This is a genomic window from Agromyces soli (assembly GCF_022811605.1).
Classification (GTDB): domain Bacteria; phylum Actinomycetota; class Actinomycetes; order Actinomycetales; family Microbacteriaceae; genus Agromyces; species Agromyces soli.
The window spans coordinates 3,761,197-3,810,275 of record NZ_CP094533.1 but is presented as its reverse complement, the minus strand read 5'-3'; the positions used below and the strand labels follow the sequence as shown (position 1 = coordinate 3,810,275).

The 49,079-nt window shown below is 71.5% G+C and carries 38 protein-coding genes and 3 rRNA genes (1 of these 41 running past the window's edge); 23 read left to right on the top strand and 18 right to left on the bottom strand.

The window, feature by feature from the left end; all coding sequences use genetic code 11:
- Positions 1–6 precede the first annotated feature (6 nt).
- The 8 genes from MTP13_RS18165 to MTP13_RS18130 all read right to left on the bottom strand — a co-directional run bounded on the left by MTP13_RS18165 (position 7) and on the right by MTP13_RS18130 (position 7,170).
- Positions 7–1,197: a cation:proton antiporter gene (locus MTP13_RS18165; RefSeq protein WP_189085916.1), complete on the bottom strand. Its 1,191-nt coding sequence runs from the start codon at positions 1,195–1,197 to the stop codon at positions 7–9.
- Positions 1,198–1,210: 13 nt separating this feature from the next.
- Positions 1,211–1,705 carry a cation:proton antiporter regulatory subunit gene (locus MTP13_RS18160; RefSeq protein ID WP_189085917.1) on the bottom strand — a complete coding sequence of 165 codons (495 nt, stop codon included), beginning with the start codon at positions 1,703–1,705 and terminating at the stop codon, positions 1,211–1,213.
- Positions 1,706–1,778: 73 nt separating this feature from the next.
- A complete protein-coding gene (locus MTP13_RS18155; protein ID WP_243569033.1) occupies positions 1,779–2,660 on the bottom strand; it encodes an alanyl-tRNA editing protein in 882 nt (293 codons plus the stop codon).
- A gap of 7 nt (positions 2,661–2,667) precedes the next feature.
- Positions 2,668–2,844, bottom strand: coding sequence for a hypothetical protein (locus MTP13_RS18150; protein WP_189085919.1), 177 nt, complete (start codon positions 2,842–2,844; stop codon positions 2,668–2,670).
- Positions 2,845–2,944: 100 nt separating this feature from the next.
- A complete protein-coding gene (locus MTP13_RS18145) occupies positions 2,945–4,102 on the bottom strand; it encodes an acyl-CoA dehydrogenase family protein (RefSeq protein ID WP_243569032.1) in 1,158 nt (385 codons plus the stop codon).
- A gap of 9 nt (positions 4,103–4,111) precedes the next feature.
- Positions 4,112–4,981, bottom strand: a complete 870-nt coding sequence (locus tag MTP13_RS18140) for a DUF4349 domain-containing protein (protein WP_243569031.1) — start codon at positions 4,979–4,981, stop codon at positions 4,112–4,114.
- Positions 4,982–5,120: 139 nt separating this feature from the next.
- A complete protein-coding gene (locus tag MTP13_RS18135; protein ID WP_243569030.1) occupies positions 5,121–5,948 on the bottom strand; it encodes an aldo/keto reductase in 828 nt (275 codons plus the stop codon).
- A 13-nt stretch (positions 5,949–5,961) separates the two neighbouring features.
- On the bottom strand, positions 5,962–7,170 hold the full coding sequence (locus MTP13_RS18130; protein ID WP_243569029.1) for an MFS transporter: 1,209 nt from the start codon (positions 7,168–7,170) through the stop codon (positions 5,962–5,964).
- A gap of 245 nt (positions 7,171–7,415) precedes the next feature.
- On the opposite strand from MTP13_RS18130, the gene MTP13_RS18125 reads away from it, so the two are divergent.
- From MTP13_RS18125 to MTP13_RS18115, 3 genes are read left to right on the top strand one after another with little or no spacing between them, the layout of a single operon-like run.
- Entirely contained in the window at positions 7,416–8,312 is an 897-nt protein-coding gene (locus tag MTP13_RS18125) for an ABC transporter substrate-binding protein (protein ID WP_243569028.1), read from the top strand.
- Positions 8,313–8,314: 2 nt separating this feature from the next.
- Positions 8,315–9,322, top strand: a complete 1,008-nt coding sequence (locus MTP13_RS18120) for an amino acid ABC transporter permease (protein WP_243569027.1) — start codon at positions 8,315–8,317, stop codon at positions 9,320–9,322.
- Positions 9,319–10,131, top strand: a complete 813-nt coding sequence (locus MTP13_RS18115) for an amino acid ABC transporter ATP-binding protein (protein ID WP_424221790.1) — start codon at positions 9,319–9,321, stop codon at positions 10,129–10,131. The genes MTP13_RS18120 and MTP13_RS18115 overlap by 4 nt, the downstream gene beginning before the upstream one ends.
- 55 nt (positions 10,132–10,186) lie before the next feature.
- On the opposite strand, the gene hrpA is transcribed toward MTP13_RS18115, so the two are convergent.
- Positions 10,187–14,191: an ATP-dependent RNA helicase HrpA gene (hrpA, locus tag MTP13_RS18110; protein ID WP_243569026.1), complete on the bottom strand. Its 4,005-nt coding sequence runs from the start codon at positions 14,189–14,191 to the stop codon at positions 10,187–10,189.
- A gap of 131 nt (positions 14,192–14,322) precedes the next feature.
- Between hrpA and MTP13_RS18105 the strand changes: the two genes are divergently transcribed.
- The 7 genes from MTP13_RS18105 to pnuC all read left to right on the top strand — a co-directional run bounded on the left by MTP13_RS18105 (position 14,323) and on the right by pnuC (position 24,151).
- Positions 14,323–15,153 carry an aldo/keto reductase gene (locus MTP13_RS18105; RefSeq protein ID WP_243569025.1) on the top strand — a complete coding sequence of 277 codons (831 nt, stop codon included), beginning with the start codon at positions 14,323–14,325 and terminating at the stop codon, positions 15,151–15,153.
- Between the two features lie 587 nt (positions 15,154–15,740).
- Positions 15,741–17,265 (top strand): 16S ribosomal RNA (locus tag MTP13_RS18100).
- 467 nt (positions 17,266–17,732) lie between these two features.
- Positions 17,733–20,837 (top strand): 23S ribosomal RNA (locus MTP13_RS18095).
- A gap of 166 nt (positions 20,838–21,003) precedes the next feature.
- A 5S ribosomal RNA gene (gene rrf / locus MTP13_RS18090) occupies positions 21,004–21,120 on the top strand.
- Together the 16S, 23S and 5S rRNA genes form the textbook arrangement of a ribosomal RNA operon.
- 61 nt (positions 21,121–21,181) lie before the next feature.
- Positions 21,182–23,095 carry a thioredoxin domain-containing protein gene (locus MTP13_RS18085; RefSeq protein ID WP_243569024.1) on the top strand — a complete coding sequence of 638 codons (1,914 nt, stop codon included), beginning with the start codon at positions 21,182–21,184 and terminating at the stop codon, positions 23,093–23,095.
- Positions 23,092–23,475, top strand: coding sequence for a DUF3054 domain-containing protein (locus MTP13_RS18080; protein WP_243569023.1), 384 nt, complete (start codon positions 23,092–23,094; stop codon positions 23,473–23,475). The genes MTP13_RS18085 and MTP13_RS18080 overlap by 4 nt, the downstream gene beginning before the upstream one ends.
- Positions 23,476–23,494: 19 nt before the next feature.
- Positions 23,495–24,151 (top strand): nicotinamide riboside transporter PnuC, encoded by a 657-nt coding sequence (gene pnuC / locus MTP13_RS18075; protein ID WP_243569022.1) that lies wholly within the window; start codon positions 23,495–23,497, stop codon positions 24,149–24,151.
- Between the two features lie 12 nt (positions 24,152–24,163).
- Here pnuC and MTP13_RS18070 read toward each other — a convergent pair whose 3' ends face one another.
- Positions 24,164–24,496, bottom strand: a complete 333-nt coding sequence (locus MTP13_RS18070; protein WP_243569021.1) for a hypothetical protein — start codon at positions 24,494–24,496, stop codon at positions 24,164–24,166.
- Positions 24,497–24,689: 193 nt separating this feature from the next.
- Here MTP13_RS18070 and MTP13_RS18065 point away from each other — a divergent pair, with 193 nt between their 5' ends.
- From MTP13_RS18065 to MTP13_RS18050, 4 genes are all read left to right on the top strand, one after another.
- Positions 24,690–26,465 carry a methyltransferase gene (locus MTP13_RS18065; protein WP_243569020.1) on the top strand — a complete coding sequence of 592 codons (1,776 nt, stop codon included), beginning with the start codon at positions 24,690–24,692 and terminating at the stop codon, positions 26,463–26,465.
- Positions 26,466–26,536: 71 nt separating this feature from the next.
- Positions 26,537–27,463 carry a DnaJ domain-containing protein gene (locus MTP13_RS18060; RefSeq protein WP_243569019.1) on the top strand — a complete coding sequence of 309 codons (927 nt, stop codon included), beginning with the start codon at positions 26,537–26,539 and terminating at the stop codon, positions 27,461–27,463.
- A 10-nt stretch (positions 27,464–27,473) separates the two neighbouring features.
- Entirely contained in the window at positions 27,474–28,742 is a 1,269-nt protein-coding gene (locus tag MTP13_RS18055; RefSeq protein WP_243569018.1) for a M18 family aminopeptidase, read from the top strand.
- An 84-nt stretch (positions 28,743–28,826) separates the two neighbouring features.
- Positions 28,827–29,348, top strand: coding sequence for a rhodanese-like domain-containing protein (locus MTP13_RS18050; protein ID WP_243569017.1), 522 nt, complete (start codon positions 28,827–28,829; stop codon positions 29,346–29,348).
- An 87-nt stretch (positions 29,349–29,435) separates the two neighbouring features.
- Here the strand turns inward: MTP13_RS18050 and MTP13_RS18045 are convergent, their stop codons facing one another.
- Positions 29,436–30,824 (bottom strand): L-serine ammonia-lyase, encoded by a 1,389-nt coding sequence (locus MTP13_RS18045; RefSeq protein ID WP_243569016.1) that lies wholly within the window; start codon positions 30,822–30,824, stop codon positions 29,436–29,438.
- A gap of 141 nt (positions 30,825–30,965) precedes the next feature.
- Between MTP13_RS18045 and MTP13_RS18040 the strand changes: the two genes are divergently transcribed.
- Entirely contained in the window at positions 30,966–31,976 is a 1,011-nt protein-coding gene (locus MTP13_RS18040; RefSeq protein WP_243569015.1) for an ATP-binding cassette domain-containing protein, read from the top strand.
- Positions 31,973–32,788, top strand: a complete 816-nt coding sequence (locus MTP13_RS18035) for an ABC transporter permease (RefSeq protein ID WP_243569014.1) — start codon at positions 31,973–31,975, stop codon at positions 32,786–32,788. The genes MTP13_RS18040 and MTP13_RS18035 overlap by 4 nt, the downstream gene beginning before the upstream one ends.
- A gap of 15 nt (positions 32,789–32,803) precedes the next feature.
- Here the strand turns inward: MTP13_RS18035 and MTP13_RS18030 are convergent, their stop codons facing one another.
- The 3 genes from MTP13_RS18030 to MTP13_RS18020 form a co-directional block, all read right to left on the bottom strand.
- Complete coding sequence (locus MTP13_RS18030) at positions 32,804–36,073, bottom strand: AfsR/SARP family transcriptional regulator (protein WP_243569013.1); 3,270 nt, start codon at positions 36,071–36,073, stop codon at positions 32,804–32,806.
- 146 nt (positions 36,074–36,219) lie between these two features.
- On the bottom strand, positions 36,220–36,813 hold the full coding sequence (locus MTP13_RS18025; protein ID WP_189086606.1) for a CoA-binding protein: 594 nt from the start codon (positions 36,811–36,813) through the stop codon (positions 36,220–36,222).
- Positions 36,810–38,105, bottom strand: coding sequence for an O-acetylhomoserine aminocarboxypropyltransferase/cysteine synthase family protein (locus tag MTP13_RS18020; RefSeq protein ID WP_243569012.1), 1,296 nt, complete (start codon positions 38,103–38,105; stop codon positions 36,810–36,812). The genes MTP13_RS18025 and MTP13_RS18020 overlap by 4 nt, the downstream gene beginning before the upstream one ends.
- Before the next feature lie 105 nt (positions 38,106–38,210).
- Between MTP13_RS18020 and MTP13_RS18015 the strand changes: the two genes are divergently transcribed.
- Positions 38,211–38,510, top strand: a complete 300-nt coding sequence (locus MTP13_RS18015; RefSeq protein ID WP_243569011.1) for an antibiotic biosynthesis monooxygenase family protein — start codon at positions 38,211–38,213, stop codon at positions 38,508–38,510.
- A 137-nt stretch (positions 38,511–38,647) separates the two neighbouring features.
- Entirely contained in the window at positions 38,648–38,977 is a 330-nt protein-coding gene (locus tag MTP13_RS18010; RefSeq protein WP_243569010.1) for a DMT family transporter, read from the top strand.
- Between the two features lie 22 nt (positions 38,978–38,999).
- On the opposite strand, the gene MTP13_RS18005 is transcribed toward MTP13_RS18010, so the two are convergent.
- Both MTP13_RS18005 and MTP13_RS18000 read right to left on the bottom strand, forming a co-directional pair.
- Positions 39,000–39,425 (bottom strand): hypothetical protein, encoded by a 426-nt coding sequence (locus MTP13_RS18005; protein ID WP_243569009.1) that lies wholly within the window; start codon positions 39,423–39,425, stop codon positions 39,000–39,002.
- Positions 39,422–40,465 (bottom strand): NAD(P)-dependent alcohol dehydrogenase, encoded by a 1,044-nt coding sequence (locus MTP13_RS18000; protein ID WP_243569008.1) that lies wholly within the window; start codon positions 40,463–40,465, stop codon positions 39,422–39,424. The genes MTP13_RS18005 and MTP13_RS18000 overlap by 4 nt, the downstream gene beginning before the upstream one ends.
- Before the next feature lie 84 nt (positions 40,466–40,549).
- Between MTP13_RS18000 and MTP13_RS17995 the strand changes: the two genes are divergently transcribed.
- Positions 40,550–41,227, top strand: a complete 678-nt coding sequence (locus tag MTP13_RS17995) for a TetR/AcrR family transcriptional regulator C-terminal domain-containing protein (RefSeq protein ID WP_243569007.1) — start codon at positions 40,550–40,552, stop codon at positions 41,225–41,227.
- A 25-nt stretch (positions 41,228–41,252) separates the two neighbouring features.
- Here MTP13_RS17995 and MTP13_RS17990 read toward each other — a convergent pair whose 3' ends face one another.
- Positions 41,253–43,130 (bottom strand): dolichyl-phosphate-mannose--protein mannosyltransferase, encoded by a 1,878-nt coding sequence (locus MTP13_RS17990; RefSeq protein ID WP_243569006.1) that lies wholly within the window; start codon positions 43,128–43,130, stop codon positions 41,253–41,255.
- Between the two features lie 18 nt (positions 43,131–43,148).
- Positions 43,149–44,651, bottom strand: coding sequence for an HNH endonuclease signature motif containing protein (locus MTP13_RS17985; protein ID WP_243569005.1), 1,503 nt, complete (start codon positions 44,649–44,651; stop codon positions 43,149–43,151).
- A 93-nt stretch (positions 44,652–44,744) separates the two neighbouring features.
- Here MTP13_RS17985 and rsmI point away from each other — a divergent pair, with 93 nt between their 5' ends.
- The 4 genes from rsmI to MTP13_RS17965 form a co-directional block, all read left to right on the top strand.
- Complete coding sequence (gene rsmI / locus MTP13_RS17980) at positions 44,745–45,578, top strand: 16S rRNA (cytidine(1402)-2'-O)-methyltransferase (RefSeq protein WP_243569004.1); 834 nt, start codon at positions 44,745–44,747, stop codon at positions 45,576–45,578.
- A gap of 107 nt (positions 45,579–45,685) precedes the next feature.
- Positions 45,686–46,828: an NADP-dependent oxidoreductase gene (locus MTP13_RS17975; RefSeq protein ID WP_243569003.1), complete on the top strand. Its 1,143-nt coding sequence runs from the start codon at positions 45,686–45,688 to the stop codon at positions 46,826–46,828.
- Between the two features lie 41 nt (positions 46,829–46,869).
- Positions 46,870–48,429: a methionine--tRNA ligase gene (gene metG, locus MTP13_RS17970; RefSeq protein ID WP_243569002.1), complete on the top strand. Its 1,560-nt coding sequence runs from the start codon at positions 46,870–46,872 to the stop codon at positions 48,427–48,429.
- An 8-nt stretch (positions 48,430–48,437) separates the two neighbouring features.
- A protein-coding gene (locus MTP13_RS17965) for a TatD family hydrolase (protein ID WP_243569001.1) crosses the window boundary here: on the top strand, positions 48,438–49,079 show its 5' portion. 240 nt of this gene lie beyond the right edge of the window; 642 of the gene's 882 nt are visible here — the first part of the coding sequence; its start codon is at positions 48,438–48,440; the stop codon falls past the right edge of the window.

Below are 49,079 nucleotides of genomic sequence, written 5' to 3'. Positions count from 1 at the left end.
CGCGGCTCAGCTCGGCGCCGGCTCCTTGGCGAGCCGGCGCCGGCGCACCGCCTGGCGGAACCACATCGCGTCGGGCATCCGGGCGAGGAAGGTGCCGAGGATGATCGTGAGCAGCACGTAGTCCGTCGCGAGCGAGGCGAGCGCCGGCGTCACCCCGGCGGTCACCGCGAGCCCCGCGATCACGATCGAGAACTCCCCGCGCGGGATGAGGCTGAAGCCCGCCCGCCACTGGCCGAGCGCGGCGACGCCCGCCCGCCGCGCGGCGAACGCCCCGGTGGCGACCTTCGTCGCCGAGGTGACGACGACGAGCACGAGGGCGGGCACGAGCATCGACAGCAGGTTCGACGAGTCGGTGGTGAGCCCGAAGAACACGAAGAACGTCGCCGCGAACAGATCGCGCAGCGGCGTGAGCACCTGGCTCGCGGCCGCCGCGACCCGGCCCGAGAGGGCGATGCCCACGAGGAACGCGCCGACCGCGGCCGACACCGAGACCTCCTGCGCGACGCCCGCGACGAGCATGGTCAGCCCGAGCACGCCGAGCAGCAGCGGTTCGGCGTGGTCGGCCGGGAAGAGCTTGGAGACGATGTTGCCGTGGCGCAGCGCGATGTAGAGGATGACGACCACGACCGTCACCGCGATCGCGACGGCGATGGCGCCCTGCCAGAGGCTCACCCCGATGACGATCGCCGAGAGCACCGGCAGGTAGAACGCCATCGCCAGGTCCTCGAGCACGAGCACGCCGAGCAGCGCCGGCGTCTCGCGGTTCGAGAGGCGGCCGAGGTCGCGCAGCAGCTTCGCGATGACGCCGGAGGAGGACACCCAGGTCACCCCGGCGAGGGCGACCGCGGCGATGGGGCCCCAGCCGAGCAGCAGGGCGAGCGCGGCGCCGGGCAGGGCGTTCAGCAGGCCGTCGACGATGCCCGCCGCGCGTGCGGACTTCAGGCTCTCGAACAGCTCGCCGGCGGTGTACTCGAGGCCGAGCAGCGCGAGCAGCAGGATGACGCCGATCTCGGAGCCGGTCTGCAGGAACTCGATGCTGGCGTCGAAGGGCACGATGCCGCCCTGGCCGAAGGCGAGGCCGAGCAGCAGGTAGAACGGGATCGGCGAGAGGCCGATGCGCAGGGCCAGGCGCCCGAGCAGACTCATGCCGAGAAGCAGCGCGCCGACTTCGATCAGGAGCAGCGTGGTCTCGTGCATACGGGGCGCGGACTCAGTCTGGTCCGTTGGCGAGCAGCCGCGAGACGCCGTCGAGGCCCTCGCGGGTGCCGACGGCGACGATCACGTCGCCGGCCCGCAGCGATTCGGCCGGGGTGGGCGAGGGGATGACCTGGCCGTCGCGCACGATCGCCACGATGGAGGCGTGCGTGCGGGTGCGGGCTTTGGTGTCGCCCAGGGTGCGGTTCAGGAACGGCGAGTCCGTGGGCAGGGCGATCTGCTCGGTGTAGAGGCCGGCCGTCTCGTCGGACAGGCTCGTCAGCCGGGAGAGCATGACCGAGGCGCCGAGGACGTCGGCGAGCGCCGCCGCCTCCTCGTCGTTCAGCGGCACGGAGTTGCGGCAGGCGTCGGGGTCGTCCTCGTCGAAGACGCCGAGATCGCGCTCGCCGTCGCGGTGCGAGACGACGCTGATGCGACGACCGTGCTCGGTCACGAGATCGTGCCGGACCCCGATGCCCGGCAGGTCGACCTTCTCGATGCGAATTCCCACGTGCGACATCGTACTCCCGCCGGAGGGGTGCTCCGGCAGCCGCGGCCGAGTCGCCCGGGCCGCGCTCGCGGCGTCAGCCGCGCGGCGTCGCGCGGGTGGTCATGACGAGCACGGGCGTGCCCGCGTCGTCGCCGAGTTCGAACTGCACGTCGAGGTCGCCGAGCGCCCCCGTCGATGCGGCGTGCGTGCCGCCGCAGGGGATGCGCGCCGTGGCATCCGGAAGCTCGCAGACCCAGGAGCGCCGGTCGGTGAGCGTCGGGCCCTCGGCCTCGACGCGGACCGCGGCATCCGCCGCGACCCACTCGGCGAGCGTCGCCCGGACCTCCGCGGCGAGCGCGGGGAGGGCGGCCTCGTCGAGCGAGGCGGTGTCGAAGCCGGCGCGGCGCAGCGACTTGTTCAGCCGGTAGCGGTCGACCGAGCCGTCAGCCTCGATGCGCGAGCTCTGGATGGCCGTGCCGTCGAAGTCGGGGGCGCCGAGCGCGTCCCGCCGGGGTTCCTTGGACCAGCGCCCGGCGAGCGCCCGGTTCAGCGCGAGCGAGGCGAGATGACAGGCGGTGTGGCCGACGCTGAGCGCGGCGCGCAGCTCGGGGTCGGCGGCGATCCCGACCTCGTCGCCCTCGGCCGGGGCGCCGGCGGCGTCGACGAGGTGCGCGACGACGAAGGTCCAGCCCTCGGTGCCCTTGCGCACCGGGACGGCGTCGCCGAGGTGCAGCTCGGCGCCGTCCGTCGCCGCCACGACGGCGTCGGCGATCGGCAGTTCCCGGCCGCTCGTGCGGAGCACGCCCCGGTCGGCGGGCTGGTCGGGCCAGGCGGCGTCGACGGGGTGGAAGCAGGTGGTGTCGGTCACGACGGCGACGAGGCCGTCGGCGGCGGGGGCGACGTGCAGCACCGTCGCGGTGCTCGTCAAGGCCCCGGCCGGGTAGTCGACGCGGGTCGGCGTGCCGGGCAGCGTCATCGGCGGCTCAGACGCCGTCGCGACGGCCGAGCAGGTTCATCGGGATCGCCATCGCGAGCGACACGCAGATGATGCCCGCGAAGAAGACGATCGCCTCGACGCCCGCGAGGTGCGGCGCGGTGCCCATGAGCCACATGCCGAACACGAACAGGCCCATGGCGATGAGGAAAGCGACGACGTTCACAACGACCTCCAGAGTGCGAGTGCGGGCGGATGCCGCCTCCTCCAGTCTAGCCAGGCGTCCGCCGGCGCCGCGGCCGGGCCCTGCCGCGCCGACCGCCCGCTCAGTCCTCGGCCGGGCCGAGCAGGGCGTTCGCGACGGTGCCGTGCGCGGACTCGTCGTCGGAGGGGTGGAAGAGGCCGGCGAGCACGTCGCGGTACAGCCGGCCGAGCTCGTTGCCGGCGAAGTAGCTCGAGCCGCCGGCCACCCGCACCGCCTGGTCGACGACCTGCTTCGCCGTCTCGGTGGCGCGCACCTTCGCCCCGGAGAGCTTCGGGTACCACTGCGCACCGTGGTCGACGAGCTCGTCGACGTCCCGGGCGAGCGAGCGCAGCTGCGGCTCGATGGCGTCGTGCGCGATCGCGGCGTCGGCGATGCGCCAGCGGATGTCGGGATCGCTCGAGAGCGGCCGGCCGCCGTGCTTCATCGAGGTGCGGCGGCGCGCCGCGGCCACCGCGAGCGCGATCGCCCGGCCGCCGATGCCCGTATAGACCGCCGAGAGCAGCAGCTCGAAGTTCGCGAAGATGCCGAAGACGAAGGGGTCGGCGTTGGGTCCGGGGTCGAGTCGGCGCACGATCCGGTCGGGGGCGGCGTACGCGCCGTCGAGCACCGTGGTGCGGCTCTGGCTGGCCCGCATGCCGAGCGTGTTCCAGTCGTCGAGGATCTTGACGTCGGGGTCCTCGCGGTCGATGAACGCGTAGACGAGCTTCGGCGCGTCCGCGGACGCGGAGTCGAGCCCCATGGTGCCGAGGCGGGTCCACGCGGGCGACAGCGAGGTGAAGATCTTGCGCCCGGTGAAGCGGTACCCGCCGTCGGGCTGCGGGTCGGCCTCCGAGCGCGAGCCGAAGAGCATCAGGTCGTTGCCGGCCTCGCTGATGCCGAAGCCGAACAGCTCGCCCTCGCCCGCCTCGCGGAGGAGGAAGTCGAGCGTGTCGTCGCCGCGGTCGTGCAGCACCTTCGCGACGCCCGTCCAGACGAGGTGCATGTTGACCGCGAGCGCCGTCGCCGGGGCGGCGCCGCCGAGGCGCATCTGCCCCAGCACCGCGTCCTCGAGGCTCCAGCCGAGCCCGCCGAACTCGACGGGAACGAGGGCGCGCAGGTAGCCGAGCTCCTGCAGCTCCTCGAGGTCCTCGGTGAAGAATCCGTTGTCGCGGTCGTAGCCGGCCGCGCGCTCGCGGATGCGGTCGAGCAGGGTGTCATCGAGCAGCGTCTCAGGGCCCACACCCGAAGCCTACGCCTCCCGGTCGCCGCGACGCCTGGTCGCGAGCAGCACGATCCCGACGACCAGGCCGCCGAGCACGACGAGGACGCCGAGCCACGGCAGTGCCACGCCGAGGGCGACGAGGGCCGCCCCGGTGAAGGCGACGAGCGACTCCCAGCCGACGACGAGCCCCGACCAGAAGTCCCCAGGGCCGGCGCTCGGCGCGACGCCCTCGGTGACGAGCTCGAGGCTCACCGTGGCGTAGTCGATCTGATCGACGAGCAGCTCGCGCTGCGTGGTGAGGCCGTCGAGCTCCGCCTGCCTGGTGGTGAGCTCGGACTCGATCGCGATGAGGTCGCCGGTCGTCGCGGCGCTCGCGAGGAGCTGCTGCAGGCGCTCGACCGAGGCGGTGAGGGCCTCGATCCTCGCCTCGAGGTCCTGCCGCTCGACCGTGACGTCCGAGGCGTCCAGCGACACCTGGTCGACGCGCCCGAGCTCGCGGAGCGCGGCGACGGTACCGTCGAGCTCGTCGGCCGGGATCCGGAGCACGAGCGAGGCGCGCGCCGGCTGGGTCTCGGTGCCCGGGGTCTCGGAGCGGTGGTCGACCCGGCCGCCGGCGCGCTCGACGAGGGCCGAGGCATCCGCCGCCGTGGCGACCGGGTCCTCGACGGTGAGCTGCAGCCAGCCGGTCGTCACCACGCTGCGCTCGCTCGTGCCGTCGGCGTCCTGGGCGGCGTCCGCGCCCGCCGACTCGTCGGCGAGGGGAGCGCCGGGGGCGGCCGGCATCGCGGGGGAGGAGGCGCCCCCGCCCTGGGCGGTGCAGCCGGCGAGGAGCAGGGCGGCGAACGCCGCCGCGGCGAGGGCCGCGAGGGGCCGTACGAGTCGCGTCGTCGTGGTCATGGCCACACGCTAGGGCGGGCGGCGAGGGCCGTGGCTGACCGGGCGCTGGGAGTCCGGTCACGATCGGGTTGCCGTCTGCTGGGAGTCCGTCGGCGGCCACAACCGGGGCCGCCGCTCGCTCGTCGGGTCGGGCCCGCCGTCAGTCGTCGTCGGGGTCGCGACCCGTGCGCTCGCCCGACTCGAGGCCGGCGATCGCGGCGAGGTCCTGCGCGTCGAGCGCGAAGTCGAAGACGTCGAGGTTCTCCCGGATCCGCTCGGGCGAGGACGCCTTCGGGATCACGACGTTGCCGAGCTGCACGTGCCAGCGCAGCACGATCTGCGCCGGGGTACGCCCGTGCTTCGCGGCGATGCCCGCCAGCACCGGGTCGCCGAGCACGCGGCCCCGCGCGAGCGGCGACCACGCCTCGGTCAGGATGCCGTGCGCGCCGTCGTACGCTCGGAGCTCCGCCTGCGGCAGCCAGGGGTGCAGCTCGACCTGGTTCACCACCGGGGCCACGCCGGTCTCGCCGATGATCCGCTCGATGTGGTGCGCGTGGAAGTTCGCGACGCCGATGGAGCGCACCCGCCCCTCGTCGCGGAGCCGCACGAGCGCACGCCAGCTGTCGACGTAGCGGTCGGTCGAGGGCACCGGCCAGTGGATGAGGTACAGCTCGAGGCGCTCGAGGCCGAAGCGCGCCATCGAGGCGTCGAAGGCGCGGAGCGTCTCGTCGTAGCCGTTGTCGTCCTTCCAGACCTTGCTCGTGACGAAGAGCTCCTCGCGGGCGACGGGCGCCTCGCGCACCGCGCGGCCGGCCTCCGCCTCGTTCGCGTAGAAGGCGGCGGTGTCGAGGTGGCGGTAGCCGGCGTCGATCGCGGCGAGGGCGAGCCGGGCGGCGTCCTCGGCAGGCACCTTGTAGAGGCCGAAGCCGAGCTGCGGGATCTCGGCGCCGTCGGCCAGGGGCAGCAGGGGCGAGCGGTGATCGGACATGCGGTCCTCCTCGTCAGCTGGGGGTGATCGGCACCGGCTCGGTGTCGGGCATCGGGCTCGCGTCGCGGCCGCGGAGGTCGGGGTGCCAGCGTTTCGCGAGCGCCGGCACGAGCGTGCCGAGGAAGGCGAGCGCCGCGGCGGCCCAGAACGCGCCCTGGGCGCCGTTGCCGTCGATGAGGAAGCCGGCGAGCGCCGAGCCGAGGGCGGCGCCGATGAGCTGGCCGGTGCCGACCCAGCCGTAGGCCTCGGCGGTGTCGGAGAACTTCACGCTCGCCGAGACGATCGCGAAGAGCACGGCGAGCGCGGGGGCGATGCCGATGCCGGCGACGAAGAGGGTGCCGGCGAGCCACCAGAAGTCCATCGCCGCGGCGGCGAGCGCGGTGCCGGCGAACACGATGAACATGCGCCGGGCGGTCGACCACGGGCTGATCGGCGCGTGCCCGAGGAAGAGTCCGCCCGCGAGGCTGCCGATCGAGAAGATGGCGAGCACGATGCCCGCCTCCGGGCCGCCGTGGCCGAAGACGGCGACGACGCCCGCTTCGATGGCGGCGCACGCCCCCACGAGGAGGAACCCGACGACGGTCGCGAGCAGCACGGGCGGACGGGCGAGCACGACGCCGAAGCGGCGCTTCGAACGCGGGATGCGCACCCGGCCGAGCTCGGGGGAGGAGATGAACCAGGCGCCGCCGACGACCATGAGGGCGGCCGCGAGCAGGATGCCCCAGATGGTGCCGATCTGCGTGGAGACGAAGGTCGTCACGACGGGGCCGACGACCCAGATGATCTCCTGCGCCGAGGCGTCCAGGGAGAAGAGCGGGGTGAGCTGGCGGGAGTTCACCATCTTCGGGTAGATGGTGCGCACCGCGGGCTGGACGGGCGGGGTGGCGAGGCCGGCGAGCAGGCCGATGCCGAGGTAGAGGGGCATGACCGGCGGGATGACGCCGATGGCGACGATCGCGGCGACGCAGATGGTGAGGGTGGTGATGAGCACGGGGCGCATGCCGAAGCGCCCCATCATGCGGCTCGTGAGCGGGCCCGCGACGGCCTGGCCGATCGAGGTCGCGGCGAGCACGAGGCCGGCGGAGCCGTAGGAGCCGGTCTGCTGCTCGACGTGCAGGAGGAAAGCGAGCGAGAGCATGCCGGAGGGGAACCGGGCCGTCAGCTGGGCCGCGATGATGCGGGCGACGCCCCTGGTCTTCAGCAGTTCCGAGTAGCTCCCCACAGTTGGACCACTCTATCGAGCGCGACCCCTGAGGGAAGCCGCCACGAGATGGGTGAATCGCTGCGTCGATTTCGCAGCGGGCGCTGGAATCCTGCGTTCGAGCGCTGGATCACGGCGTATTCGGTCGTGAGTTCGGGTCGGCGCGATCGGGCGGGCTATGCTCGGGCCACGGCGACGGAGCCTTGGAGATTACGCTACGTCGTCGTACGTGTCCCCAATCACTTCGTGACGACAGAGGTCCCATCATGCACACCCGACGTCTGCTCCTCCCGGCCGCCATCGCCTCGGCCGCCGCGCTGCTGTTCACCGGCTGCGTCGACAACAGCACCCCGCCGAGCGCCGCACCCAGCGACGACACCGGCGCCTCCATCGCGGTCGACGAGGCCGCGGTCGCGCTCCTCCCCGAGGAGATCAAGAGCGCCGGCGAGCTCGTCGTCGGCACCGACGCCGCCTACCCGCCCAACGAGTACAAGGACGCCGACGGCAACCCCATCGGCTGGGACGTCGACCTCGTCGACGCGCTCGGCGCCAAGCTCGGCCTCAAGATCACGTACGAGATCGCGAGCTTCGACAAGATCATCCCGTCGATCACCGGCGGCACCATGGACCTCGGCATGTCCTCCTTCACCGACAACGCCGAGCGCCAGAAGCAGGTCGACTTCGTCGACTACTACAGCGCGGGCATCCTGTGGGCCGCGCCCAAGGGCAAGACCGTCGACCCCGACAATGCCTGCGGCCTGAAGGTCGCCGTGCAGGCCACGACATACGAGCACACCGACGAGCTCCCGGCGAAGAGCCAGGCCTGCGTCGACGCCGGCAAGCCCGCGATCGAGATCACGCCGTTCGACACCCAGGAGGCCGCGGCCAACGCCGTCGTCCTCGGCCAGGCCGACGCGATGAGCGCGGACTCGCCCGTGACCGGCTACGCGATCGCTCAGACCGACGGCAAGCTCGAGCAGGCGGGCGAGGTCTTCGACTCGGCGCCCTACGGCTTCCCGGTGAAGAAGGGCTCGGAGCTCGCGAAGGCCGTGCAGGCCGCGATGCAGTCGCTGATCGACGACGGCACCTACGGCGACATCCTCGCCGAGTGGGGCGTCGAGTCCGGCGCCGTCGACACGATCGACATCAACGCGGGCAAGTAGGCATGAGCGACTCGTCAGCCGGCCGGGCGGCATCGCCCGCGCCGGCGGTCGGGGCGCCCGCCCCGTCCAGCGGCCCCGAGAAGGTCGTGAAGCTCCGGCATCCCTGGCGCATCGTCGTCGCGGTGCTGCTGCTCGCCGCGGTCGCGGTCTTCGTGATCGACGCCGCGCAGCGCGAGGCCTTCGACTGGGCCTCCGTCGGCAAGTACGTCTTCGACAAGCGCGTCACCCAGGCCGCGGGCTTCACCCTGCTGCTGACCGTCCTCTCGATGATCATCGGCGTCGTGCTCGGCATCATCCTCGCGGTGATGCGGCAGTCGCCGAACCCCGTGCTGAAGTCGGTCGCGTGGGTGTACCTGTGGATCTTCCGCGGCACCCCGGTCTACGTCCAGCTCGTCTTCTGGGGCCTGCTCGCGACGATCTACTCCTCGATCGACCTCGGCGTGCCGTTCATGGAGCCGTGGGTGTCGTTCCCGACCAAGCTGCTCTTCAACGCCTTCTGGCTGACGGTCATCGGCCTCGGCCTGAACGAGTCGGCCTACATGGCCGAGATCGTGCGCGCGGGACTGCTCTCGGTGGACCCGGGGCAGCATGAGGCCGCGACGGCGCTCGGCATGGGCTGGGGCAAGACGATGCGGCGCGTCGTGCTGCCGCAGGCGATGCGGGTCATCATCCCGCCGACCGGCAACGAGGTCATCTCGATGCTGAAGACGACGTCGCTGGCCACCGCCGTGCCGTTCACGCTCGAGCTGTACACCCGAACCAGGGACATCTCGGTCGAGATCTTTAACCCGATCCCGCTGCTCATCGTCGCCTCGATCTGGTACCTCGCCATCACCTCGGTGCTGATGGTCGGCCAGTTCTTCCTCGAGAAGCGCTTCGCCCGCGGCGTGGGCGCGCGGCCCGACGCGGGTCCGGGCCCGGTGACGGCGTCCATGTCGGCCGTCGAGCTCGACGAGACCGCGGCGGCCGACGCCGCCATCGCCGCCAAGCACGGAGGAGACGCACGATGAGCGAGCAGACGACGGCGCCCGCTGGCGCCCCCGCCGCCGGCGACGCCTCGGTGCCGATGGTGCGCGCCGAGCACGTGTCGAAGAGCTTCGGATCGAACGAGGTCCTGAAGGACATCTCGCTCGAGGTGAAGCGCGGCGAGGTGCTCTGCCTGGTCGGGCCGTCCGGCTCGGGCAAGTCGACCTTCCTGCGCTGCATCAACCACCTCGAGCAGGTCAGCTCCGGGCGGCTCGCGGTCGACGGGCAGCTCGTCGGCTACCGCGAGGCGGGCGGCCGGCTGCACGAGATGCATCCGAAGGAGATCTCGAAGCAGCGCCGCGATATCGGCATGGTCTTCCAGCGCTTCAACCTGTTCCCGCACATGACGGCGCTCGAGAACGTCATGGAGGCGCCGACGCAGGTGAAGGGCCTCTCGAAGGCCAAGGCGAAGGCGCGGGCGCTGGAGCTCCTCGCCCGGGTCGGGCTCGCCGAACGTGCCGACTACTACCCGGCGCACCTCTCGGGCGGGCAGCAGCAGCGCGTCGCGATCGCCCGCGCGCTCGCGATGGACCCGAAGCTGATGCTGTTCGACGAGCCGACCTCCGCGCTCGACCCCGAGCTCGTCGGCGAGGTGCTCGACGTCATGAAGGAACTCGCGAAGACCGGCATGACCATGGTCGTCGTGACGCACGAGATGGGCTTCGCGCGCGAGGTCGCCGACACCCTCGTCTTCATGGACGGCGGCGTGGTCGTCGAGACCGGCGTCCCGCGCGAGGTGCTCGCCAACCCGCAGCACCAGCGCACCAAGGCCTTCCTCTCGAAGGTCCTCTAGCCGCGGTCCGCGCGACGCCCGAACGGCGTACCGCGACGGAGGGCGCTCGCCCGGCTCAGCCGGCGAGCGCCTTCCGGATCCGCTGCACCGACACGGTCTCGGCCGTGCGGAGCTCCTGCGCGAACAGCCCCACGCGGAGCTCCTCGAGCAGCCAGCGCACGCGCACGAGCGCGGGATCGGCCTCCGGGTCGATCGGCACGGTCCCGCCCGCCTTGGTGTACGCCTCAGCGGCCTGCGCGAACTCGGTCATGAGCTGCCGGTCCCGGCCCGGGTTCTCCTGCATGCGGCGCACCCGCACGGTGATCGCCTCGAGGTAGCGGGGCAGGTGCCGGAGCCTCCCGAGCCCCGTCGCCTGGATGAATCCGGCCGGGGTGAGCGCCTCGAGCTGCGCCCTGGCGTCGGCGAGCGCCGACATCAGCTGCAGGCTGGACGCCTTCGAGATCGCGCGATCCGCTTCCCGCGAGGCCTTCAGGATCTTCGCGACGAGGGCGGCGGTCTCGAACATGCGCTCGACCACGACCGCGCCGATCGCGGCGAGCGCTTCGTCGAACTCCGCGCGGCTCGCGAGCAGGCCGTCGGGATGCCGTCGCCGCAGCTCCTCGTCGACGACCGCCGCGAGGCAGTCTTCGAGGAGCGCGCGCGGCCCCTGGTAGGCGCTCTGCCCGAGGGAGAGCTTCTCCTCGTTGGAGAGGTGCTCCTGCACGTAGGCCGACGGCGAGGGGGTCTGCAGCATCAGGAGCCGGCGGATGCCCCGGCGCGACGCCCGGTCGCGCTCCTCCGCGGTGGGGACGAGCACGAGGGCGACGCTCTCGCCCTCGTCGACGATCGCCGGGTACGCGCGGATCGTGTTGCCGCCCTGTCGGGTGTCGACGTGCGCGGGCAGCGCGTCCCACGCCCAGCGGGTGAGCCCGCGCTCGGGCTTCGGGCCCTCGTGCGCGGCGACCGCGACGGCGGCGGGCCCGGGGCGTTCGCCGCCTGCCGGTCCCCGGCTCGATCGATCGGCGGCGTTCCGGCCGTCGCCCGTGAACGTCGCGGCGACGGCGCGCCCGGCCCGCTCGGCCAGCCGCGACTGCAGCTCGGCGAGCTCCTTCGCCTCGCCGAGTGCGCGCCCGCGTTCGTCGACCGCGCGGTAGGTGACCCGGAGGTGCGGCGGGATGCGGTCGAGCTCGAAGTCCTCGGCCGACACCGGCGCGTAGGTGAGTCGTTTGATGGTCTGCGCAACGATCTCGGCGAACGGCGGGCGTGCCTCGCCGCCCTCCGGGCCGCCCGGCAGCTCGGCGGCGATCTTCGCCGCCCACTCGGCGGCGGGGACGACCTGGCGGCGCAGCACCTTGGGCAGGGTGCGGAGCATCGCGGTGATGAGCTCGTCGCGGAGGCCGGGCACCTGCCAGTCGAAGCCGCTCGGCTCGAGCCGGGGCAGCAGCACCAGCGGCACGAGCACGGTGACGCCGTCGTCGGGGGCGCCGGGCTCGAAGCGGTAGGCGAGCCGCAGCCGCTGATCGCCCTGCACCCAGCCGTCGGGGAAGCCGTCGGCCGCCGCATCCGCCTCGTCCTCGCCGAGGAGGTCGGCACGCGTCATCGTGAGCAGCTCGGGGTGCTCGCGGTGCTCGCCGCGCCACCAGCGCTCGAAGCTGCGCACGTCGACGACGCCGGCGGGCACGCGCGCCTCGTAGAACGCGACCGCGGCTTCGTCGCCGAGCAGCAGGTCGCGGCGGCGGGTGCGCTCCTCGACCTCGCCGAGCTCGCGGCGGAGCTCCCGGTTCGCCCGGATGAAGCGGTACACGCGCCGGTCGAGCCGGTTCCAGTCCCACTCCTCGAGCACGAGGGCGTGGCGGATGAAGAGCTCGCGGGCGAGCTCGGCGTCGGCGCGGGCGAGCTGCATGCGCCGCTTCGGCACGATGGCGAGTCCGTAGAGCGTGACCTTCTCGTCGGCGACGGCCGCGCCCTGGCGGCGTTCCCAGCGCGGCTCGGAGAAGCTTCGCTTCGCGAGCGGGCCGGCGAGCTGCTCGGCCCACGCCGGGTCGATCGCCGCGTTGGTGCGGGCGAACAGTCGGCTCGTCTCGACGAGTTCGGCGCTCATCACGGCGGCGGGCGGCTTCTTGGCGAGCGCGGAGCCGGGGAAGATCGCGAAGCGCGCGCCCCGGGCGCCGAGGAACTCGGCCTGCTGGCGCCGCCCCTTGCGCTCCGCCTCGCGCGCCTGGCCGGCGCCGCCCCGGCCGGAGGAGGTCTTCGCGTCGTCGCGCAGGCCGAGCTGGGAGAGCAGCCCCGCGAGGAGCGAGCGGTGGATGCCGTCGGCGTTCGCCCCCGCCTCGGCCGCGGTGGCACCCGCCGGGCCGGCCGCGATCTCGAGGCCGAGCGGCTTCGCGAGCCGGACGAGCTGACGATAGAGGTCCTGCCACTCGCGCACCCGCAGCGAATTCAGGAACTCGGCCTTGCAGCGGCGTCGGAACGCGCTGCCGGAGAGCTCGCGCTGCTGCTGCTCGAGGTGGTTCCAGAGGTTCAGCAGGGTGAGGAAGTCGCTCGTCGGGTCCGCGAAGCGGGCGTGCGCCTGGTTCGCTTCCTCGCGCCGGTCGAGTGGGCGCTCGCGGGGGTCCTGGATCGTGAGGCCCGCGACGATCGCGAGCACCTCGCGGGAGACGCCGTGCGCCTTCGACTCCAGCACCATGCGCGCGTAGCGCGGTTCGATCGGCAGCCGGGAGAGCTGGCGCCCGATCCGGGTGAGTCGCGGGCCGCGCGGGTCGTCGCGGCCGCCGGGCTCGAGCGCGCCGAGCTCCGCGAGCAGGTCGAGGCCGTCGCGCACGCCGCGGGTGTCGGGCGGGGTGAGGAAGGGGAAGTCCTCGATCGGGCCGAGCCGGAGGGCGGCCATCTGCAGGATGACGGCGGCGAGGTTCGTGCGCAGGATCTCGGGGTCGGTGAACTCGGGGCGGCGCTCGAAGTCGTCCTCGCCGTAGAGGCGGATGGCGATGCCGTCGCTCGTGCGGCCGGAGCGGCCCGAGCGCTGGTTGGCCGAGGCCTGGGAGATCGGCTCGATCGGCAGTCGCTGCACCTTGGAGCGCGCGGAGTAGCGGCTGATCCGCGCCGTGCCGGCGTCGACGACGTAGCGGATGCCGGGCACGGTGAGGCTCGTCTCGGCGACGTTGGTGGCGAGCACCACCCGGCGGCGCAGCCCGGCGACCGCCGAGGGCTCGAAGACCCGGTGCTGCTCCGCGGAGGAGAGCCGGCCGTAGAGGGGGAGCACCTCGGTCGCCCCGCCGCGTCCGCCGCGGCGCTCGGCGTGCGCGCGCACCGCCTGCTCGGCGTCGCGGATCTCGCTCTCGCCGGAGAGGAAGACCAGCACGTCGCCCGACGACTCGCGGTCCAACTCGTCGAGGGCGTCGAGGATGCCCTGCTGCACGTCGCGGTCGTCGGCCGCGGCTCCCTCGTCGTCGTCGCCGGCCGCGTCGCCGACGAGCGGCCGGTACCGGATCTCGACCGGGTAGGTGCGACCGGACACCTCGATCACCGGGGCGGGGGTGCCGTCGGCGTCGGCGAAGTGCTTCGCGAAGCTCTCCGGGTCGATGGTCGCGCTCGTGACGATGAGCTTGAGGTCGGGGCGGCGGGGGAGCAGCTGCTTCAGGTAGCCGAGCAGGAAGTCGATGTTCAGGCTGCGCTCGTGCGCCTCGTCGATGATGATCGTGTCGTAGCGGCGGAGCTCGCGGTCGCGGTGGATCTCGTTCAGCAGGATGCCGTCGGTCATCACCTTCACGCGGGTCGACTCGCTCGCCCGGTCGGTGAAGCGCACCTGGTAGCCGACGAGGCCGCCGAGCTCGGTGCCGGTCTCCTCGGCGATGCGCTCGGCGATCGTGCGGGCGGCGATGCGGCGGGGCTGCGTGTGCGCGATCTGCTCGCGGCCGAGCTCGAGGCAGAGCTTCGGCAGCTGCGTCGTCTTGCCCGATCCGGTGGCTCCCGCGACGATCACGACCTGGTGCTCGCGCAGGGCGCGCGCGATCTCCTCCCGCTGCGCCGAGACGGGGAGCTCGGGCGGGTAGGTGATGGGCGGCACCGGGGCGAGTCGAGACATGAGCCCTCCATCGTATGACGCGGGGCGCGGCCGACGGGGCGATCCGCGGGCCGCCGCGCCCGTCCGCGGGCGGTGATCGCGAGCAGCGAACGCCCCTCCCGGGTGTCGGCGGCGCGTGATGGGATGGAGGCATGACGCAGGTTCCCGTGGTGCAGCTCAACGACGGCCGTTCGATCCCGCAGCTGGGGTTCGGGGTGTTCAAGGTCGATCCGGTCGAGACCGAGCGCATCGTGAGCGATGCGCTCGAGGTGGGCTATCGCCACCTCGATACCGCGCGCATCTACGACAACGAGGCGGGGGTCGGGCGGGCCATCGCGGCATCGGGCGTCCCGCGCGACGAGCTCTTCATCACGACGAAGCTCTGGAACGACGATCAGGGCACGCAGTCCGTGTTCGACGCGTTCGAGGCGAGCCTCGAACGGCTCGGCCTCGACGAGGTCGACCTCTACCTGATCCACTGGCCGTCGCCCGCGCGCGACCGCTACGTCGAGACGTGGAAGGCGTTCGAGCGCATCCGCGAGTCCGGCCGCGCCCGGTCCATCGGCGTCTCGAACTTCCTCGTGCCCCACCTCGAGCGGCTGCTCTCCGAGACGAGCGTGGTGCCCGCCGTCGACCAGATCGAGCTGCACCCGGCGCATCAGCAGCCGGCGACCGCGGCGTTCGCCCGCGAACACGGCATCGCCATCGAGGCGTGGGGCCCGCTCGGGCAGGGCAAGTACCCGCTGCTCGAACTCCCCGAGGTGACGGGCGCCGCATCGGCGCACGGCAAGACCCCGGCGCAGGTCGTCATCCGCTGGCACCTGCAGCGCGGCAACATCGTCTTCCCCAAGTCGAACCGGCGCGAGCGCATGGCCGAGAACTTCGATGTCTTCGACTTCGTGCTCGACGAGGCCGAGATGCAGGCGATCACCGCGCTCGAGCGCGAGGGGCGCGTGAGCGCGCACCCCGACGAGGTCGAGTAGCCCACGCACGCATCCCGGCTCATCGAGAGGCCCGTTCCATCCGCGAGGAGGGGCGGGCCTTTCGCCGTCTCGGGCGAAAGTGGCGGAAATCCGGGCGACACGCCCGGGATGCAGGCTCGATTTTGCTGCGGCGGCCGGAGCCGCGTAAGTTATTCCATGTCGCCACGGCGGCCGGAAAACGCGAGAAGCGAACGGGCCCCGAACGGCGAAGATCTTAGCCAAATAACCTCGAAGGCGCAGCATTGCGACTCGGTGATTTCAAGCCTAAGATGAAACCTCCTCCTTTGTGAATCTCGATCCAGATCTGTCTGGCTCGAATCGCTCGGTCTCGACCGGCTCGCAGAGGTGGTACGGTAGACAGGTTGCCCTGATTGAAGGTCTGATTGACCGGAGTTCAGGTGCGTCCGTTTCTTGAGAACTCAACAGCGTGCACTATGTTCAATGCCAATTTATTGAACCCCAGCCTGCTTTTTGGAGTGGGTATGGATTCCTTTGATTGATGGACAATTTGATTTTGATTAGTCAGTTGTTTCTCTGTCAGTGAACAAACTCTGGTTGGCCTCCTTTGGGGGTTGGCCGAATCATTTTTTTTGGAGAGTTTGATCCTGGCTCAGGACGAACGCTGGCGGCGTGCTTAACACATGCAAGTCGAACGATGAACTTGGAGCTTGCTCTGGGGGATTAGTGGCGAACGGGTGAGTAACACGTGAGTAACCTGCCCTGGACTCTGGGATAACTTCGAGAAATCGGAGCTAATACCGGATAGGACCTTGCACCGCATGGTGTGGGGTGGAAAGTTTTTCGGTTTGGGATGGACTCGCGGCCTATCAGCTTGTTGGTGAGGTAATGGCTCACCAAGGCGTCGACGGGTAGCCGGCCTGAGAGGGTGACCGGCCACACTGGGACTGAGACACGGCCCAGACTCCTACGGGAGGCAGCAGTGGGGAATATTGCACAATGGGCGCAAGCCTGATGCAGCAACGCCGCGTGCGGGATGACGGCCTTCGGGTTGTAAACCGCTTTTAGTAGGGAAGAAGCCTTCGGGTGACGGTACCTGCAGAAAAAGGACCGGCTAACTACGTGCCAGCAGCCGCGGTAATACGTAGGGTCCGAGCGTTGTCCGGAATTATTGGGCGTAAAGAGCTCGTAGGCGGTTTGTCGCGTCTGCTGTGAAAACTAGAGGCTCAACCTCTAGCCTGCAGTGGGTACGGGCAGACTTGAGTGGTGTAGGGGAGACTGGAATTCCTGGTGTAGCGGTGGAATGCGCAGATATCAGGAGGAACACCGATGGCGAAGGCAGGTCTCTGGGCACTTACTGACGCTGAGGAGCGAAAGCGTGGGGAGCGAACAGGATTAGATACCCTGGTAGTCCACGCCGTAAACGTTGGGCGCTAGATGTGGGGACCTTTCCACGGTTTCCGTGTCGTAGCTAACGCATTAAGCGCCCCGCCTGGGGAGTACGGCCGCAAGGCTAAAACTCAAAGGAATTGACGGGGGCCCGCACAAGCGGCGGAGCATGCGGATTAATTCGATGCAACGCGAAGAACCTTACCAAGGCTTGACATACACGAGAACGGGCCAGAAATGGTCAACTCTTTGGACACTCGTGAACAGGTGGTGCATGGTTGTCGTCAGCTCGTGTCGTGAGATGTTGGGTTAAGTCCCGCAACGAGCGCAACCCTCGTCGCATGTTGCCAGCACGTTATGGTGGGGACTCATGTGAGACTGCCGGGGTCAACTCGGAGGAAGGTGGGGATGACGTCAAATCATCATGCCCCTTATGTCTTGGGCTTCACGCATGCTACAATGGCCGGTACAAAGGGCTGCGATGTCGTAAGACGGAGCGAATCCCAAAAAGCCGGTCTCAGTTCGGATTGAGGTCTGCAACTCGACCTCATGAAGTCGGAGTCGCTAGTAATCGCAGATCAGCAACGCTGCGGTGAATACGTTCCCGGGCCTTGTACACACCGCCCGTCAAGTCATGAAAGTCGGTAACACCCGAAGCCGGTGGCCTAACCCTTGTGGAGGGAGCCGTCGAAGGTGGGATCGGTGATTAGGACTAAGTCGTAACAAGGTAGCCGTACCGGAAGGTGCGGCTGGATCACCTCCTTTCTAAGGAGCAACTCGGAGGCTTTCGGGCTTTCGCAGTGCGCCAGATCAAGACGAACGTTCTTGCTGGTTGCTCATGGGTGGAACATTGACATAGGCATCCAGGCCAAGGGTTCTGGTTTAGTACGCCCTCTTTCGGGATGGTTGGAACGATCGGGGTCGGCGGGTTGGGTGCGTGCACGCTGTTGGGTCCTGAGGGACCGGGCGCAACTTCTTGGCTTTGGCTGGGGGGTGGCTGGTTTCTTGCAGGCCTCTGCCGATGCTCACTGTGGTGGGCGGGTGTGGGGGTGCTGTTCGTCTGTTGAGAACTACATAGTGGACGCGAGCATCTTAGACTGACCCGTTTTGGGTCGGTCACATAGGTGAGTCGTCGAATGGTGCCCTTTCGGGGGTGCGTGTTTCGGCGTATTCACTGGTCAATTTCGCAGCATCCTTTGGGGTGTTGCACGAATTCGATCGAACTCATGTGATTTCAAGTTTCTAAGAGCAAACGGTGGATGCCTTGGCATCTGGAGCCGAAGAAGGACGTCGTAATCTGCGATAAGCCTCGGGGAGCTGATAAACGAGCTGTGATCCGAGGATTTCCGAATGGGGAAACCCCGCCAGGCCCTTTGGGTGACCTGGTGACTCCCGCCTGAATATATAGGGCGGGTAGAGGGAACGTGGGGAAGTGAAACATCTCAGTACCCACAGGAAGAGAAAACAACCGTGATTCCGTGAGTAGTGGCGAGCGAAAGCGGATGAGGCTAAACCGGTCATGTGTGATACCCGGCAGGGGTTGCATGGTCGGGGTTGTGGGACCTTTCGGGCTGTTCTGCCGGACAGCCACGGTGACGCGTATGCGATAGACGAACCGGATTGAAAGCCGGACCGGAGTGGGTGTGAGTCCCGTAGTCGAAATCGTGTGCGGCCCGGAGAGGGATCCCAAGTAGCACGGGGCCCGAGAAATCCCGTGTGAATCTGCCAGGACCACCTGGTAAGCCTAAATACTCCCAGATGACCGATAGCGGACAAGTACCGTGAGGGAAAGGTGAAAAGTACCCCGGGAGGGGAGTGAAATAGTACCTGAAACCGTTTGCTTACAAACCGTCGGAGCTCCCGTGTTGGGGTGACGGCGTGCCTTTTGAAGAATGAGCCTGCGAGTTAGTGATCTGTGGCGAGGTTAACCCGTGTGGGGTAGCCGGAGCGAAAGCGAGTCTGAATAGGGCGATTCAGTCGCAGGTCCTAGACCCGAAGCGAAGTGATCTATCCATGGCCAGGTTGAAGCGACGGTAAGACGTCGTGGAGGACCGAACCCACTTAGGTTGAAAACTGAGGGGATGAGCTGTGGATAGGGGTGAAAGGCCAATCAAACTTCGTGATAGCTGGTTCTCTCCGAAATGCATTTAGGTGCAGCGTTGCGTGTTTCTTGCCGGAGGTAGAGCTACTGGATGGCCGATGGGCCTCAACAGGTTACTGACGTCAGCCAAACTCCGAATGCCGGTAAGTGAGAGCGCAGCAGTGAGACGGTGGGGGATAAGCTTCATCGTCGAGAGGGAAACAACCCAGACCACCGACTAAGGTCCCTAAGCGCGTGCTAAGTGGGAAAGGATGTGGAGTTGCACAGACAACCAGGAGGTTGGCTTAGAAGCAGCCACCCTTGAAAGAGTGCGTAATAGCTCACTGGTCAAGTGATTCCGCGCCGACAATGTAACGGGGCTCAAGCACGCCACCGAAGTCGTGGCATTCATACAATCGATAGGCCTTCGTGGTCCAGTCGTGTGGATGGGTAGGAGAGCGTCGTGTGCCGGGTGAAGCGGCGGTGGAAACCAGCCGTGGACGGTACACGAGTGAGAATGCAGGCATGAGTAGCGAAAGACGGGTGAGAAACCCGTCCTCCGGAAGACCAAGGGTTCCAGGGTCAAGCTAATCTGCCCTGGGTAAGTCGGGACCTAAGGCGAGGCCGACAGGCGTAGTCGATGGACAACGGGTTGATATTCCCGTACCGGCGAAGAACCGCCCACACCAATCCAGTAATGCTAACCATCCGAACTGTCACATCGTTCCCTTCGGGGGACACCGTGGCGGGGAGCATGGGACCCGGTCTGGTGCGGTGAGCGTATTAACAGGTGTGACGCAGGAAGGTAGCCCAACCCGGGCGATGGTTGTCCCGGGGCAAGCGTGTAGGCCGAGTCGTAGGCAAATCCGCGACTCATTACGGCTGAGACGTGATGCGGATAAAAAGTGGGTGATCCTATGCTGCCGAGAAAAGCATCGACGCGAGGTTCTAGCCGCCCGTACCCCAAACCGACTCAGGTGGTCAGGTAGAGAATACCGAGGAGATCGAGAGAATCGTGGTTAAGGAACTCGGCAAAATGCCCCCGTAACTTCGGGAGAAGGGGGGCCGGATCGTTGTAGGCACTTGCTGCCGAAGGCGTGAAGGCCGCAGAGACCAGTGGGAAGCGACTGTTTACTAAAAACACAGGTCCGTGCGAAGACGCAAGTCGATGTATACGGACTGACGCCTGCCCGGTGCTGGAAGGTTAAGCGGAACGGTTAGCTCTTCGGAGCGAAGCTGAGAAGTTAAGCCCCAGTAAACGGCGGTGGTAACTATAACCATCCTAAGGTAGCGAAATTCCTTGTCGGGTAAGTTCCGACCTGCACGAATGGCGTAACGACTTCCCAGCTGTCTCAACCGCGAACTCGGCGAAATTGCAGTACGAGTAAAGATGCTCGTTACGCGCAGAAGGACGGAAAGACCCCGTGACCTTTACTACAGCTTGGTATTGGTGTTCGGTGTGGCTTGTGTAGGATAGGTGGGAGACTTTGAAGCGGGCACGCCAGTGTTCGTGGAGTCATTGTTGAAATACCACTCTGGTCACTCTGGATATCTAACTTCGAACCGTGATCCGGTTCAGGGACAGTGCCTGGTGGGTAGTTTAACTGGGGCGGTTGCCTCCCAAAGAGTAACGGAGGCGCCCAAAGGTTCCCTCAACCTGGTTGGCAATCAGGTGGCGAGTGTAAGTGCACAAGGGAGCTTGACTGCGAGACTGACAGGTCGAGCAGGGACGAAAGTCGGGACTAGTGATCCGGCAGTGGCTTGTGGAAGCGCTGTCGCTCAACGGATAAAAGGTACCTCGGGGATAACAGGCTGATCTTGCCCAAGAGTCCATATCGACGGCATGGTTTGGCACCTCGATGTCGGCTCGTCGCATCCTGGGGCTGGAGTAGGTCCCAAGGGTTGGGCTGTTCGCCCATTAAAGCGGTACGCGAGCTGGGTTTAGAACGTCGTGAGACAGTTCGGTCCCTATCCTCTGCGCGCGCAGGAAATTTGAGAGGATCTGACCCTAGTACGAGAGGACCGGGTTGGACGAACCTCTGGTGTGCCAGTTGTTCCGCCAGGAGCACCGCTGGTTAGCTACGTTCGGGATGGATAACCGCTGAAAGCATCTAAGCGGGAAGCCGGCCTCAAGATGAGATTTCCATCCCCTTCGGGGGGAGAGGCGCCCAGCCAGACGACTGGGTTGATAGGCCAGATGTGGAAGCACCGCAAGGTGTGCAGCTGACTGGTACTAATACGCCGATAACTTGATAATCACTATCTACATCAACGTTTGCAAAAGGCACGATGTAGAGCCCGATGACTCGCGTCCACTGTGTGGTTCCCAACAGACGAACCAACCAACAAATTGAACAGAGCAACGCTCGAACGATTTCCCCACCAACCCGCGCCAGACGCACGGTTGGTGTCGGGGCAAGAGTTACGGCGGCCATAGCGTCAGGGAAACGCCCGGACACATTCCGAACCCGGAAGCTAAGACTGACAGCGCCGATGGTACTGCAGGGGGGACCCTGTGGGAGAGTAGGACACCGCCGGACACCCATTCACGAAAGGCCACCCCGAACCCCGGGGTGGCCTTTCGGCATTTAAGCTGACTGCATGGCGAACCGACTGCAGGGCGCCGTGAGCCCCTATCTCCGTGCGCACGCCGAGAACCCGGTCGACTGGTACCCGTGGGGGCCGGAGGCCTTCGCCGCGGCACGTGAACGCGACGTGCCGGTGCTCGTCTCGATCGGCTACGCCACGTGCCACTGGTGCCATGTCATGGCCAGGCAGAGCTTCTCCGATCCGGTCGTCGCGGCCCAGCTAAACCGCGACTTCGTCGCCGTCAAGGTCGATCGCGAGGAGCATCCGGGCGTCGACGGCAGCTATCTCGCCGCGGCATCCGCCTTCACGCGGGAGCTCGGCTGGCCGTTGACCGTCTTCACGACGCCCGAGGGCCGCACCTTCTACGCGGGCACCTACTTCCCCCCGAAGTCGGTGGGTGCCACGCCCGCGTTCAGCGAGGTGCTCGCCGCCGTCGCGGAGGCCTGGCGCAGCCGACGTGGCGAGCTCCTCGCGATGGGCGACGAGGTGGCCAAGGCGCTCGCCGGCGCCGCGTCCGCCACGGCCGGCGGCGCGCTGCCGTCGGATGCCGAACTGCACGCCGCGGCCCGCTCGCTCGCTGCGGACGAGGACCGGGAGTACGGCGGATTCGGTCCGGCGCCGAAGTTCCCGGTGCCGACGGTGCTCGGCTTCCTCGGCGAACTGCCCGGCGAAGCGCGGGCGCTCTCCGACCGGACGCTGCAGCGCATGGCGGCGTCCCCGCTGTTCGACCCGGTCGACGGCGGCTTCTTCCGCTACGCGACGAAGCGGGACTGGAGCGAGCCGCACTACGAGCGCATGCTGCCCGACAATGCGCAGCTGCTCGGCCTCGCCGTCGCCGCCACCCGCCAGCCCGATGCGCTCGGCTGGGCGGCGCCCCTCGCGAGCGACCTGGCGCGCTTCCTGACAACCACGATGGCGCTGCCCGGCGGTGGCTTCGCGAGTGCGCAGGACTCCGAGAGCGTGCTCGACGGGCGGCGGAACGAGGGCGGCTACTACCGGCTCGACGCCGAGGCGCGCGCCGCGGTCAGCCCGCCCGCGCTCGACGCGAAGTTGTTGAGCGGCTGGAACGGGCTCACGATCGGCGCGCTCTCGGCGTTCGCGGAGCGCGGTCTCGAGGAGTCCGCCGCGGCGGCCGCGCTCGCAGCCGCCCGCACCGCGGCGGCGGTCGTCCTCGAGCGGCACCTCGTCGACGGGATGCTGCGTCGGGCCTCCCTCGACGGCGTGGTCTCGGAGGCGCCGGCGACGCTCGAGGACGTCGGCATGCTCGCCGGCGGGCTGATCCGGCTCGCACTCGCCTCGGGCGAGGCGGGCTGGGCGAGCCGCGCGCGCGAGCTCATCGATCGGGCGCTGCACGACGCCGAGCCGCACGACGCCGAGACCGGCGGCGAGGCGGCACGAGGCATCCCGTTCGCACCGCCGGTGCTGGATCCCACGCTCGACGCGCTCGGCCTCGCACTGCCCGACGACCCCGCAGAAGGTGCGGCCCCGTCCGGACTGACGAGCTGCGCCGACGCGGCGCTGCTGCTCGCGCAGCTCGGCGCCGGCGAGCACTACCGCGAGGCGGCGGAACGGGCGATGGCCTCGGTCGCGGGCATCGCGCCCGGCCGGCCGATCGCCTTCGGCGGGGCGCTCGCCGTAATGGCCCGCCTGCGCGCGGCCGAGGTGCAGCTCGTCGTGGTGGCGCCGGCCGACGAGGCATCCGAGGCCCTCATCGAGGAGGCCAGGCGGCAGCCCGCCGCGATCCGCGCGGTGGTGACGCCCGGGCAGGCGCAGGAGTTCGCCGCGGCCGGCTTCGAGCTCTTCGCAGCGCGGGAGGCGCTCGACGGGCGCGCCACGGCGTACCGCTGCGAGCACTTCGTCTGCGCGCTGCCCGTGCACGAGCCCGGCGCGCTGGCCGCGCTCGTGAGCCCTACGATTGAGGAATGAATCGCCAGTCGGCCGTCTGGGTCGCCGCCGTCGCCGACGTGCTGCTCGTCGCGCTCTTCGTCGTCATCGGCCGGCGCAGCCATGCGGAGGGACTCGATCTCGCCGGGCTCTGGCAGACGGCGTGGCCGTTCCTCGCGGCGCTCGTCCTGGGCTGGCTCGTCTCCCTCGCGTGGCGGCGACCGCTCGCGCTCTGGCCGAGCGGTGTCGTCATCTGGGCGGTGACGCTCGTCGGGGGCATGCTGCTGCGCGCCGCGAGCGGGCAGGGCACGCAGCTGCCCTTCGTCCTCGTGGCGGCCGGCACGCTCGCGCTCTTCCTCCTCGGCTGGCGCGCGCTCGTCGCGCTCGTCGCCCGGCTCCGCTCACGGCGGACCGCCTCGTGACCGCCGCACCGCCGCGCGCATGAACCCCATCGAGTGGCTGTTCGACGCCCAGCTGGTCATCGGCGACCAGGTGATCCTCTGGCGCGAGATCGTCGGCAACCTCTTCGGGCTCGCGAGCGCGCTCGGCGGCATGCGGCGCAAGGTGTGGGCGTGGCCCGTCGGCATCATCGGCAACGCGCTGCTCTTCACCGTCTTCCTCGGAGCGGTGTTCCACACCCCCAACCCGGTGAACCTGCTCGGGCAGGCCGGCCGCCAGGTCATGTTCATCGCCGTGTCGATCTACGGCTGGGTGCGCTGGTCGCAGCACCGGAGATCCGCGATCGCCGCGGTGGAGCCCCGCTGGGCCGGATGGCGCGTCCGCATCCTGCTGGTCGTCGGCCTCCTCGGCGGCACGCTGGTGCTGACGCCCATCTTCCGCGCGCTCGGCTCCTTCGAGCCCGTCTGGGCCGACGCCTGGATCTTCGTCGGCTCCCTGCTCGCGACCTGGGGGATGGCGCGCGGCTGGACCGAGTTCTGGCTGATCTGGGTCGCGGTCGACGCCGTCGGCGTGCCGCTGCTCGTGAGCGCCGGCTACTACGCCTCGGCGCTGCTGTACCTGTTCTACGGCGCGTTCACGATCGTGGGCTTCTTCACCTGGATGGCGGTGCAGCGCCGGGCGAAGCTCGCCGCGGCCTGAACCGAGGGAGCGCTACCAGGCGCTCGGCACCCGGTCGAGCATCGACCAAGCGGCCTGGCTCAGCTCGGGGTGCTCGAGCGCGATGCCGCGGAGCAGCTCGAACTCGAAGCGCTCGACGTCGCCCGGACGGGCGGTCGGGTGGTAGGCGCGGGCGCGCTGCGCGGCCCAGCCGCCGTCGTGCAGCCGGTCCTCGCGGAGCGTGGCCACGACCTGCTCGTCGACCGACGGCAGATCGGGCAGGAACACCCAGGGGTCCTCGCCCAGCCGGCAGCGCAGCTCGATGAGCGCGGCGAGCTCGTCGCGCGCGTCCTGACGCAGGCGATCGAGCGGTGTCGGCTCGGTCATGGCGACCCTCCCCTCGCGGTGTCGATGTAGCAAGGGTACGCCGCCCGTGTGACGGCGCGGTTACAGGAGGACGCACGAGGTGGCCGTTGGGTTTCGGGGGTGTGACGGCGCGGTGCTGGGTTCGGCACACGAAGACCCCGGCTGCGCCTGCTTGAATGGATCGCGCGCGACCGCGCGGGACCAGGAGGCCAGGATGCCGGAAGCGAACGAGCCCGAGCCCGCGGCGCGGGTCGGCGACGGCCGGGCGGCGGACTTCGTACGACGCTTCGGCGAGGCGCCCGACGCCGAGACCCTGGCGCTCGTCGCAGCGCTCCGGGCGGACCTCGACGCCGCCGGCTTCCGGGTCGCCCGGATCGAGGAGCTCTGGGAGCGCACCGCGGTCGACGGGCGCAGCCACCCGGGCCGCTCGCTGCAGCGGGGCCACCGGGCGCCCGCCCTGCTCGCGCTCGACCACGTGCTGGCCCGGCTCGACCCATCCGCCGACGGTGAAGCGAGCGGCGAGGCCGAGCGCATCCGGGCGCTCGCGGCGCTCGTCCGGCTCTTCGTGCTCGGGGCGGCCGCGGAGCCCGCCGCCCTCGACCACGCCCTCCCGACGCTCGGCAGCGACGGCGCCGAACGGCTCGGCCTCGTCGGACGCACCGCCGCCGGCTCCGTGCGCGCCCTCGTCGACCTGCGTCCCTACGGCTTCGCCGATGACGCCGGCGAGGGGGAGTGGTGGCTCGCCTCCGATCTCGGCGAGCTGGCCCTCGTCGGCGAAGCGGCGTCCGGGCCGGGCCTCGGCACCGGCCCCGCGCTCGCCGAGGACCACGTGCTCGGCATCGGCGGGGCGACGACGACGCTCAGCGGACTGCTGCTGCAGCGGCCCGCCCGCACCGCGCTCGACCTCGGCACCGGCAGCGGCATCCAGGCCCTGCACGCAGCCCGGTTCAGCGAGCGGGTCGTCGCGACCGACGTGTCCGCGCGGGCGCTCGCGTTCGCCCGGTTCGCCGCCGCGCTGAACGAGGTCTCCGGGGTCGAGTTCCGCCTCGGCAGCCTCTACGAGCCCGTCGCCGGCGAACGCTTCGACCGCATCGTGTCGAACCCGCCGTTCGTCATCACCCCGCGCCGCCCGGGCGTGCCGAGCTACGAGTACCGCGACGGCGGGCTCGCCGGGGACGAGCTCGTCGAGGCCGTGATCCGCGGCGCCGCCGCGCACCTGGAGCCCGCCGGGATCGCCCAGCTGCTCGCGAACTGGGAGTACCGCGTCACCGCCGACCCCGAGACCGGTGAGGGCATCGCCGACGGGCTCGAGCGCGTCGCCGCCTGGCTCGACGGCACCGGGCTCGAGTACTGGCTCGTCGAGCGCGAGCGCCAGGACCCGAGCGAGTACGCGGAGACCTGGATCCGCGACGGCGGCACCCGCCCGGGCACCGCGGAGTTCGAGCGGCTGCACGCCGCGTGGCTCGAGGACTTCGCCGAGCGCGGGGTCGAGTCGGTCGGCTTCGGCTACGTGCTGCTGCGCCGCCCCGCGGGCGAGGCTCCCGCCCGACTCGCCCGCGCCGAACGCCTGCACGGGCCGCTCGGCGCGGAGTCGGGCGGTCTCGGCGCGCACCTCGAGCGCGCGCTCGCCGCGATCGACGCGCTCGCGCCGCTCGACGATGAGGCGCTGCGAGGCATCCGCCTGGAGGTCGCGCCCGATGTCACCGAAGAGCGCCACCACTGGCCGGGTGCCGAGCAGCCGACCGTCATCCTGCTGCGCCAGGGCGGCGGTTTCGGTCGGGTCGTCGACGCCGGCACCGCGCTCGCCGCCTTCGTCGGCGCCGCCGACGGGGAGCTGCCCGCGGGCGTGCTCTCCGACGCGATCGCGCAGTTGCTCGAGGCGGACGGCGCGGAGCTCTGGGCCGAGCTCGCCCCGACGCTCCGCGAGCTCGTCGCGGGCGGGCTGCTGCGACCGGCAGACCCAGCCCGACCGGGCGGCGCTCCCGCCTGACCGGCGCCCCGCCCACCGCCGCCGTCCAGCCCGACGGCGGTATCCTCGACCTCGCACACGAAAGCGAGCCCATGCCCGAGAGTCCACTGTCCGCGTCGCCGTACGAGCTGCTCGGCGTCCCGGTCGACGCCGACGACGCCGCCCTGCGCGTCGCCTACCGCCGCGCCCTGCGCGAGTCGCACCCCGACACCGGGGGCGACGCCGCCCGCTTCCACGCGGTGCAGGTGGCCTGGACCCTCGTCGGCACGCCGGAGGCCCGCGCACGCTTCGATCGCGGCGCCGGCACGAGCGCGCCGACCCGGGAGAGCTGGGCGCCCGCGGCCCCCCGGCCACGGCGCGACTCGCGGCCGCAGGCGCGCTCCCACGGGCATCCCGGCGGCTACGACCGCGAACGCTACCTCGCCCTCATCCGCGAGTGGGTCGGCCGCGGCCAGGAGCTCGCCGATCCCTACGACCCCGCGCTCGTGCGGGCCGCGCCCCGAGACATCCGGCACGTGCTCGCCGACGCGCTCGCCGAGGAGGCGACCGCGCGATCGCTCGCGACGCTCGGCATCGCGTACACGATCTGGCACGACGTCGCGACGGATGCCGCGGGGCCGGGGCTGCCCCCGAAGCTCGACCATCTCGTGCTCGGCCCGACGGGGCTGTTCGCCGTGCAGTCGGAGGACTGGGGCGGGGAGGTGCGGTTCCGCCGGAACGAGCTCATCGGCGAGGGCCTCGACGGCGAGCGGCCGTTCCGGGCGCTCGCGGCCCGCGCGAAGGCCGTCACGCGGCCCGCCAAGGTCAAGCCGACGGCGCTCCTCGTCGTCGTGCCCGACGAGCACGCCGCCGAGCCGCTCGAGCTCGGCGGCTCGATCCGCGGCGCGGCGACGGCGCTCGTGCGGCGGTCGCGCCTCGTGAGCGCGATCCGCGAGGGGATCCCGGGGTCGCCGAGCCTCGGCGGCACGGACGTGATGGAGGTCCGCTCGCGGCTGCAGGCCGTCATCCGCTTCGCGTAGGGTCGAAGGCATGCCCGCGATCGACGCCCCCGCCTACCTCGACGACTTCGCCGCCTTCGTGCAGGCCTCGCCCTCCTCGTACCACGCCGCGGCCGAGGTGGCCCGCCGGCTCGAGGCGGCCGGCTTCGAACGGCTCGACGAGGCGGATGCCTGGCCCTCGGGCCCCGGGCGCCGGGTCGTGGTCCGCGACGGCGCCGTCATCGCGTGGGTCGAGCCGGCCGGTGCCGCACCGACCGCGCCGGTGCGCATCCTCGGGGCGCACACTGACTCGCCGTCGTTCAAGCTCAAGCCGAGCCCCTCGACGGCCGCGGCGGGCCTGCTCCAGGCGGGCGTCGAGATCTACGGCGGGCCGCTGCTGAACTCCTGGCTCGACCGCGAGCTCGAGCTCGCCGGCCGCCTCGTCACGCGCGACGGCGCCGTGCACCTCGCCCGCACCGGTCCGATGCTGCGCATCCCGCAGCTCGCGATCCACCTCGACCGCGAGCAGAACAAGGCGCTCTCCCTCGACAAGCAGCGCCACGTGCAGCCCGTCTGGGGCGCGGGCGAGGAGGGCGACGTGCTCGCCGAGCTCGCCGCCGACGCGGGGGTGCCGGCGGCCGACGTCGTGGGCTACGACGTGCTGCTCGCCGACACCGCGCCCCCGCAGCGCTTCGGCCGCGACGGCGTGTTCTTCGCCTCCGGCCGCATGGACAATCTCAGCTCCGTCTACGCGGGCCTCGTGGCCCTGCTGGCGGCGCCGTCGGACGCCGGCCACCTGAGCGTCCTCGCCGCCTTCGACCACGAGGAGCTCGGCTCGGAATCGCGCTCGGGCGCGGCCGGCCCGTTCCTGGAAGACGTGCTCGCGCGCATCGGCGACGGCCTCGCCGCGACCGCCGAGGACCGGCGCCGCGCCGCGGCCGACTCCTGGCTGCTCTCCTCAGATGCGGGCCACGGCGTGCACCCGAACCATCCGGAGCGCCACGACCCGGTGAACCGGCCGGTGCTCGGCGGCGGCCCGCTGCTGAAGCTCAACGCCAATCAGCGCTACGCGAGCGATGCGCTCGGCTCCGCCATGTGGGCCGCCGCCTGCGAGCGCGCCGGCGTGCCGACGCAGCCGTTCGTCTCGAACAACACCGTGCCGTGCGGCTCGACGATCGGGCCGATCTCGGCGACCCGGCTCGGCATCCGCACCGTCGACGTCGGCGTGCCGCTGCTGTCGATGCACTCGGCGCGCGAACTGGCCCACGTCGACGACCTCGTCGCGCTCGGTGCGGCGGTCACCGCCTTCTTCGCCGGCTGAGCCGCCGCGCATCTGGCGGGATTTCGCGGCACGTCGGCGGGATCTGACGGGGTCGGCGGGCCTGCATCCTGCGAGGCTCGAGGCATGACCGATGCCGCCACGAGCTCCGCCCTCGCGAGTCCCGCCCTGTTCGCGAACGTCGCGACGCCGGCCGAGGCGGAGCGCCACTTCGCCGCGCGGCTCGCGTACGAGACCGACGTCTCCGACGTCGCCGTCGCGCTCCGTGAGGAGCCCGGCGCCTTCGTGCTCGTGGACACCCGCAGCGAGGCATCGTGGCAGCAGGGGCGAGTGCCCGGCGCCGTGCACCTGCCCACCCGACGGATCGCCGCCGAGGCGGCGGCGCTGCCCGCCGGCATCCCCGTCGTCGTCTACTGCTGGGGGCCAGGCTGCAACGGGGCGCAGCGCGCCGCGCTCGAGTTCGCGCGGCTCGGCCACCCGGTCAAGGAGATGCTCGGCGGCTTCGAGTACTGGGTGCGCGAGGGCTTCGCCTTCGAGACGGACGAGGGCCGGCGCGTGCGGCCCGCCGATCCGCTCACCAACGTCACCGCCGGGCGCGAGCTCGACGGCGACCCGGCCGCCCCGGGCGCGATCGCCTGCGCCTGCTGACGGCCCGACGGGCGGGCGTCCCCCGGCCGGGACACCGAGGGACGTCCGCCCGACCCACGGAGCATCAGAGCCGGCCGCGCGGGCGGCTCAGCACTCGATGACGTTCACCGCGAGGCCGCCCTCGCTCGTCTCCTTGTACTTCGTCATCATGTCGAGGCCCGTCTGCCGCATCGTCTCGATGACGGTGTCGAGCGAGACGAGGTGCGTGCCGTCGCCGTGCAGCGCGAGCCGCGCGGCCGAGACCGCGGTCGACGCGGCGATCGCGTTGCGCTCGATGCAGGGCACCTGCACGAGGCCGGCGACCGGGTCGCAGGTGAGGCCCAGGTGGTGCTCCATGGCGATCTCGGCGGCGTTCTCGATCTGCCGCGGCGTGCCGCCGAGCACCGCGCAGAGCGCGCCGGCCGCCATCGCGCACGCGGAGCCGACCTCGGCCTGGCAGCCGCCCTCGGCGCCCGAGATCGACGCGTTCTTCTTCACGAGGCTCGCGATCGCCGAGGCGGTGAGCAGGAAGCGGCGGATGCCGGCCTGGTCGGCGCCGGGGACGAAGCGCAGGTAGTAGTGGCCGACGGCGGGCAGGATGCCGGCCGCGCCGTTCGTCGGGGCGGTGACCACCCGACCGCCCGAGGCGTTCTCCTCGTTCACGGCGAGGGCGAAGGCGTGCAGCCACTCCGTCGAGGTGTCGCGGTGCGCGGCGGCCTCGAGCTCCTCGCGGTCGTACGCCTCGAGCTGACGGCGCACCTGGGAGGCGCGACGCTTGACCCGCAGCCCGCCGGGCAGCTCGCCCTCGGTGGCGAGGCCGTGCGAGACGCACTCGGCCATCGCCGCCCAGATCGCGTCGAGCCCCTCGTCGATGCCCGCCTCGCCGTGCACGGCGACCTCGTTGTGCCTGGCGACGTCGCAGAGGGAGACGCCGTGCTCGTCGCAGAGCTCGAGCAGCTCGGCGGCGGTCGAGTAGGGGAGCGGATGCCGCAGCGCCTCGGCCTCGGTGGCGGGATCGCCGTCGCGCCGGATGAAGCCGCCGCCGACCGAGTAGTAGGTCTCCTCGGCGATCGGCAGGGTGCCGTCGGCGTCCCACGCCTGGAGGGTGAGGGCGTTCGGGTGCCCGGGCAGCCGGGTGCGCGGTTCGAGCGTGATGTCGCTCTGCCGCAGTCGGATCGGGTGCCGCCCGCCGAGCCGGAGCTCCGAGCCCTCGGGCTCGAGCCGCTGCCAGGCGCCGCGCACCTCGTCGGGGTCGCAGTCGTGCGGGCGGAGCCCCGCGAGGCCCGCGACCACGGCGTCGGGGGTGCCGTGACCGAGACCGGTGGCGCCGAGCGATCCGTAGAGGGAGCAGCTGACGCGGGCGACCCGCTCGGTGAGGCCGGCCTCGTCGAGGCGGTCGACGAACGCCGTCGCGGCCCGCATCGGCCCGACGGTGTGGGAGCTCGAGGGCCCGATGCCGATCGAGAAGAGATCGAGGGCGGAGACGAACGCTGTCACCACACCAGGGTACGCGCGTTCTCGCGCACGGATGCCGCGAGAAATCGCAGAATCGTGCGTCACGCACGGCTCGCACGCCGTGACCGTCGCATGACAGCGCCGCGGCAGCGCCGTGCAAGCGCCGGGCGGGAGCCTGGGGTCATGAACCTCACCGATTCCACCTGGGCGATCGAGGCCGACGGCCTCGTGAAGACCTTCGGCGCCAACCGCGCCGTCGACGGCGTCGACCTGCGCGTCGCCGCCGGCACGGTCTACGGCGTCCTCGGCCCGAACGGGGCCGGCAAGACCACCACCATCTCCATGCTCGCGACCCTGCTGCGCCCCGACGCGGGCACCGGCCGCATCTTCGGGCACGACGTCGTGAAGGAGCCGCAGATCGTGCGGCAGCTCATCGGCGTCACCGGCCAGTACGCCTCCGTCGACGAGACGCTCTCGGCGACCGAGAACCTCGTGCTGTTCTCCCGCCTGCTCGGGCTCGGCCGCGCCGAGGCGAAGCGCAAGGCGGCCGAGCTGCTCGAGGAGTTCGGCCTGACGGACGCCGCGAAGCGCCCGCTGAAGCAGTTCTCCGGCGGCATGCGGCGTCGGCTCGACCTCGCCGCGAGCCTCATCGCGCAGCCCCCGCTGATCTTCCTCGACGAACCGACCACCGGCCTCGACCCGCGCACCCGCGCACAGATGTGGGACACGATCCGCCGGCTCGTCTCGAGCGGCTCGACCGTGCTGCTCACCACCCAGTACCTCGACGAGGCCGACCAGCTCGCCGACCGCATCGCGGTCATCGATCGCGGCCGGGTCGCCGCGGAGGGCACGGCCGACGAGCTCAAGGCCTCGGTCGGCTCCTCGAGCCTGCAACTGCGGCTCGCCGAGCCGCGCGATCTCGGCGACGCGCAGGCCGCGATCGAGCGGGTGCTCGGAGTGCGGGCCACGGCGAGCCCCGAGGCCGGCCGGCTCACGGCCCCCATGCAGGACGCCGACCGCGTCACGGAGCTGCTCATCACACTCCGGGAGGCCGGCATCCACCTGACCGAGCTGAGCGTTCAGAAGCCGACGCTCGACGAGGTCTTCCTCACCCTCACCGGCCACGGCGTCGAGTCGGACGACTCCGACGACGACGCCTCGGCCGAACCGCAGCTCGAAGGGAGCCGCGCATGACCACCGCGACCATCGTCCCCGGCGCCGAACGCGCCCTGAAGAACCACGTCAGCCTCGGCCAGACCGTGCGCAACTCGCTCAGCATGGCCTACCGCGGGCTGCTGAAGATCAAGCGCACCCCCGAGCAGCTCGTCGACGTGACGCTGCAGCCCATCCTGTTCACCCTGATGTTCACGTACATCTTCGGCGGGGCGATCGCGGGCGACGCGCTCAGCTACCTGCCGTTCTTCCTGCCCGGCATCCTCGTGCAGACCGTCATCACGACCTCGGTCGTCACGGGCGTGCAGCTGCGCGAGGACATGGACAAGGGCGTGTTCGACCGCTTCCGCTCGCTGCCGATCGCGCGGGTCGCCCCGCTCGCCGGCGCGCTGCTCGCCGACACGGTGCGCTACGGCATCGCGACGACCCTGACCTTCGTGACCGGCTACCTGATGGGCTTCCGCCCCGAGGCCGGCTTCGGCGGGGTGCTCGCGGCCAGCGTCGTCGTCATCGTCGCGGCGTGGGCGCTCAGCTGGATCTTCGCGTTCTTCGGCGTGATCGCCCGCTCGGCCGGTTCGGTGCAGGGCATCTCGTTCCTCGTGCTGTTCCCGCTGACGTTCCTGTCGAACGCCTACGTGCCCGCCGACACGATGCCCGACTGGCTGCAGTGGTTCGTCGGCATCAACCCCGTCTCGCACCTCGTGACCGCCGCCCGCGGCCTCACGATGGGCACCGACGTCACCGGCGACCTGTTCGCGACGCTGCTCGGCGCGGCGATCGTGGTCGCGGTGTTCGCCCCGCTCACGGTGCGGGCGTACATGCGGAAGGCGTAACCGCCTCCGCTCGACTCAGGCCCCGGGGCCCGTGGTCGGCAACGGCAGCGCGAGGAGCTCGCGCGTCCGTGCCACCCGGGCCTCGGGGTCGAGTGCTGCCGCGGCGGAGCGGGCGCGTTCGAGGGCGGCGCGGCCGACGAGGACCTCGGCGTCGCCGAGATGGGTCGCGAGGCGGAGGCCGGGGAGGTCCTGCCGGGCGCGCAGCCGCTCGGCGAGCGCGAGCAGCTCGAGCCCGCGGTCGCGGAGCTCCTGGCGGCGGATGGCCCACGCCGACCAGCCGAGGGCGGCCGTGCCGAGCACCGGCTTGTCGGTCGAGTTCGTCCAGACCCGCTGCATGCCGAGCGTGCGGTACCGGATGCGGGCGGCCCAGAAGGCCGCGTCCGCGGCGTCGCGGTCGTCGTGGGCGGTTGCCGAGACGAGGTCCGCGAGCACCATCAGGAACCAGGGCGAGGACCGCTCGGCGACCCCGAAGGAGTCGATCGCGGTGCGGGCGTGGCGCGCGGCATCCGCCATCCGGCCCTCCGCCCTGGCGAGTTCGGAGAGCCCGAGTTCGCCGACCGTCGCGAGCCCCAGCCCGTCGGCGGTGCGCCGCTCGCTCGACGCGAATTCCGTGATGAGTGGCCGGGCCTCGTCGAGGCGGCCGGCCGAGAGCAGGTTGCCGGCGCGCATCCACTCGAGCTGCACGAGGTCGGGCTCCGAGTCGAGCAGACGCAGCCCGGACTCGGCGGAGTCCGCCCAGCGCAGCGCCGCCTCCGGATGCCCCGTCTGGCTCGCGAGCTGGGCGAGCATCATCGAGGACATCGACTCGGCCCAGACGTCGCCGACGCGGCGGGCGAGCGCGTGCGCGTGATGCGCGTGCTCGGTGGCGGCCTCGGGGTCGCCGGCGTTCTCCTCGAACTGGGTGCGCAGCAGCGCGCCGACGAGGGCGGTCGCCTGGTCGTCGGACTCGCTCATCGTGACGAGCCGGGCGACGGCCTCGGCGAGGTCGCCGGCCGCCAGGAAGCCCGCGATGCCGCGGAGCCACTGCGGCACCGGCCAGCCGTCGCGCGCATGCGCCTTCAGCCGTGCGAGCGCACGCGCCCCGGACGAGGCGTCATACGCCATCGCCGTCGAGGCCGCGAACACGGCCGTGAGCAGGGCGGGGACCGCGAGCTCCGGCCCGCGGGCGCCGTGCCGCGTGGCCGAGAGGGCCGCCTGGCCGAAGGTCATCACCTCGGCGTGGGCGCTGCGCACGCTCCAGAAGTAGCCGAGCGCGGCGTACACCCGCAGCACCGTGGGCACGCGCTCTTCGGCGATGGCGCGGCGGAGCACCTCGACCAGGTTCTCCTCCTCGATCCGCATCCGGCGGAGGGCCAGCAGCTGCGTCCCGCCGCCGCCGACGAAGGGCAGCTCCGAGACGCGCTCGGCCCAGCGCGCCATGGCGTCCCGCGCCTCGGCGGTCGCGCCCTCCTGCTCGAGCCGGAGCTGACCGAACTCGCGCACGGTCTCGAGCATCCGGTACCGCACCCCGCCGTCCGAGGTCTCACGCACGGTGAGCAGCGACTGGGCGACGAGGCCGTCGAGCACGCGCAGCGCGCCGTCGCCGAGCACGGCCTCGGCGGCATCGAGTCCGAAGCCGTCGGCGAACCAGGACAGCCGGGCGAGCCCGCGCCGCTCGTCCTCGTCGAGGAGCGCCCAGCTCCAGTCGATGACGGCTTCGAGCGTGCGCTGCCGCTCGGGGGCGCTGCGGTCGCCGTTCGAGAGCAGTGCGAAGCGGTTGTCGAGGCGCGCCTCGATCTCGGCGACCGACATGGAGCGGACCCGCGCGGCCGCGAGCTCGATCGCGAGCGGCAGGCCGTCGAGCCTCGCGCACAGGCGGTCGACGATCTCGTCGGGCAGGGTGGCGTCGGGCCTCGCGGCGAGCGCGCGATCGCGGAACAGGCGCCCGGCCGGTCCGATCTCCTCGCCCTCGCGGACCGCCAGCGGGGCGAGCGGCACGACGCGCTCGGCGCCGATCGCGAGCGGGCTGCGGCTCGTCGCGAGGACCGTCAGTTCCGGCGCCGCGGCGAGCAGCTCGGCCGCCCAGTGCGCGGCGCCGTCGATGATCTGCTCGCAGTTGTCGAGGACGAGCAGGGTGGGCGCTTCGCCCAGGCGCGCCTCGATCCGCTGCCGGAGCTCCGGGCGGCTCGCGGCATCGGCCAACCTGGCGGAGCGGGCCTCGCGCAGGCCGAGGGCCGAACCGAGGGCGAGCTCGATGTCGTCGTCATCGCGGACGCCGGCGAGCTCGACGACGACGACCGCCGGCGCCGGGAACCGCGCCGCCACCGCCTGGGCGAGCCGCGTCTTGCCGAGCCCGCCCGCGCCGAGCACCGTCACGAGGCGGTGCTCGTGCAGCAGCCGCTCGACTTCGCGCACGTCGTCGTCGCGGCCGAGCAGCGGGTTGGGTTCCGCGCGCAGACCGAGGCGGATGCCGGGCGCGGGCGTGGCCGTGGGCGCGCTCGCCGCGGCGACCTGGTCCGCCGGGGCGGCTCCGGGGTGCGGCGGCTCCCGCAGCAGTCGCGCGTGCACGGCGACGAGCGCGGGCGACGGGTCGACGCCGAGCTCCTCGGCGAGGCGTTCGCGGAACGCGGCGTACTCGGTGAGCGCCTCGGCGCGGCGGCCGGCGGCGGCGAGCGCCTCGAGGCGGCCGGCGACGGCCGCCTCGTCGAGCGGATGCCGCTGCGAAAGCGCCGCGTAGGCGTCTGCGGCCTCGTCGGGGTCGGCGCCCCCCGCGGCGAGGAGCTCGGCGCGGCGGCGGAGGAGGCGCTCCCGGGCGGTCGCAGCCCGGGCGGCGAGCGCGTCGGCGACCGGCGCTCCGCCGAGGTCGTCGCCGGGCTCGCCGCGCCATCGGGCGAGGGCGGCGTCGACCCGCGCGAGCTCCGCCGCCGGATCGGTCCCGCGCTGGTCGCCGGACTCGCCGGCGAGTTCTGCCGCCGCGAGGTCCACGGTCTCCGGGGCCTGCGCCAGGGCGTAGCCGGCCGGCGTCGAGCGGATGAGCGCGGGGGAGAGCCGGCGCAGCCGGCTCACGAGCGTCTGCAGTGCGGCGCGCGGATGCTGCGGGGGCGCGTCGCCCCAGAGCTCGTCGACGATCGTGTCGATGCCGACGACGTCGCCCGGGCGGCGCGGGATCGCGACCAGGACCGCCACGAGCGCCTTCGCGAGCGCGCCGGACGGTTCGACGAGGCATCCGCCCGCGTCCGCGACCACGACGGGGCCGAGCACGCCGACGCCCGGCGCACCCTCGCCTGTCCGATCGGCGTTCAGCACGCGGTCGAGCCTAGTGCCGCCGGGTTCCCGAGCCTGTCGAGGGGCGGGGTGGTTCCCCGAGCTCGTCGAGGGGCGGCGCTTCGGCAAGCTCAGCGAACCAGGGGGCGCTTCGACAAGCTCAGCGAACCAGCCTCAGTGAACCGGCCTCAGCGGGCCGTCTTGCGGGCGCTGATCTGCCCGGTGTCGAAGCCGAGCAGGTGCAGACCGCCGTGGAAGCGGGCGTGCTCGACCTTGATGCAGCGGTCCATGACGACGGTGAGGCCCTGCTCCTCGCCGTAGTAGGCGGCCTCCTCGTTCCAGATGCCGAGCTGCACCCAGATGGTCTTCGCGCCCGCGGCGACGACCTCGTCGACCACCTGAGGGATGTCGCTGCCGCGGCGGAACACGACGACGACGTCGGGCACCTCCGGCAGGGCGGCGAGGCTCGGGTACGCCGGTTCGCCCAGGATCTCGGTCTCGTTCGGGTTCACGAAGTACAGCCGGTAGTCGCTCGACTGCTGCAGGTAGGTGCCGACGAAGTAGCTCGAGCGCTGCGGCTTCGGCGAGGCGCCGACGATCGCGACCGACTTCGCCGCGTTCAGGATTCGCAGCCGCGCCTTCGCGTCGGGGCCGGTCCAGGTGCGCTGCGAACGCAGCAGCTTCGCGAGCGGCGAGTCGGCCGGCAGTTCGCAGCTGAGGCCGTTCACGAGCCGGACGGTCTCCAGCTCCTCGGCGGCGGGCGCCGTCGTGGTGTCGGTCATCGGGTGCCTCCTGTCGCGGCAGCGAGCGCCTGGTCGAGATCGTAGATGATGTCGTCGACGTCCTCGATGCCCACGGAGAGGCGGATGACGCCGGGCGCGACGCCCGCGTCGAGCAGCTGCTGCTCGGTGAGCTGCGCGTGCGTCGTCGAGGCCGGGTGGATGATGAGCGTCTTCGCGTCGCCGATGTTCGCGAGGTGGCTCGCGAGGTCCACCGATTCGATGAGCTGCTGGCCGACCTGACGGCCGCCCTTCACCTCGAAGCTGAACACGGAGCCGGGGCCGAGCGGCAGGTACTTCTTCGCGCGCTCGTGGTGCGGGTGATCCTCGAGACCGGCCCAGAAGACGCGCTCGATGCGGGGGTCCTCGGCGAGCCAGTTCGCGACGGTGCGCGCGTTGTCGACGTGCGCCTGGATCCGGTAGGGCAGGGTCTCGACGCCCTGGGCGAGCAGGAACGCCGAGTGCGGCGCGAGCGAGGGGCCGATGTCGCGCAACTGCTCGGCGCGCAGCCGGGTGAGGAAGGCGTACTCGCCGAAGTTGCCGCTCCACTCGAGCCCGCCGTAGCTCGGCACCGGCTGACCGAAGAGCGGGAACTTCGGAGAGTGCCAGTCGAATCGTCCGGACTCGACGACGACGCCGCCGAGCGTGGTGCCGTGGCCGCCGAGGAACTTCGTGGCCGAGTGCGTGACGATGTCCGCCCCCCACTCGATCGGCCGGTTCAGGTAGGGGGTCGCGATCGTCGAGTCGACGATGAGCGGGATGCCGTGCGCGTGCGCCACGTCGGCGAGAGCCTCGAGGTCGGCGATCTCGCCCGAGGGGTTCGCGATCGTCTCGACGAAGATCGCCTTGGTGGACTCGCGGATCTCGGCGGCGTAGGCCTCGGCATCCGCGCTCGCGACGAACGTCGTCTCGACGCCGAAGCGGCGGAGCGTGACGTCGAGCTGGGTGATGGAGCCGCCGTAGAGGTTCGCCGAGGCGACGAGGTGGTCGCCCGCGCCGACGAGGCTTGCGAAGGTGATGTACTGCGCGCTCAGGCCGCTCGCGGTCGCCACCGCGCCGAGGCCGCCCTCGAGGCTCGCGACGCGCTCCTCGAAGCTCGCGACGGTCGGGTTCGCGAGGCGGGAGTAGATGTTGCCGTACTTCTGCAGCGCGAAGCGGGCGGCGGCGTCGGCCGTGTCGTCGAAGACGTAGGCGCTCGTCTGGTAGATCGGCAGGGCCCGCGAGCCCGTCACCTGGTCGGGGATGTTGCCCGCATGGATGGCGCGGGTCTTGAAGCCGTATTCGCGGTCTGCCATGCCGTTACGCTAGCCGGGGCGTCCGCTCGTCCCGAGCCGCGCCGTAACGCGGGGCAATGCGCGTCGCGCCGCTCGCCGCGGTCGAGCCGCCGCTACGCTGGCGCGATGATCCTCGAGCACGCGATCCTGCCCGTCGTCCCGGGCCGCGAGGCGGCGTTCGAGGCGGCCTTCGCCGAGGCGAAGGCCATCATCGCGGCGATGCCCGGATTCCTCGAGCTCGAGCTGTCGCGCTCGATCGAGACGCCGAACGAGTACCTGCTGCTCGTGCGCTGGGAGTCGGTCGAGGCGCACGATCCCGGCTTCCGCGGTTCGGCGCAGTACGGCCGCTGGCGGGAGCTGCTGCATGGCTTCTACGAACCGTTCCCCGTCGTCGAGCACTTCGCGGGGGTGCTGCACAGCCCCTGATCAGCGAGGATTGCTACGCTGAAGTCCGGGTCGCCCGATCGGGGCGGCCACCGGACGAGGGCACCCAGTACCCGGACACGACGACTGGCGCACGGCATCCGTACGATCGATGCCGAACGAGTCAGGAGTGTGTCGTCATGGCGTGGGTCATCCTCATCGCATCCGGTGTTCTCGAGGCCGTCTGGGCGACGGCGCTCGGCAAGTCCGAGGGCTTCACGAAGCTCTGGCCCTCGGTGATCTTCTTCGGCGCGCTCGCGCTGTCGATGGGCGGGCTCGCCTGGGCCATGCGCGACATCTCGACGGGCACCGCGTACGCCGTGTGGGTCGGCATCGGCGCGGCGCTCACCGTGGTCTGGGCGATGGCGACGGGCGACACCGAGGTTTCGTGGATCAAGATCGCTCTGCTCGTCGGCCTCGTCGGCTGCGTCATCGGACTGAAGTTCGTCGACGGCGGCTCCGGCCACTAGCGGCGAGCGCGGCGGCCGCCGGCTATGCGCCGGCCGGCCGCCAGGCGAGCGCCTGCCAGATGAGCACGCCGTTCACCCCGAAGCTCACGATGAGGAGCACGTTGTCGTAGAGCCCCGGGTACGGCAGCGCGAAGGCGTTGAAGACGACGAGCGCGGCCGAGACGGCGACCGTGATCCAGCGCAGCGGTTCAGCCGGGGTGAGGAGCGAGACCAGGATCATCGCGATCGGCACGAGCATGATGAGCGCCGCCGAGAGCCACATGCCGCTCGTGGCCGCGGTGCCGTCGATGCGGCCGGGGGTGGCATCGCCCGAGAAGATCCGCAGCACGTCGCCCAGCAGGTAGATGAGCATGAGCGAGATCCAGGCGCCCGCGAGCACGATCCGCACGGGATCCATGCCGACAGTGCCGGCGGCGGTGCCGACGGCGTCGGCCGTCTCGGCGTTCACGAGGGGGTCCGTTCCGGCGTCTGCTGAGTGGAGTCTCGGCGCGCGCTCGCAGGCTGCGGATGCACGACGAGATTGCCGACCTTGCGGCCGCTGTCGACCAGGGCGTACGCCTCCGCGATCCGATCCAGCGGCAGTGCGGGTTCGTGCACGACGCGCAGTCGGCCCTCGGCGATGAGCCCGAGCAGGGTGGCGAAGCCCTCCGCCCGCTCGGGGGCCGGGCCCGTCTTCACCGGGCCGCGGGCGGTGATCGTCTCGACGAGGCTCGCGACGACGAGGAGCAGGCGGCCGCCGTCGGCGAGCAGGGGCCGGCCGGTGGCGGGGGACAGCGCGCCGACGGTGTCGAGCACGAGGTCGAAGCGCTCGTCGAGCTCCTCGGGCGGCATCGCCCGGTAGTCGACCACTCGATCGGCGCCGAGCTCTGACGCGAGCGCGGCGTTGCGGGCGCTCGTGATCGCGGTGACGTGCGCGCCGACGTGCTTCGCGAGCTGGACCGCGCTCGTGCCGACCGCGCCGGAGGCGCCGATCACCAGCACGCGGTGGCCCGCGCGGATGCCGCCCTTGTCGGTGAGGTAGTGCAGCGCGGTGCTGCCGCCGAAGAGCACGCCGGCGGCGTCCTCGAACGAGACCTCCGCGGGGATGAGCGCGAGCTTGCCGCGCGCGATCGCGACGAGTTCGGCGTGCGCGCCCATCGCGACCCCGGTCATGCCGCAGACCCGGTCGCCCACCGCGAGGCGGGCGGCGGGAGTGTCGGCGAGTCGGGCGGCGGCGCGTCCGCGCGGTGCGGGCCCGACGGCGACGATGACCCCCGACACCACGTTGCCGAGCACCGGCCGCCTGGGGCCGCGGAACCCGAAGGCGAGCCGGGCGACCGGCCCGAAGCCCTCGGGGAAGCGGCCGGCCCGGATGCGGGCGTCGCCCGAGTTCACCGTGCTGGCCTCGACCCGGACCAGCACCTGCCCAGGCCCGGGCACGGGGTCCGGCTGTTCGACGATCCGCGCCACCTCGGGCGGGCCGTACCGTTCGACGACGACTGCGCGCATGTTGCTCCCTTACGCCTGTAAGTCTGATGGCGTCCACGGTAGCCTTACACTCGTAAGGAAGCAAGTGCGGGAAAGCGAGAGGTCATGGTCGAGTCAGCACGGGGCCGGGTGCGCGCCCCGCTCACCCGGGAACGGATCGTCGCGGCCGCGATGGCGGTCGCCGACGCGGGCGGGCTCTCCGCGATCAGCATGCGCACGGTCGCACGCGAGCTCGGCGTCGAGGCGATGTCGCTCTACCACCACGTCGACGGCAAGGATGCGATGCTCGACGCGATCGCCGAGGAGATCTTCTCCCGGTTCCCGCTCGCCGAGCTCGGGGCGCCCTGGCGCGCCGCGCTCACCGAGCGCGCGAACGGTGCTCGGGCGGTGCTGTCCGCGCATCCGTGGGCGCTCGTGCTGCTGGAGTCGCGAGTGAACCCCGGGCCATCCGTGCTCCGCCAGCACGATCGCGTGCTCGGCGTGCTGCGAACGAACGGCTTCGATGTGCCGCTCGCGGGCCACGCATTCTCGGTCGTCGACGCGTACGTGTACGGCTTCGTGCTGTCCGAGTCGAATCTGCCGTTTACCGCCGAAGCGGGACCGGAGGCGTTCGCGGCCGGGCTCGCGCTGCCCGCCGACGAGTACCCCTACCTCACCGAGTTCATGGCGGTGATGATGGCGGGACGTGAGTACGACTACGGGAACGAGTTCGGCTACGGCCTGGACCTCGTGCTCGACCAGCTCGAAGTCCGGCTCGCCGAGCTGCACGGCGAGGCGGGATAGGGAGCCGTCGCGCTCAGGCCGCGGTTCAGCCCCAGCTCGGCAGCCAGAAGTGCAGCTGTCGGAGCAGCGGCGGGATCGGCTGCGCCGTCCAGATCGGCAGGAAGAACGCGGACACGAGGACGACGGCGATCAGGAAGATCGCGACGGTGAGGATGCCGCGTTCGCGTTGCCAGCGCGGGGCATCGCGTCGCCCGAGGATCAGCCCGATGACGAAGGTCAGGCCGAGCAGGAGGAACGGCTCGAACGCGATCGAGTAGAACTGGAACACCGTGCGGTCGAGGTACGCGAGCCAGGGCAGGTAGCCGGCGGCGAGGCCGACGAGGATGGCGCCGACCGCCCACTCGCGGCGACGGATCAGCCGGTAGACGAGGTAGCCCGCGGCGATCGCGGCGGCCCACCAGATGAGCGGGTTGCCGAGGCCGATGATCGACTCGGTGCAGCCGCCGCCGCAGCCGGCCGAATCGGCGTAGTACATGTTGGTCGGCCGGATCATGAACAGCCAGGTCAGCGGGTTCGCCTGCCAGGGATGCGGGGTGTGCACGCCGACGTGGTACGTGTAGGCGCTCTGGTGGAAGTGCCAGAGGCTCTGCAGCGGCAACGGAACCCAGGAGAGCCAGCCGCTCGCCGCGTTGCCCGCCTGCTCCGCCCAGTGCCGGTCGTATCCGCCGGAGGTCACGAACCAGCCGGTCCAGCTCGCCAGGTAGACGCCGATCGCGACGGGGACGAGCAGCAGGAACGTCGCGGGCGCCTGCTTCAGCACGGCGCCGCTCGCCCACAGCGGCAGGCCGGCGCGGCGCCTGGCGACCGCGTCGACGACGACGAGGTAGACGCCGAAGGCCGCGAGGAACCAGGCGCCGGACCACTTCACGGCGGCGGCCGCGCCGAACGCGGCGCCCGCGGCGAACACCCAGGGGCGGGCCCAGAGCACCGGGCCGTAGTGCGGATCCTTGCCGGCCGCGCGGGCGGCGGCCACGCGGCGTTCGAGCCGTCGCGCGCTCCAGTCGCGGTCGAGGAGGACGAACCAGAACCCGAGCAGAGCGAACAGCATCAGCCAGTTGTCGAGCAGGGCGACCCGCGACATGACGATCGCGTTGCCGTCGACGGCGAAGAGGAGCCCCGCGATCACCGCGAGCATCGTCGAACCGAAGAGGCGGCGTCCGGCGAGGGTCAGGAGGAAGACCGCGATCGTGCCGGCGAGCGCGGTGGACGCGCGCCACCAGAACGCCGAGTCCGCGCCGAAGGCCGCCATGCCGAGCGCGATCATCCACTTGCCGAGCGGTGGGTGGACGACGTACGAGGCCTGCTCGCCGTAACTGTCGGTGTCGCCGGCGGCGAAGCCGCTGTCGGCGCCGTCGGGCCAGGTGGACTCGTAGCCGTGATGGAGGAGCGTCCAGGCGTCCTTCACGTAGTAGGTCTCGTCGAAGACGATCGCCTGCGGGTGGCCGAGGTTCCAGAAGCGCAGCACCGCCGCGAGCAGGGTGACGAGCAGGGGGCCGCCCCAGTACCAGAGCGCGCGGCGCCGCGGGGTCGCGAGCAGGCGGGCCCACCACTCGTCGTGCCGCGAGCCGCGGGGCTCGGGGTCGGGGTCGGAATCGGAGTCAGGGCCGGAGCCGGAGTCGGAGTCGGGGTCGGAGTCGGGGTCGGAGTCGGAGTCGGAGTCGGAGTCGGGGTCGGAGTCAGGGCCGGAGTCGGAGTCGGGCTCGGAGTCCGGCTCGGAGCGCTGCGGGTGCCCGGACGAGAACGGGTCGGCCGCGAAGCGGTCGGTGGCGAAGAGGTCGGTACCGGGGAGCCGCGGGGCGGCGCTGGTGCCATCAGGCTCGAGTGCCGTGCCGCCGGCCGAGGCGGGCGCGCTCGAACCCTCGTCGCCGCGCGCGGGCGGCTCCGGCGGCTCGGCGACACTCATGCGCCCAACCCTAAGACATCAGAACGGCGCACGATCGGGGTAGCTTCGGGCCGGGATCGGCTCGGTGCGAGCGAGGTGGCCGCTCGGGCTGCGCCAGCTGATCGTTCCGTCGGCGGAGCGGGTGACGCTGAAGCGAGCCCGATGCTTCAGCGTGTGGTCGGTGCGGCACGTGGGGGCGAGGTTGTCGACATCGGTCGTGCCACCGTGCGCCCAGGCGGTGAGATGGTCGAGGTCGGTGGCCGTGACCGGGCTCGTGCAGCCCGGTCGGGTGCAGCCCTCGTACTGCTGCGCCAGCCAGCGGCGCTGAGCCGCCGTGACGCGGTAGCGCGTGCGGTCGAGGGCGAGCGGCGCGCTCGTGAACGGATCGGTGGCCAGCCGGAGGAACGTCGGCGCCTCGGCGAAGAGTCGCCGGGCGGTGTCGTCGTCGATCGGGCCGTGGCCTTCGAGCTCGGCGGGCCGGGCGAGCGGGGCGTCGAGTGCTCCGGCAGCTCCGGCAGCTCCGGCGGCACCGACGAGCGTCAGGGCGGGGATCGTGACGAGGATCTCGGTGCGGACGGCGGTCGGCGTGCCGTCGCCCGTGAGAAGCGCCGTCGCGACGTCGGCGCGGAGCTGATCGAGGGTGCGCGCCTCGTCGGGCCGCCCGGAGTGCTCGGTGGCCGTCGCGCCGACGCGGGCGCGGATGCGAGCGGCATCGACCGCCGAGACGTAGAGGGTGACCCAGGCCATGCCGTCGTCGGCAGACTCGACGGTGAGGCGGCGCTGGGCGAGGGCGCGCGCATGGCGGGCCGCGACCTCGTCGGGCTGATCGAGCTTCGCCCGCAGCAGGCGTGCGCGGCGGCGGAACCTCGCGCGCGGCACCGTGCCGGCGAGCTCCGACAGCTCGTCGTCGAGCGCGGCGAGCCGCTCGGCGGCGGCCTGCGCGGCCGCCCGCTGCTCGGCCGAAGCCCCGCGGAAGTCTGCGGGGAGCGGAAGCCCTGCGATCGCATCGAGTGCGACGCGTAGCTCGGCATAGGCGGCGAGGCCGTCGCGGAACCGGGCCCACAGCCGGGGGAGGAGATCGTGGCAGCGCGCCGCCTCGAAGGCGCGACTTCGGATCGTCGCGGCGGGGAGCAGCAGCCGCATCGACAGTTCGGCGGCCACCGAGCGGGCGGCCAGCTCGGCCACGTCGAGTCGGGGGCCGCGCGCCGGCGGTCGTTCGCGCTCCGCGCCGACCGGTCGTGGTTCAGAGGTCAAGGTCTCGGCCGTCAGATACAGCTCGGGGTGGGCGTCGGCGAGGGCGAACGCGCGACGGAAGGCGTCGAGCTGCGCGGCGAACTGGCGGTTGCTCTGGAGCTGCGCGCCCTCGGCCGCGTCGAGGTTCGCCTGCAGCTCGGCAAACACCGCGCGCGAGCCGCCGGCCGCAGCGGCGGCGCGCCAGGCATCCAGCGATTCCCACTCGGGCGACGCCCACTCGGATTCTGGGTCGCCCCGCTCATCGGCTCGCCAGCTCGCCTGCGCTGCCCGCTCATCGATTCCCCACATAGCTCGACTCTATCGAACAGAGTTTCGAAAGTGTGGGTCGGAACTCGATCTGTGGAGAACTCCTCCTGCGGCGGATGCGGGAGACTTGAGGGCATGATCATCCTCGCCGCCACGCCCATCGGCAACCTGGGCGACGCCTCGCCCCGCCTGCGCACCGCGCTCGCCGAGGCTCGGGTCGTGGCGTCGGAGGACACCAGGGTCACCCAGCGACTGCTCGCGGCGCTCGGCATCGAGAACCGGCCCCGGCTCATCGCCCTGCACGAGCACAACGAGCGCCAGAAGGCCGCCGAGCTCGTCGAGCTCGCGCGAGACGAGGACCTGCTCGTGCTGAGCGACGCGGGGATGCCGACCGTCTCCGACCCCGGCTTCCCGCTCGTCGCCGCGGCCGCCGCCGCGGGCGTGCTGGTCACCGCCATCCCCGGTCCGAGCGCCGTGGTGACCGCGCTCGCGCTCTCCGGCCTGCCGACCGACCGCTTCGCGTTCGAGGGATTCCTGCCGCGCAAGGCGGGGGAGCGCGCCCGCCGCCTCGGCGAGCTCGCCGGCGACCGGCGCACGCTCGTCTTCTTCGAGGGGCCGAGCCGGCTCGCCGCGAGCCTCGCCGCGCTCGCCGAGGCGTTCGGGGCGGAGCGTCCCGCCGCGGTCTGCCGCGAGCTGACGAAGCTCCACGAGGAAGTGCGCCGCGGCCCGCTCGCCGAGCTCGCCGAGTGGGCCGCCGCCGGCGTGCGCGGCGAGATCTGCATCGTCGTCGGCGGCGCCCCCGAGCCGGGTCCCGCGGACGCCGGCGACGCCGTCGCCCGGGTGCTGCAGCTCACCGCGGGCGGCGCGCGGCTGAAGGACGCCGCGGCGGACGTCGCCGCCGCGACGGGCCTCGGCAAGCGGGAGCTCTACGAGGCGGCGCTCCGCGAGCGCGCACCCAAGCATCCCTGATCGATTCCTGCAAGGGCCAGCCGAATCGGCCGGAACGCGCGACAATTGAGATGAGCCCGGCCGCGCCGCGGCAGCGGTCCCAACGCGCTCGGGCGTGGAGGTGCGACATGTCGAACGCAGTGCGATTCACCGCCTACGGCGGGCCGGAGGTGCTCGAGATCGTCGAGGTCGAAGCCCCCCTGCCGAAGCCGGGCGACGTGCTCGTCGAGGTCTACGCGACCGGGCTGAATCCGGCGGAGAGCGCCCTGCGGCGCGGCGAGGCCAGAGCCGGCCGCCCGGCGGAGCTGCCCGCGAGACAGGGGCGCGATCTCGCCGGCGTGGTGATCGCGACCGGGCCCGGCGTCGAGCGGTTCAGCCGCGGCGACGAGGTGATGGGCTGGGGCGAGGGCACGCAGGCGAGCCACGTCGTCGTCCCGGAGACGCAGCTGATGCCCAAGCCGGCGGGGATCCCGTGGGAGGTCGCCGGTTCGCTCGCCACGGCGGGCACGATGGCCTGGAACGCCGTCGAAGGGCTCGCCCTCGGTCCGAACGACACCGTCGTGATCACCGCGGCGGCCGGCGGGGTCGGCTGCCTCGCGGCGCAGTTCGCGAGGCTCCACGGCGCCGCCGTCATCGGCACGAGTGCGGAGGCGCGCTTCGACTTCCTGCGCCAGTTCGGCATCCAGCCGCTCGGCTACGGACCGGGGCTCGCCGCCCGCGTGCGGGTGACGACCTCCGCGCCGATCACGGCGTTCCTCGACTTCCTCGGCGGCGAGGCCGAGGAGGCGGTCGAACTCGGCGTGCCCGCGGGTCGGGTGCTCACCGTGCTCGACGAGGAGGCGATCGACGAGCACGGCGTCGCCCGGGTCGAGCCGGGCGACCTCGTCGCGCTCGGCCGGGTGTCCGCCGCGGTCGCCGCGAAGCAGGTGCGCCTGCCGATCGCCGACGTCTTCGCGATGGACGACGTCGCCGCCGCCTACCGGGCGCTCGATCGACGGGATGCCGCGGGCAAGATCGTGCTCGGCCTGCGCACCGTGGAGTACCCCGGCCAGCGGGTCAAGGAGCCCGCCATCAAGGAGCAGGACGTCACGCTCGGCGTGCCGACGCCGCACGAGCGGCTCGAGGCCGTCGAGGCGGTGCCCGCGGCGATCGGCGACGGCAGCGTGCGGCGCCGCCATCGCGAGGCGCGACAGCAGGCGGATGCCGACGCGACTCCCGCGGATGCCGAGACGGATCGTCCGGACCGGGTGGAGGAGGAGCCGCTGCCGTAACCCGCGCTCGAGGCATCCGCTGCGCCCGTAGGATTGACGGCATGGCCGACGGCTCCTCGTTCTACATCACCACGCCCATCTTCTACGTCAACGACGTGCCCCACATCGGGCACGCCTACACGGAGGTGGCGGCGGACGTGGCTGCGCGCTGGCACCGCCAGGCCGGCGAGGACACCTGGTCGCTGACCGGCACCGACGAGCACGGCCAGAAGATCCTCCGCACCGCGACGGCCAACGGGGTCACCCCGAAGCAGTGGGCCGACAAGCTCGTCGCCGAGGCGTGGAAGCCGCTGCTCGAGACCATCGACATCGCGAACGACGACTTCATCCGCACGACCGACGAGCGGCACGAGCGCAACGTGCAGCGCTTCCTGCAGAAGCTCTACGACGAGGGCCACATCTACACGGGCGAGTACGAGGGCTACTACTGCGTCGGCTGCGAGGAGTACAAGCAGCAGTCCGAGCTCGTCGACGGCACCGGCGAGTACGCGGGCCAGCCCGTCTGCGCCATCCACTCGAAGCCGGTCGAGCTGCTGCACGAGAAGAACTACTTCTTCCGCATGTCGGCCTTCGCCGACCGGCTGCTCGCGCTCTACGAGGAGCGCCCCGACTTCGTGCAGCCCGAGTCGGCCCGCAACGAGGTCGTGAGCTTCGTGCGCCAGGGCCTCGCCGACCTCTCCATCTCGCGCTCGACGTTCGACTGGGGCGTGAAGGTCCCGTGGGACGAGACGCACGTCGTCTACGTCTGGTTCGACGCCCTGCTGAACTACATCACCGCCGTCGGCTACGGCGACGACGAGGCCGAGTTCGCCCGTCGCTGGCCCGCCCAGCACATCGTCGGCAAGGACATCCTGCGCTTCCACGCGGTGATCTGGCCCGCGATGCTGATGGCCGCGGGCCTCGACGTGCCCCGCGGCGTCTTCGGGCACGGCTGGCTGCTCGTCGGCGGCGAGAAGATGTCGAAGTCGAAGCTCACCGGCATCGCGCCCGAGCAGATCACCGACGTCTTCGGCTCCGACGCGTTCCGGTTCTACTTCATGTCCGCGATCTCCTTCGGCCAGGACGGCTCGTTCTCCTGGGAGGACCTGGCCGCCAGGTACCAGGCCGAGCTCGCGAACGGCTTCGGCAACCTCGCCTCCCGCGTGATCGCGATGATCACCCGGTACTGCGACGGCGCCGTGCCGACCGCGGGCGTGCTGAGCCCGGCCGACGCCGAGATCGCCACGATCGCCCGCCGCGCCACCGAGCGCTCGTGGGACGCCATCGGGCGCCTCGCGATCCACGAGGCGATCACCGAGGTCTGGCAGCTCGTCGACGCCCTGAACGGGTACCTCACGAACGAGGAGCCCTGGGCGCTCGCGAAGGACCCCGAGCAGCGCGACCGGCTCGAGGCCGTGCTCGCCACCGCGTACCGGGGGCTCGGCACGCTCGCCGTGCTGCTCTCGCCTGTCGTGCCGAAGGCGAGCGCGAAGCTCTGGACGGCGCTCGGCGCCCCCGGCGAGGTCGCCGCCCAGCGCATCGACCGCGCCGACGAGGCCGAGCTCGGCGAGCGCGTGCAGCCGCTCGAAGCGCTGTTCCCGCGCGTCGAGGTCGCGGAGTAGGCGCGGGCGTGAGCGAGCACCTGCGGCGGAGGTCGGACGGCGGCCGCGCGGCCGAGTACCCGCCGGCCCCCGAGCCGCTGCCGGTGCCCGTCTACGACAACCACACCCATCTCGAGATCGCGGACGGGGCGCTGCCGCTGTCGCCGGCCGAGCATCTCGAGCGGGCCGCGGCGGTCGGCATCGCGGGCGCCGTGCAGGTCGGCACGGATGTCGCGACGAGCCGCTGGTCGGCCGAGATCGCCGCGCGCGAGCCGCGCCTGCTCGCCGCCGTCGCGCTGCACCCGAACGAGGCGCCGGAGCTCGACGCCGCGGGCGAGCTCGACGCCGCGATCGCGATCATCGACGAGCTCGCGGCCCAGCCGCGGGTGCGTGCGATCGGCGAGACCGGGCTCGACTACTTCCGCACCGGCGAGGAGGGGCGCGATGCCCAGCACCGCGCCTTCGAGGCCCACCTCGACATCGCGAAACGCCACGGCATCGCGCTGCAGATCCACGACCGCGACGCGCACGACGACGTGGTCGGGACGCTGCGCCGGGTCGGCGCGCCGGAGCGCACCGTGTTCCACTGCTTCTCGGGCGGCGAGGAGCTCGCCCGCACCGCGGCCGACGCCGGCTGGTACTGCTCCTTCGCGGGCAACGTCACGTTCAAG

Excerpts from the sequence above, each read along its gene's own strand:
- MTP13_RS18165 (WP_189085916.1), bottom strand. The coding sequence starts at position 1,197 with ATGCACGAGACCACGCTGCTCCTGATCGAAGTCGGCGCGCTGCTTCTC.
- MTP13_RS18155 (WP_243569033.1), bottom strand. The coding sequence starts at position 2,660 with ATGACGCTGCCCGGCACGCCGACCCGCGTCGACTACCCGGCCGGGGCC.
- MTP13_RS18140 (WP_243569031.1), bottom strand. The coding sequence starts at position 4,981 with ATGACCACGACGACGCGACTCGTACGGCCCCTCGCGGCCCTCGCCGCG.
- MTP13_RS18135 (WP_243569030.1), bottom strand. The coding sequence starts at position 5,948 with ATGTCCGATCACCGCTCGCCCCTGCTGCCCCTGGCCGACGGCGCCGAG.
- MTP13_RS18125 (WP_243569028.1), top strand. The coding sequence starts at position 7,416 with ATGCACACCCGACGTCTGCTCCTCCCGGCCGCCATCGCCTCGGCCGCC.
- MTP13_RS18120 (WP_243569027.1), top strand. The coding sequence starts at position 8,315 with ATGAGCGACTCGTCAGCCGGCCGGGCGGCATCGCCCGCGCCGGCGGTC.
- MTP13_RS18115 (WP_424221790.1), top strand. The coding sequence starts at position 9,319 with ATGAGCGAGCAGACGACGGCGCCCGCTGGCGCCCCCGCCGCCGGCGAC.
- hrpA (WP_243569026.1), bottom strand. The coding sequence starts at position 14,191 with ATGTCTCGACTCGCCCCGGTGCCGCCCATCACCTACCCGCCCGAGCTC.
- MTP13_RS18105 (WP_243569025.1), top strand. The coding sequence starts at position 14,323 with ATGACGCAGGTTCCCGTGGTGCAGCTCAACGACGGCCGTTCGATCCCG.
- MTP13_RS18085 (WP_243569024.1), top strand. The coding sequence starts at position 21,182 with ATGGCGAACCGACTGCAGGGCGCCGTGAGCCCCTATCTCCGTGCGCAC.
- MTP13_RS18080 (WP_243569023.1), top strand. The coding sequence starts at position 23,092 with ATGAATCGCCAGTCGGCCGTCTGGGTCGCCGCCGTCGCCGACGTGCTG.
- pnuC (WP_243569022.1), top strand. The coding sequence starts at position 23,495 with ATGAACCCCATCGAGTGGCTGTTCGACGCCCAGCTGGTCATCGGCGAC.
- MTP13_RS18070 (WP_243569021.1), bottom strand. The coding sequence starts at position 24,496 with ATGACCGAGCCGACACCGCTCGATCGCCTGCGTCAGGACGCGCGCGAC.
- MTP13_RS18065 (WP_243569020.1), top strand. The coding sequence starts at position 24,690 with ATGCCGGAAGCGAACGAGCCCGAGCCCGCGGCGCGGGTCGGCGACGGC.
- MTP13_RS18060 (WP_243569019.1), top strand. The coding sequence starts at position 26,537 with ATGCCCGAGAGTCCACTGTCCGCGTCGCCGTACGAGCTGCTCGGCGTC.
- MTP13_RS18055 (WP_243569018.1), top strand. The coding sequence starts at position 27,474 with ATGCCCGCGATCGACGCCCCCGCCTACCTCGACGACTTCGCCGCCTTC.
- MTP13_RS18050 (WP_243569017.1), top strand. The coding sequence starts at position 28,827 with ATGACCGATGCCGCCACGAGCTCCGCCCTCGCGAGTCCCGCCCTGTTC.
- MTP13_RS18040 (WP_243569015.1), top strand. The coding sequence starts at position 30,966 with ATGAACCTCACCGATTCCACCTGGGCGATCGAGGCCGACGGCCTCGTG.
- MTP13_RS18035 (WP_243569014.1), top strand. The coding sequence starts at position 31,973 with ATGACCACCGCGACCATCGTCCCCGGCGCCGAACGCGCCCTGAAGAAC.
- MTP13_RS18025 (WP_189086606.1), bottom strand. The coding sequence starts at position 36,813 with ATGACCGACACCACGACGGCGCCCGCCGCCGAGGAGCTGGAGACCGTC.
- MTP13_RS18020 (WP_243569012.1), bottom strand. The coding sequence starts at position 38,105 with ATGGCAGACCGCGAATACGGCTTCAAGACCCGCGCCATCCATGCGGGC.
- MTP13_RS18015 (WP_243569011.1), top strand. The coding sequence starts at position 38,211 with ATGATCCTCGAGCACGCGATCCTGCCCGTCGTCCCGGGCCGCGAGGCG.
- MTP13_RS18010 (WP_243569010.1), top strand. The coding sequence starts at position 38,648 with ATGGCGTGGGTCATCCTCATCGCATCCGGTGTTCTCGAGGCCGTCTGG.
- MTP13_RS18000 (WP_243569008.1), bottom strand. The coding sequence starts at position 40,465 with ATGCGCGCAGTCGTCGTCGAACGGTACGGCCCGCCCGAGGTGGCGCGG.
- MTP13_RS17995 (WP_243569007.1), top strand. The coding sequence starts at position 40,550 with ATGGTCGAGTCAGCACGGGGCCGGGTGCGCGCCCCGCTCACCCGGGAA.
- MTP13_RS17990 (WP_243569006.1), bottom strand. The coding sequence starts at position 43,130 with ATGAGTGTCGCCGAGCCGCCGGAGCCGCCCGCGCGCGGCGACGAGGGT.
- MTP13_RS17985 (WP_243569005.1), bottom strand. The coding sequence starts at position 44,651 with ATGTGGGGAATCGATGAGCGGGCAGCGCAGGCGAGCTGGCGAGCCGAT.
- rsmI (WP_243569004.1), top strand. The coding sequence starts at position 44,745 with ATGATCATCCTCGCCGCCACGCCCATCGGCAACCTGGGCGACGCCTCG.
- MTP13_RS17975 (WP_243569003.1), top strand. The coding sequence starts at position 45,686 with ATGTCGAACGCAGTGCGATTCACCGCCTACGGCGGGCCGGAGGTGCTC.
- metG (WP_243569002.1), top strand. The coding sequence starts at position 46,870 with ATGGCCGACGGCTCCTCGTTCTACATCACCACGCCCATCTTCTACGTC.